56 protein-coding genes and 1 pseudogene (2 of these 57 cut by a window edge) are annotated in these 56,218 nt (G+C 69.6%); 35 read left to right on the plus strand and 22 right to left on the minus strand.

The window, feature by feature from the left end; all coding sequences use genetic code 11:
* The 3 genes from MOQ72_RS03360 to MOQ72_RS03370 all read left to right on the plus strand — a co-directional run.
* Positions 1–809, plus strand: the 3' portion of a protein-coding gene (locus MOQ72_RS03360) for an MmgE/PrpD family protein (RefSeq protein WP_242180474.1). Its footprint begins 391 nt before the window's first position; the window shows 809 of its 1,200 coding nt (coding positions 392–1,200); its start codon lies beyond the left edge, outside the window; its stop codon occupies positions 807–809.
* A 28-nt stretch (positions 810–837) separates the two neighbouring features.
* Positions 838–2,004, plus strand: coding sequence for an acyl-CoA dehydrogenase family protein (locus MOQ72_RS03365; RefSeq protein ID WP_372495268.1), 1,167 nt, complete (start codon positions 838–840; stop codon positions 2,002–2,004).
* 300 nt (positions 2,005–2,304) lie between these two features.
* Positions 2,305–3,051 (plus strand): GntR family transcriptional regulator, encoded by a 747-nt coding sequence (locus MOQ72_RS03370; protein WP_242180475.1) that lies wholly within the window; start codon positions 2,305–2,307, stop codon positions 3,049–3,051.
* Positions 3,052–3,146: 95 nt separating this feature from the next.
* Here MOQ72_RS03370 and MOQ72_RS03375 read toward each other — a convergent pair whose 3' ends face one another.
* Positions 3,147–4,181 (minus strand): threonine/serine dehydratase, encoded by a 1,035-nt coding sequence (locus tag MOQ72_RS03375; RefSeq protein ID WP_242180476.1) that lies wholly within the window; start codon positions 4,179–4,181, stop codon positions 3,147–3,149.
* Between the two features lie 129 nt (positions 4,182–4,310).
* Here MOQ72_RS03375 and MOQ72_RS03380 point away from each other — a divergent pair, with 129 nt between their 5' ends.
* The 3 genes from MOQ72_RS03380 to MOQ72_RS03390 all read left to right on the plus strand — a co-directional run bounded on the left by MOQ72_RS03380 (position 4,311) and on the right by MOQ72_RS03390 (position 6,761).
* Positions 4,311–5,210: a LysR family transcriptional regulator gene (locus MOQ72_RS03380; RefSeq protein WP_242180477.1), complete on the plus strand. Its 900-nt coding sequence runs from the start codon at positions 4,311–4,313 to the stop codon at positions 5,208–5,210.
* Positions 5,211–5,295: 85 nt separating this feature from the next.
* The gene (locus MOQ72_RS03385; RefSeq protein WP_242180478.1) at positions 5,296–6,345 is read left to right on the plus strand and encodes a cyclase family protein; all 1,050 of its coding nucleotides are present in this window, start codon (positions 5,296–5,298) and stop codon (positions 6,343–6,345) included.
* A gap of 119 nt (positions 6,346–6,464) precedes the next feature.
* Positions 6,465–6,761 (plus strand): YciI family protein, encoded by a 297-nt coding sequence (locus tag MOQ72_RS03390; RefSeq protein ID WP_242180479.1) that lies wholly within the window; start codon positions 6,465–6,467, stop codon positions 6,759–6,761.
* Here the strand turns inward: MOQ72_RS03390 and MOQ72_RS03395 are convergent.
* Positions 6,752–7,459 carry a class I SAM-dependent methyltransferase gene (locus MOQ72_RS03395; RefSeq protein ID WP_242180480.1) on the minus strand — a complete coding sequence of 236 codons (708 nt, stop codon included), beginning with the start codon at positions 7,457–7,459 and terminating at the stop codon, positions 6,752–6,754. The two genes, MOQ72_RS03390 and MOQ72_RS03395, sit on opposite strands and share 10 nt — an antisense overlap.
* A 118-nt stretch (positions 7,460–7,577) precedes the next feature.
* On the opposite strand from MOQ72_RS03395, the gene MOQ72_RS03400 reads away from it, so the two are divergent.
* The 7 genes from MOQ72_RS03400 to MOQ72_RS03430 all read left to right on the plus strand — a co-directional run bounded on the left by MOQ72_RS03400 (position 7,578) and on the right by MOQ72_RS03430 (position 14,721).
* Entirely contained in the window at positions 7,578–8,357 is a 780-nt protein-coding gene (locus tag MOQ72_RS03400) for a FadR/GntR family transcriptional regulator (RefSeq protein ID WP_242180481.1), read from the plus strand.
* A 106-nt stretch (positions 8,358–8,463) separates the two neighbouring features.
* Positions 8,464–9,231, plus strand: a complete 768-nt coding sequence (locus MOQ72_RS03405) for an SDR family NAD(P)-dependent oxidoreductase (protein WP_242180482.1) — start codon at positions 8,464–8,466, stop codon at positions 9,229–9,231.
* A 1-nt stretch (position 9,232) separates the two neighbouring features.
* Positions 9,233–9,955: an SDR family NAD(P)-dependent oxidoreductase gene (locus tag MOQ72_RS03410; RefSeq protein ID WP_242180483.1), complete on the plus strand. Its 723-nt coding sequence runs from the start codon at positions 9,233–9,235 to the stop codon at positions 9,953–9,955.
* A gap of 58 nt (positions 9,956–10,013) precedes the next feature.
* The gene (locus MOQ72_RS03415; protein ID WP_242180484.1) at positions 10,014–11,324 is read left to right on the plus strand and encodes an MFS transporter; all 1,311 of its coding nucleotides are present in this window, start codon (positions 10,014–10,016) and stop codon (positions 11,322–11,324) included.
* A 38-nt stretch (positions 11,325–11,362) separates the two neighbouring features.
* The gene (locus MOQ72_RS03420; RefSeq protein ID WP_242180485.1) at positions 11,363–12,169 is read left to right on the plus strand and encodes a polysaccharide deacetylase family protein; all 807 of its coding nucleotides are present in this window, start codon (positions 11,363–11,365) and stop codon (positions 12,167–12,169) included.
* 11 nt (positions 12,170–12,180) lie between these two features.
* On the plus strand, positions 12,181–13,593 hold the full coding sequence (locus MOQ72_RS03425; RefSeq protein ID WP_242180486.1) for an amidase: 1,413 nt from the start codon (positions 12,181–12,183) through the stop codon (positions 13,591–13,593).
* Between the two features lie 21 nt (positions 13,594–13,614).
* Positions 13,615–14,721: a 3-isopropylmalate dehydrogenase gene (locus MOQ72_RS03430; protein WP_242180487.1), complete on the plus strand. Its 1,107-nt coding sequence runs from the start codon at positions 13,615–13,617 to the stop codon at positions 14,719–14,721.
* Between the two features lie 59 nt (positions 14,722–14,780).
* Here MOQ72_RS03430 and MOQ72_RS03435 read toward each other — a convergent pair whose 3' ends face one another.
* Positions 14,781–15,719: an RluA family pseudouridine synthase gene (locus MOQ72_RS03435; protein WP_242180488.1), complete on the minus strand. Its 939-nt coding sequence runs from the start codon at positions 15,717–15,719 to the stop codon at positions 14,781–14,783.
* Positions 15,720–15,785: 66 nt separating this feature from the next.
* Positions 15,786–16,271, minus strand: coding sequence for a GNAT family N-acetyltransferase (locus MOQ72_RS03440; RefSeq protein WP_242180489.1), 486 nt, complete (start codon positions 16,269–16,271; stop codon positions 15,786–15,788).
* Between the two features lie 112 nt (positions 16,272–16,383).
* Between MOQ72_RS03440 and MOQ72_RS03445 the strand changes: the two genes are divergently transcribed.
* From MOQ72_RS03445 to gudD, 3 genes and pseudogenes are all read left to right on the plus strand, one after another.
* The gene (locus MOQ72_RS03445) at positions 16,384–17,553 is read left to right on the plus strand and encodes an MFS transporter (protein ID WP_242180490.1); all 1,170 of its coding nucleotides are present in this window, start codon (positions 16,384–16,386) and stop codon (positions 17,551–17,553) included.
* Positions 17,554–17,561: 8 nt separating this feature from the next.
* Positions 17,562–17,781, plus strand: a pseudogene (locus MOQ72_RS03450) (hypothetical protein); the annotation flags it as partial.
* 85 nt (positions 17,782–17,866) lie between these two features.
* Positions 17,867–19,213, plus strand: a complete 1,347-nt coding sequence (gene gudD / locus MOQ72_RS03455; protein WP_242180491.1) for a glucarate dehydratase — start codon at positions 17,867–17,869, stop codon at positions 19,211–19,213.
* Positions 19,214–19,218: 5 nt separating this feature from the next.
* On the opposite strand, the gene MOQ72_RS03460 is transcribed toward gudD, so the two are convergent.
* Positions 19,219–19,386, minus strand: a complete 168-nt coding sequence (locus MOQ72_RS03460) for a hypothetical protein (protein WP_242180492.1) — start codon at positions 19,384–19,386, stop codon at positions 19,219–19,221.
* 148 nt (positions 19,387–19,534) lie between these two features.
* Between MOQ72_RS03460 and MOQ72_RS03465 the strand changes: the two genes are divergently transcribed.
* The gene (locus MOQ72_RS03465; RefSeq protein ID WP_242180493.1) at positions 19,535–19,702 is read left to right on the plus strand and encodes a hypothetical protein; all 168 of its coding nucleotides are present in this window, start codon (positions 19,535–19,537) and stop codon (positions 19,700–19,702) included.
* A 30-nt stretch (positions 19,703–19,732) separates the two neighbouring features.
* On the opposite strand, the gene MOQ72_RS03470 is transcribed toward MOQ72_RS03465, so the two are convergent.
* The 4 genes from MOQ72_RS03470 to MOQ72_RS03485 form a co-directional block, all read right to left on the minus strand.
* Entirely contained in the window at positions 19,733–20,164 is a 432-nt protein-coding gene (locus MOQ72_RS03470; RefSeq protein ID WP_242180494.1) for a MarR family winged helix-turn-helix transcriptional regulator, read from the minus strand.
* A 136-nt stretch (positions 20,165–20,300) separates the two neighbouring features.
* On the minus strand, positions 20,301–21,758 hold the full coding sequence (locus MOQ72_RS03475) for an MFS transporter (protein ID WP_242180495.1): 1,458 nt from the start codon (positions 21,756–21,758) through the stop codon (positions 20,301–20,303).
* A gap of 33 nt (positions 21,759–21,791) precedes the next feature.
* Entirely contained in the window at positions 21,792–23,066 is a 1,275-nt protein-coding gene (locus MOQ72_RS03480) for a cytochrome P450 (protein WP_242180496.1), read from the minus strand.
* Positions 23,067–23,151: 85 nt separating this feature from the next.
* Complete coding sequence (locus MOQ72_RS03485; RefSeq protein WP_242180497.1) at positions 23,152–24,078, minus strand: U32 family peptidase; 927 nt, start codon at positions 24,076–24,078, stop codon at positions 23,152–23,154.
* Positions 24,079–24,237: 159 nt separating this feature from the next.
* Here MOQ72_RS03485 and MOQ72_RS03490 point away from each other — a divergent pair, with 159 nt between their 5' ends.
* Complete coding sequence (locus MOQ72_RS03490) at positions 24,238–25,002, plus strand: IclR family transcriptional regulator (protein WP_242180498.1); 765 nt, start codon at positions 24,238–24,240, stop codon at positions 25,000–25,002.
* A gap of 279 nt (positions 25,003–25,281) precedes the next feature.
* Here the strand turns inward: MOQ72_RS03490 and MOQ72_RS03495 are convergent, their stop codons facing one another.
* Both MOQ72_RS03495 and MOQ72_RS03500 read right to left on the minus strand, forming a co-directional pair.
* Positions 25,282–25,716 (minus strand): universal stress protein, encoded by a 435-nt coding sequence (locus tag MOQ72_RS03495; protein WP_242180499.1) that lies wholly within the window; start codon positions 25,714–25,716, stop codon positions 25,282–25,284.
* Between the two features lie 37 nt (positions 25,717–25,753).
* Positions 25,754–26,587, minus strand: coding sequence for an SDR family NAD(P)-dependent oxidoreductase (locus tag MOQ72_RS03500; RefSeq protein ID WP_242180500.1), 834 nt, complete (start codon positions 26,585–26,587; stop codon positions 25,754–25,756).
* A 269-nt stretch (positions 26,588–26,856) separates the two neighbouring features.
* Between MOQ72_RS03500 and MOQ72_RS03505 the strand changes: the two genes are divergently transcribed.
* Positions 26,857–28,023: a S8 family peptidase gene (locus MOQ72_RS03505; RefSeq protein WP_242180501.1), complete on the plus strand. Its 1,167-nt coding sequence runs from the start codon at positions 26,857–26,859 to the stop codon at positions 28,021–28,023.
* Between the two features lie 22 nt (positions 28,024–28,045).
* Here MOQ72_RS03505 and MOQ72_RS03510 read toward each other — a convergent pair whose 3' ends face one another.
* The 7 genes from MOQ72_RS03510 to paaI form a co-directional block, all read right to left on the minus strand.
* Entirely contained in the window at positions 28,046–28,372 is a 327-nt protein-coding gene (locus tag MOQ72_RS03510; protein WP_242180502.1) for a hypothetical protein, read from the minus strand.
* Between the two features lie 152 nt (positions 28,373–28,524).
* Positions 28,525–28,860, minus strand: coding sequence for a plasmid stabilization protein (locus MOQ72_RS03515; protein ID WP_242180599.1), 336 nt, complete (start codon positions 28,858–28,860; stop codon positions 28,525–28,527).
* A 65-nt stretch (positions 28,861–28,925) separates the two neighbouring features.
* On the minus strand, positions 28,926–29,888 hold the full coding sequence (locus tag MOQ72_RS03520) for a phytoene/squalene synthase family protein (protein WP_242180503.1): 963 nt from the start codon (positions 29,886–29,888) through the stop codon (positions 28,926–28,928).
* A gap of 94 nt (positions 29,889–29,982) precedes the next feature.
* Positions 29,983–30,612 (minus strand): hypothetical protein, encoded by a 630-nt coding sequence (locus MOQ72_RS03525; protein WP_242180504.1) that lies wholly within the window; start codon positions 30,610–30,612, stop codon positions 29,983–29,985.
* 474 nt (positions 30,613–31,086) lie between these two features.
* Positions 31,087–31,710 carry a TetR/AcrR family transcriptional regulator gene (locus MOQ72_RS03530; protein ID WP_242180505.1) on the minus strand — a complete coding sequence of 208 codons (624 nt, stop codon included), beginning with the start codon at positions 31,708–31,710 and terminating at the stop codon, positions 31,087–31,089.
* 13 nt (positions 31,711–31,723) lie between these two features.
* Entirely contained in the window at positions 31,724–33,064 is a 1,341-nt protein-coding gene (paaK, locus tag MOQ72_RS03535; RefSeq protein ID WP_242180506.1) for a phenylacetate--CoA ligase PaaK, read from the minus strand.
* Positions 33,061–33,444 (minus strand): hydroxyphenylacetyl-CoA thioesterase PaaI, encoded by a 384-nt coding sequence (paaI, locus tag MOQ72_RS03540; RefSeq protein WP_242180600.1) that lies wholly within the window; start codon positions 33,442–33,444, stop codon positions 33,061–33,063. The genes paaK and paaI overlap by 4 nt, the downstream gene beginning before the upstream one ends.
* Before the next feature lie 246 nt (positions 33,445–33,690).
* Here paaI and paaZ point away from each other — a divergent pair, with 246 nt between their 5' ends.
* The 7 genes from paaZ (at position 33,691) to MOQ72_RS03575 (ending at position 40,205) form a co-directional block, all read left to right on the plus strand.
* Positions 33,691–35,733, plus strand: coding sequence for a phenylacetic acid degradation bifunctional protein PaaZ (gene paaZ / locus MOQ72_RS03545; RefSeq protein WP_242180507.1), 2,043 nt, complete (start codon positions 33,691–33,693; stop codon positions 35,731–35,733).
* 2 nt (positions 35,734–35,735) lie between these two features.
* Positions 35,736–36,701, plus strand: a complete 966-nt coding sequence (gene paaA, locus MOQ72_RS03550) for a 1,2-phenylacetyl-CoA epoxidase subunit PaaA (RefSeq protein WP_242180601.1) — start codon at positions 35,736–35,738, stop codon at positions 36,699–36,701.
* On the plus strand, positions 36,698–37,009 hold the full coding sequence (paaB, locus tag MOQ72_RS03555) for a 1,2-phenylacetyl-CoA epoxidase subunit PaaB (protein WP_242180508.1): 312 nt from the start codon (positions 36,698–36,700) through the stop codon (positions 37,007–37,009). Before paaA ends, paaB begins: the two co-directional genes overlap by 4 nt.
* Positions 37,010–37,018: 9 nt before the next feature.
* Positions 37,019–37,909: a 1,2-phenylacetyl-CoA epoxidase subunit PaaC gene (paaC, locus tag MOQ72_RS03560; RefSeq protein ID WP_242180509.1), complete on the plus strand. Its 891-nt coding sequence runs from the start codon at positions 37,019–37,021 to the stop codon at positions 37,907–37,909.
* Entirely contained in the window at positions 37,903–38,409 is a 507-nt protein-coding gene (paaD, locus tag MOQ72_RS03565) for a 1,2-phenylacetyl-CoA epoxidase subunit PaaD (protein WP_242180510.1), read from the plus strand. Before paaC ends, paaD begins: the two co-directional genes overlap by 7 nt.
* Position 38,410: 1 nt before the next feature.
* Positions 38,411–39,514 (plus strand): 1,2-phenylacetyl-CoA epoxidase subunit PaaE, encoded by a 1,104-nt coding sequence (paaE, locus tag MOQ72_RS03570; RefSeq protein WP_242180511.1) that lies wholly within the window; start codon positions 38,411–38,413, stop codon positions 39,512–39,514.
* Between the two features lie 127 nt (positions 39,515–39,641).
* A complete protein-coding gene (locus tag MOQ72_RS03575) occupies positions 39,642–40,205 on the plus strand; it encodes an alkaline phosphatase family protein (protein WP_242180512.1) in 564 nt (187 codons plus the stop codon).
* 68 nt (positions 40,206–40,273) lie between these two features.
* Here MOQ72_RS03575 and ku read toward each other — a convergent pair whose 3' ends face one another.
* The 3 genes from ku to selA form a co-directional block, all read right to left on the minus strand.
* On the minus strand, positions 40,274–41,236 hold the full coding sequence (ku, locus tag MOQ72_RS03580; protein ID WP_242180513.1) for a non-homologous end joining protein Ku: 963 nt from the start codon (positions 41,234–41,236) through the stop codon (positions 40,274–40,276).
* Positions 41,237–41,299: 63 nt separating this feature from the next.
* Positions 41,300–43,087, minus strand: coding sequence for a selenocysteine-specific translation elongation factor (gene selB / locus MOQ72_RS03585; RefSeq protein ID WP_242180514.1), 1,788 nt, complete (start codon positions 43,085–43,087; stop codon positions 41,300–41,302).
* Complete coding sequence (selA, locus tag MOQ72_RS03590; RefSeq protein WP_242180515.1) at positions 43,087–44,376, minus strand: L-seryl-tRNA(Sec) selenium transferase; 1,290 nt, start codon at positions 44,374–44,376, stop codon at positions 43,087–43,089. The genes selB and selA overlap by 1 nt, the downstream gene beginning before the upstream one ends.
* Before the next feature lie 109 nt (positions 44,377–44,485).
* Between selA and MOQ72_RS03595 the strand changes: the two genes are divergently transcribed.
* Positions 44,486–46,240, plus strand: coding sequence for an SDR family oxidoreductase (locus MOQ72_RS03595; RefSeq protein WP_242180516.1), 1,755 nt, complete (start codon positions 44,486–44,488; stop codon positions 46,238–46,240).
* 144 nt (positions 46,241–46,384) lie between these two features.
* Positions 46,385–47,023 carry a pyridoxamine 5'-phosphate oxidase family protein gene (locus MOQ72_RS03600; RefSeq protein ID WP_242180517.1) on the plus strand — a complete coding sequence of 213 codons (639 nt, stop codon included), beginning with the start codon at positions 46,385–46,387 and terminating at the stop codon, positions 47,021–47,023.
* Positions 47,024–47,044: 21 nt separating this feature from the next.
* Here MOQ72_RS03600 and MOQ72_RS03605 read toward each other — a convergent pair whose 3' ends face one another.
* Positions 47,045–47,896: an AraC family transcriptional regulator gene (locus MOQ72_RS03605; protein ID WP_242180518.1), complete on the minus strand. Its 852-nt coding sequence runs from the start codon at positions 47,894–47,896 to the stop codon at positions 47,045–47,047.
* 82 nt (positions 47,897–47,978) lie between these two features.
* On the opposite strand from MOQ72_RS03605, the gene MOQ72_RS03610 reads away from it, so the two are divergent.
* The 7 genes from MOQ72_RS03610 to MOQ72_RS03640 all read left to right on the plus strand — a co-directional run.
* Positions 47,979–48,389: a DUF2000 domain-containing protein gene (locus tag MOQ72_RS03610; RefSeq protein WP_242180519.1), complete on the plus strand. Its 411-nt coding sequence runs from the start codon at positions 47,979–47,981 to the stop codon at positions 48,387–48,389.
* A 92-nt stretch (positions 48,390–48,481) separates the two neighbouring features.
* On the plus strand, positions 48,482–51,751 hold the full coding sequence (gene fdh, locus MOQ72_RS03615; RefSeq protein WP_242180520.1) for a formate dehydrogenase: 3,270 nt from the start codon (positions 48,482–48,484) through the stop codon (positions 51,749–51,751).
* Between the two features lie 7 nt (positions 51,752–51,758).
* Positions 51,759–52,619 (plus strand): 4Fe-4S dicluster domain-containing protein, encoded by an 861-nt coding sequence (locus tag MOQ72_RS03620; RefSeq protein ID WP_242180521.1) that lies wholly within the window; start codon positions 51,759–51,761, stop codon positions 52,617–52,619.
* Positions 52,616–53,521, plus strand: a complete 906-nt coding sequence (nrfD, locus tag MOQ72_RS03625) for an NrfD/PsrC family molybdoenzyme membrane anchor subunit (protein ID WP_242180522.1) — start codon at positions 52,616–52,618, stop codon at positions 53,519–53,521. The genes MOQ72_RS03620 and nrfD overlap by 4 nt, the downstream gene beginning before the upstream one ends.
* A 59-nt stretch (positions 53,522–53,580) precedes the next feature.
* Positions 53,581–54,105, plus strand: a complete 525-nt coding sequence (locus tag MOQ72_RS03630; protein ID WP_242180523.1) for a PadR family transcriptional regulator — start codon at positions 53,581–53,583, stop codon at positions 54,103–54,105.
* Complete coding sequence (locus MOQ72_RS03635) at positions 54,102–54,782, plus strand: ABC transporter ATP-binding protein (protein WP_242180524.1); 681 nt, start codon at positions 54,102–54,104, stop codon at positions 54,780–54,782. The genes MOQ72_RS03630 and MOQ72_RS03635 overlap by 4 nt, the downstream gene beginning before the upstream one ends.
* Positions 54,779–56,218: the 5' portion of an ABC transporter permease gene (locus MOQ72_RS03640; RefSeq protein WP_242180525.1), read on the plus strand. Its footprint extends 909 nt past the window's final position; only the first 1,440 of its 2,349 coding nucleotides appear in the window; it begins with the start codon at positions 54,779–54,781; its stop codon lies beyond the right edge, outside the window. Before MOQ72_RS03635 ends, MOQ72_RS03640 begins: the two co-directional genes overlap by 4 nt.

A 56,218-nucleotide genomic window follows, 5' to 3' on the forward strand; every position in this document is an offset into this window, starting at 1 on the left:
TTGCGGCGGGAACGGCGCTCGGCCTGTCGGCTCCGCAGTTGGCGACCGCGATGGCGCTCGCGGTGCCAGCCGCAGGCGGCGTGCAGAACGCCTTCGGCACACACGGCAAGTCGTTGCAGGTCGGCTTCGCCGCGCAGGCCGGAGTGCGCGCGGCAATGCTCGCGAAGGCCGGCGCGACGGCGGATCCGAGCGCCTTGGACGCCTGGCTGGAGCTGGTCGGCGGTACCGGCGAACTCGACTTGGCGGGCGCGGCCGTTCCCGGCGGCCTGGCCATCAAGGTCTACCCCTGCTGCTACGCGATGCAGCGGCCGATCGCCGCGCTGCGCGACATCCGCCACGAGATCCGGGGCGAGGTGCGCGGCGTGCGGGTGCGCACGCCGAAGGCCACCGTGAAACCGCTGATCCACGACCGGCCCCGCACGGGCCTGGAGGGCAAGTTCAGCCTCCCGTACGCGGTGGCCACCGCACTGCTGGACCACTACCCGGACTTCGCCGCCTTCACCGACGACGCGGTCAACCGGGCATCGGCCCAACACCTGCTGCGCCAGGTCGATGCCTCGTACGCACCGGGCGGCGACGGCCTGCTCACCGGCGAGGTGGAAATCGAAGTCGAGCACGACGGGCCGACCTCGCAGGTGCGGCTCGCGCAGCCGCCGGGCGCACCGGCGCGGCCGCCGACGGATGCCGAACTGCACGACAAACTCGCGGCCTGCGGCGCGGACGTGCCAGCGCTGCTGGCCGAAGCGGACTGGGCATCAACCCGGACGCTGCTGCGGAAGAAGTTCCCGCGCACCGGGGTCGTCGAGTGAAGGACCGGCACGGCAAGGGAGCGATGCATTGAGCACATTGGACATTCTCAGCGCCGACGAGAAACTGGCCGTGGAGACGGTGCGCGATTTCGTCGACAAGGCTGTCAAACCGGTCGTGCGCGAACTGGAGCACACCAACACCTATCCGGAAGCCCTCATCGAGCAGATGAAGGAGCTGGGCATCTTCGGCCTGGCGGTCCCGGAGGAGTACGGCGGCACACCAGTGTCCACCCCCTGCTACGTGCTGATCACCGAGGAACTCGCACGCGGCTGGATGAGCCTGGCCGGTGCGATGGGCGGGCACACCGTGGTTTCCAAGTTGCTGCTGCACTTCGGCACCGAGGCGCAGCGGCGCGCCTACCTGCCGAAGATGGCAACTGGCGAGATCCGCGCGACGATGGCGCTGACCGAACCCGGCGGCGGCTCGGACCTGCAAGCGATGACCACCCACGCCCGCCGGGACGGCGACGAGTACGTGGTCAACGGTGCCAAGACCTGGATCACCAACTCGCGCCGCTCCCAGCTGATCGCGCTGATGTGCAAGACCGACCCGACCGCGCAGCCGGGCCACCGGGGAATTTCGATCCTGCTGGTCGAGCACGGACCTGGCCTGACCGTCTCCCGCGACCTGCCGAAGCTCGGCTACAAGGGCGTGGAGAGCTGTGAGCTGTCCTTCGAGGACCACCGCGCGCCGGTGACGGCGCTGCTGGGTGGCGAAGAGGGCGAGGGCTTCGCGCAGATGATGAAAGGCTTGGAAACCGGCCGGATCCAGGTCGCCTCCCGCGCACTGGGAGTGGGGCGGGCGGCGCTGGAGGACGCGCTGCGCTACGCCCAGGAGCGTGAGACCTTCGGCAAACCGATCTGGAAGCACCAGTCGGTGGGCAACTACCTGGCCGACATGGCCACCAAACTCACCGCGGCACGCCAGCTGACCCTGCACGCCGCGCACGAATACGACGCGGGACGCCGGGTGGACATGGAGGCGGGCATGGCCAAGCTGTTCGCCTCGGAGGTGGCGATGGAGATCGCGCTGAACGCGGTGCGCGTGCACGGCGGCTACGGCTACTCGACGGAGTTCGACGTGGAGCGCTACTTCCGCGACGCGCCGCTGATGATCGTCGGCGAGGGCACCAACGAGATCCAGCGCAACGTGATCGCCGCACAATTGGTCAAACGCGGCGGACTGGACGCTTGAAAGCCTGTCCTCGTACTCGGTTTGCGTGGCGGTGCGGGTGGCGGAACCTCAGACGCCGTCTCAGTCCGGGATCCCCGACTCATGCATGTCCGATACACCACGTCGAGGCTGTCCTCCCGACACGACGTCTGAGAACCCGCGGCGGTGCGAGTTGCGAGGGTGGGCTGAGCGGCTTCGCCGCTTCAAAAACAAGAACAAGACAGACACTGAGACGCGGATCGGTGTTGGGTGAGGGGCACCCGTGACCAAGTATGTTGGCCACGGGTGCCCCTCACCTCGGATTCCCAGCGGGGTGGTGAGATGACGAGGACCGATGGCCGGGAGAGTGCGTATCTGCGGCTCGCGCGGGAGTTGCGGTCGGCGATCCTGCAACGCGACTACCCGGAGGGCAAGCGGCTGCCCACCGAGGCCGAGCTCGCCGAGACGCACCGCGTCAGTCGGCAGACGGTGCGCCGGGCCTTCCAGGACCTCGTGGCCGAGGGCATGGTGTACCGCATTCCTGGGCGGGGCACCTTCGCCGCGCCCCGCGAGGAGCAGTACTTGCGCCAGTTCGGCTCCATCGACGACCTGATGGGCCTGTCCATCGACACCACGATGGAGCTGATCACCCCGCTGCACCAGCGGGTGGACCTGGATGCCGCCGGTCGGCTGCGGTTGCTGTCCGACCGGGTGCACGTGGTGGAATTCCGGCGGCTGCACGATGCCGTCCCGTTCTGCCTGACCACGGTGTTCCTGCCGCCTGCGGTGGGCAAGCTGGTCGAGTCGGTTCCGGAGGTAACTGAAGTCGGCGCGCGCAGCGGGGCGACCATCATCGGCCTGCTGGACGACCGGTTGACCGACCCGATCGCGGAGGCCGAGCAGAGCATCACGGTGGGCCTGGCGACCCGGGAGATCGCCGAACACCTCGGCTGCGAACCGCAACGGCCGTTGCTGCGCATCGATCGCATGTACCAGTCGACGACGGGCCAGCCGGTCGAACTGGCGGTCAGCCACTTCCTGCCCGAGCACTACTCGTACCGGGTCCGCCTCCGCCGCAACGTTCGTTGAACAGCTCGATCGCGTTGAACGACAGGAGAATCGGACATGTCAGTGCGCGACGGGGCGGTGCGGAGTCGGGCTGGGTGCGCGTGGTGCGGGCGTGCTCAGCCGAGGTCGCTGGGGTCGGTGTTGGCGCCGCACAGCACTATCGCGATCCGCTCGCCGTCGGCCGGTCGGTAGGCGCCGGTGATCAGCGCCGCGACTGCCGCCGCCGTGCCGTGTTCGACGATCAGGCGGTAGCGCTGCCAGAGTTCGCGCCGAGCCTGCGTGATCTCGTCGTCGCTGACCAGCACTGATCGCACCCCGGCTCGGGCGGCCACGGCGAAGGCGATCTCGCCGATCCGGCTGGCGCCGAGGGAATCGGCGGCGACACCGGAGACTTCGACGTCGACCGGCTCGCCAGCGGTCAGCGCCTCGTGCAGGGTGGGCGCGGCCTTCGGCTCGACGCCGACGACCTTCGCGCGGCCCTCGGTCGCCGCCGCGATTCCGGCCATCAGCCCACCGCCGCCGACGGCGACCAGGATCGTGTCCACCTCGTCGCCGCTCTGCTGCCGGATCTCCCACCCGAGGGTGCCTTGGCCCGCGACGATCTCGGGCTGGTCGTAGGCATGGCAGAACAGCGCGCCGGAGGCCGCCACGCGCTGGCTCGCCGCTTCGTAGGCGTCCAGGTAGCGCTGGCCGACCTGCACGACCTTCGCGCCGAACTGGCGCAGTTTGGCGACCTTCACCGCCGGGGCGTTCTCCGGCACGTAAACCTCGGCGGGGATCCCGAGCTGCGCGGCGGCGTAGGCGACAGCCAGCCCCGCGTTCCCCCCGGATGCCGCGACCACACCGGAATCCGGCACTCCGCCCCGCTCGGCGGTGGCGAGGATGCGGTTGAACGCCCCACGTGCTTTGAACGAGCCGGTGTGCTGCGACTGCTCCAGCTTCAGCCACACCGCCGCGCCGGGCAGCAGATCGTCCACAGTGATCAGTGCAGTGGTGCGGACGCGGTCGGAGATCCGGGCCGCGGCGGCCTGAACATCGGTGCGGTCGATCATCCGGCTGGCCTCGCTCTTCGACGGATCGTTGACGCCCGACCCTAACGCCGCACCAGGGGAGGGCACCGCCCGCGCCGGACTGCCTGAGATTTGAGTCACAGCAAGACGATCTCGACTTCGGCGGGCCCGCAGCCGTCGAGCATTGATTACCATCCGATGCTGAATTAGGGTCGAATCAAGAGGCAGAATAGATGGATTCCCCTGCTGTGGGGTGAACTGAGGCCCACCGTGGAGCTGCGCCACCTGACCGCGTTCGTCGCGGTCGCCGAAGAACTGCACTTCGGCCGCGCTGCCAAGCGGCTGCAGATGGCGCAACCGCCGTTGAGCCAGCAGATCCGCCAGCTGGAGAAAGAACTCGGCATCCGGCTCTTCGAGCGCAACACCCGATCGGTCCGGCTGACCAGCGCCGGTGAGTCGTTCCTGGAGCCCGCCCGCACGGTGCTCGACGACGTCGATGCCGCCGTGCGGGCCGCGAAGGCCGCCGGGCGCGGCGAGTACGGACGGGTCACGGTCGGATTCGCCGGTGCCTCCAGCCACGAGTCGCTGCCGCTGCTGACCCGCGCGGTCCGTGCCGCGCATCCCGGACTTGAACTGGTGATGCGCGGGCAGACCTACGCGAACGTCGCGCTGGCGAAGGTCGCCGACGGGTCGCTGGACCTGGGCTTCGTGCGACTTCCGGTCAACCAACCGGACGTGCGGACCAGGGTGATCGAGGTGGAGGAGTTGATCTGCGCGCTGTCCACGGACCACCCGCTGGCCGGGCGCGAGTGCATCCCGATCGAAGAACTCGCCGAGGAGTCGTTCGTCAGCTTCCCGTCCAACGCCGGGTCGACGGTGCGCGACGCGCTGGTCAAGGCGTGCGTGTCCGCCGGGTTCAGCCCCCGCGTGGTCCAGGAAGCCCCGGATTCCTACACGATCCTCGCGCTGGTCGCCGCGGGCGTCGGCGTGACCCTCACCCTGACCTCCTGCCAGCACATCCAGCAGACCGGCCTGGTGTACCGGCCGTTGGCGGGCCCGCCGACGCGGTTGCACGCGGCGCTGGCCTGGCGCACCGACAACACCTCCGCCGCGCTGCGCACCGTGCTGGCCATCGCCGAAGAAGCATTGCCCACTCCGGACCTCGGCTGAACGGGTGTTGATCGACAGCCTGCACCGCGTAGCGTGCACAACCGAATGCGGACGACAGCGGCGTTGTCGGAATTTGGAGGTGCAGATGGCGAATCCGCGCTGGGTGCGGCGCCCGGTTGGGTCGAACTGGGGCGATTTCGGTCCGGACGACAATCTGGGGCGGCTCAACCTGCTCACCCCGGAGAAGGTCCGGGCGGGTGCTGCCGAGGTGGTTGAAGGCGCCGCGTACTGCCTGAGCCTGCCGCTGGACCTGCCCGGCGGCAACGTGCTGAACCCCAACCGGTTCCCTCCGGTGCTGCGGCCGACGCGGCGCGCCGGAGAGGTCAACTACAACTTCGAAATGGACCGCCTGCACCCCGGCCACACCGATGTGCTCTGCGACGACCTCGCGGTGCTGCACCTGCAGTACTCGACGCAGTGGGACTCGTTGGCGCACGCCGGTTCGATGTTCGACGCCGACGGTGACGGCGTGCCGGAGCCGGTGTTCTACAACGGATTCCGCGCCAATGAGCACGTCGTCGGTCCGTCCGGGCTCGACGACGCGGGCGCGGAAACGCTGCACGGCACCACGACATCTTCGGCCGGGCCACTCGGCATCGGCCACATGGCGCGCAAAGCGGTGCAGGGCCGGGCAGTCCTGATCGACCTGCACGCCCACCTCGGCGACGCACGCACGCTGGTCGACTTCGGCACCCTCGCGGACATCATGGCCGCCGACGGCATCGTGGTCGAGGAAGGCGACATGGTCTGCCTGCACACCGGATTCGCCGAGAAAGTGCTGGAGATGAACGGAAGTCCGGATCCGACCGTGTTGCACGGATTCGGCGCGGTCCTCAATGGACGCGACCCGGAACTGCTGCGCTGGATCACCGATTCCGGCCTCGCCGCCCTGGTGGCCGACAACTACGCGGTGGAGGCGGCCCCGCCGCCGGAGGCCCCGGTACCGGCCGCCGTGCTGCCGCTGCACGAGCACTGCCTGTTCAAGCTCGGTGTGCACCTCGGCGAGATCTGGCGGCTCACGCCGCTGGCAGAACAGCTGCGGGCCCGCGGTCGGAACCGCTTCCTGCTCACCGCCCCGCCGCTGAACCTGCCCGGCGCGGTCGGCTCGCCGGTCACCCCGGTCGCAACGCTGTAGTCGCGGTCCCGGTGGTAGCCCTGGTGTCCGACCGGATGCTTGTCGGCCCGGTGTCTCCGCAGTAGTGTCGGACGCACCGGCCCGTTGTCCGAACAGGACCGTTCGAGCAGGAGCGCGAGATGCCGTACTTCATCGAGACGTTCGACAAACCGGACCACCAGCAGGTGCGGCTGGACGCCCGGCCCGAACACCTGGCATTCCTGGAGGCCAACAAGGCGCTGTTGCTGGCCTGCGGCGCGAAGCTGGCCGACGACAGCGACGCGGCGTCCGGTGGTGTCTACCTGCTTGACGTCGAGACCCGCGCCGCTGCCGAGGAGTTCATCGCCAAGGACCCGTTCACCAAGGTCGGCCTGTTCGCCGACGTCAAGATCAGCCGCTGGCGCAAGGCATACCTGGACGGCAAGGGCTACGTGTAATCCGGCCGCGCGCGGATGGCGAGGAATCCGCTCGGTTCGCGCCGCAACCGTTCGTAGTTGTCGGCGTCGACTGACGCGCCCGTCTCGGCTGGTCGGGGTTCCAGCAGTCGTTCGATGACGAACCCGGCGCGGAACAGCTCCTCGCAGGTCACCTCCAGCGGGGCGAGCCAGAACCGCACCCGCCAGCCCCGCGTCCAGGTTTCCTCGACGATGCGAGGTTCGAAGTAGTTGCCGCCGTGGCGCAGCCAGTCGCCAGTGGGGTGCAGGCGCGACATCACCAGCGCACCGCCGGGCCGCAGCACGCGGCGCAGTTCGCGCAGCGCGGCCAATCGGTCGTCGAGGTATTCCACGGCGAGCGCGAACAGCACGAGGTCGACCGACGAGTCCGACAACCAGTCGAGCGGCTCGGCGAGGTCGTGCACCCGGAATTCGGCCGAGGGCACCCGGTTCGCGGCGAGCTCGACCATCCGCGCGCTGAGGTCGCAGCCGGTCACCCGCGCGCCGCGCGCGACCAGCTCTTCGGCGTAGAGACCAGGCCCGCACGCGGCATCGAGCACGCGCTTCCCGGACACCTCGCCGAGCAGCGAAAGACAGGCCGGACGGTCGTAATGAGCGTTGAACAAACCGTTTTCGGCAACTTCGGCGAACTCGTCGGCGAACGCTTCGTACTGGGGAGCTGAGCCAACGTTTTCGGTCACGCCACGGATCTTGGCAGGTGCGTGCGGTCGGGGCAAAGATCGCCGACTGCCAGTGGTCGGCTTTAACCCGTGGGTAGCCTTTGCGGCAGGCATGCCAGCAGGCTGGAGGATGAGTCGGATGAATCGGGTGGCGGACGCGGCGGGTGGCTCGCGGGCGTATCAGCAGATCGTCGACGCCGTGGAGCGCGAGCTGGCCAGCGGTGTGCTGCGCCCCGGCGACCGGCTGCCCAGCGAACGCGAGATGGTCGCCCGCTACGGCGTGAGCCGCGCGACGGTGCGCGAGGCGCTGCGCGTGCTCGAACATTCCGGCCTGGTCAAATCGCGACACGGCGACCGGTCCGGGCCGCTGTTGCTGGATCCGGCGGGTGGGCCGTTGAGCGACACCCTGGAGCGGATCGTGCGATTGCACGGCTGCACCGCAGGTGAACTCGTCGGATATCGGATGATGCTGGAGTCGACGGCCAACCAGCTGGCCGCTGGGCTGCGCACCGAGGAGCAGCTGGCGGCGATGCACGCGAGCCTGGCCGCGATGCGCGCGGCGATCGAGCGCGGGGCGGAGGAGTTCGGCGCGGCCGATTTCGACTTCCACGAGCTGGTCGCCGAAGCCAGCCGCAACACGCTGATCCAGTACAGCCTGCGCGCGGCACGACAGGCGGCGCTGGTGCAGATCGAGGACAAGATCGTGCGGGCCGATGACGAACGCGCGCAGATGGAGGAGTCGCTGCGCCACCACGAGATCGTGTTCGCCGCGATCGAGGCGGGCGACGGCGAGCGGGCCGCCTCGATCGCCCGGCACAGCATCTTCGCCTACTACCGCGACTACCTCGACGAAGCCGAACGGGCAGCGCTAGCCAGCCTCTGCGCCGACGAGAACCCGTTCCTCACAGTCAGCTCGTAGGCCACGGCGGGCTCCCGAGAGCCTGGGCTCATTTCTACCGCCGAGACACTGGACAGACCAGTTGGGGAGGGCTAGATTCCACTGGTCTGTCCAGTGTCTGGGAGGGGTGAGGGCCACGCGCGAACTGGCCTTGGTCACCGGATCCAGCAGCGGGATCGGAGCCGCTACCGCCCACGAGCTCGCCGTCCGGGGCTTCGACGTCGTGCTCAACGGGCTTCCCGGTGCTGTCACGCCGCAGCAGTTGGAGGAGCGCGCTGCGGAAATCCGCGCCACCGGCGTCGAAGCGATCCCGGTAGTCGCCGACGTCGGCGAGGACGACGGCGTAGCGGCGCTCGGCGAAGCGGTCGATCACCACTCCGGACGCCTCGCGGTGCTGGTCAACAACGCGGGCACCGGGCTGACCAAACCGGTCGAGGACATCGCCGCCGAGGATTGGGATCGGCTGTTCGCGGTGCACGCCAAAGCGCATTTCCGCCTCGCCACGCGATGTTCGGCCGCCCTCAAAGCGGCTGGTGGAGCGGTCGTCAACGTCAGCAGCGTCGCCGCGAAGGTCGGATTGCCCGGCCGGGCCGCCTACAGCGCGACCAAGGCGGCCATCGAGGGGTTCACCCGCGCGCTCGCCGGGGAATGGGCGCGCGACGGCGTCCGGGTCAACGCGGTGGCCCCCGGCACGATCCGCACCCCGTTGGTGGAGCGCAACTTCCAGCGCGGCCTGCTCGATCCCGACATGGTGCTGGCCCGCACCCCGATGGGCCGCTTCGGCACCGCCGAGGAGGTCGCCAAGGTGATCGCCTTCCTCGCCGGGCCGGACGCCTCCTACGTCACCGGGCAGACGATCTACGTCGATGGCGGCTGGACCGCCTGGGGAGGCTGAGATGCCGGAAACCGAGCGGCCCACTGCCGTCGTCACCGGTGGTGCCTCGGGAATCGGCGCGGCGGTCGTCAACCGGCTCGCCGAATCCGGTTGGCGGGTAGCGGTATTCGATCGAACGTCCACACCGGACGGTCACGTGGTGGACGTCCGCGACGAATCCGCCGTCACCGAGGCGCTGAACGCCGTCGCGGCGGAGCTCGGGCCTATCGACGCGGTCGTCCACTCGGCGGCCATCGCGCAGCGCGGCGAGCAGGCCCACGAGCTGGCCACCGAGGCGTTCCGCGAGATGATCGACGTCAACCTGGTCGGCAGTTTCATCGTCGCCCGCGCCGCTGCGGCGCAGATGCGGCCGCGCGGCAGCGGCACTATCGTGCTCGTCTCCTCGGCGGCGGGATTCCGGGCTCGTTCCGGGATGGCGGCTTACGGAGCGGCGAAAGCCGGTGTCATCCAGCTCGCGAAGATCCTCGCGGTGGAGCTGGGCGGCACCGGAATCCGGGTCAATTGCGTCTCGCCCGGCGTCACTCTCACCCCGCTGTTGCTCGACTCGTGGCAGGCCGAGAGCCCGGAACACGCATTCCAACTGGCCAACGCCCAAGCGGCCATCCCGCTCGGGCGGCTGGTGGCCGCGGGGGAGGTCGCTGACGCGGTGGCGTACCTGCTGTCGCCGGGTGCGTCGGCCATCACCGGGCACAACCTGGTCGTCGACGGCGGGCGATCGCTGTGAACAACGGACATCGTGCCCAGTGACCGGGCGAACCCCACTGAGCAAAGGAGCCACTTCCATGCCACAGGCGACGACGGTCGCCGCCGAGCGCGGTGCGGATGCGCGGCGCGCTCGCAAGGCGGTGATCGCTGGCGGTATCGGCAACTTCATCGAGTGGTACGACTACGGGGTCTACGCGGCGCTGAGCCCGGTGCTGTCGAAGCTGTTCTTCCCGGCCGCGGATCCGGTGACCTCGACGCTGGCGAGCTTCGCCGTCTTCGGCGTGGGTTTCGTGGTGCGCCCGCTGGGCGGGTTGTTCTTCGGACAGCTCGGCGACCGGCGGGGTCGGCGCACCGCCCTCGGCCTGGCGCTGATCATGGTGTCGCTGTCCACTTTCGCGATGGGCGTGCTGCCCACCTACTCGCAGCTGGGCCTGTTCGCGCCGCTGCTGCTGGTCGCCCTGCGGCTGATCCAGGGCTTCTCGGCCGGTGGCGAGTGGACCGGGTCGGCGACGCTGATGGTGGAGAACGCGACCGACGGCCGCCGGGGCTGGGTGGCCAGCTGGCAGCAGTTCAGCGTGATCGTCGGGCAGCTCGCGGGCATCCTGATCGTCACGGTGATCACCAACGTCTGGTCGGAGCAGGTGCTGCGGGACTGGGCGTGGCGGCTGCCGTTCGTGATCGCGCTGGTGCTGGGCGTGGTCGGCTTCTACATCAGGTTCCGGATGGAGGACACGCCGCACTTCCAGAAACTGCAGAAGCAGGACATCGTCGCCGCCGCACCGACCCGCGAATCGCTGCGCACCCAGCGCCGCGCGATGGCCGCGGCGTTCCTGTTCGTGGCGCTGCCCAATGTCGGCTTCTACACGTTCCTGACCTACATGCCGACCTTCCTGAACCAGGAGGGCGGACTGGCGCTGTCCGACGCCTACGCGGTCAACCTGGTGGGCATGGCGATCTACGCGGTGCTGACGCCGGTGGTCGGCAGGCTGTCGGACCGGTACGGACGGCGCCCGATGCTGATCGCCCACGCGATCGGCTTCCTGGTGCTGGCCTATCCGATCTACCTGCTGCTGGCCCAGGGCTCGTTCACGCTCGCACTGGCGATGCAGCTGCCCGCGCTGCTGCTGATGTCGCTGTACGCGGGGCCGGGCACCGCGGCGATCACCGAGATGTTCCCGACCAGGTTGCGGTACTCGTCGCTGGCGCTGCCGTACAACCTCAGCTCGGCCCTGTTCGGCGGTACCGCACCGTTCGTGTCCACCTGGCTGATCGCGACCTTCCACAGCCCGTTGGCCCCGGCCTTCTACACGATGGTCGTCGCGGTGCCGACACTGCTGGTGTACCTGAAGTTGCGGGAAACGGCGCACGAACCGCTGCGCGATGCCTGAAACCTTCGACGCGGCCCACCTACCCGGAAAGGCGAATCGTGGCTGAGCACATCGACGTCGTCCTGTCCTTCGACGTGGACGCCGAAACGCTTTGGGAGGCCAGGGATCCGGACAGCGCCACGAAGCCGGTGTGGCTGTCGCAGGGCCGCTACGGGCCGACGGTCGGGCTGCCGCGGATCATGCGGCTGCTGTCCGAGCACGACATCCCCGCGTCGTTCTTCGTGCCGGGCGTCGTGATCGAGCGGTATCCGGCCGAGATCGGCATGATCGTCGAGGCCGGTTTCGACATCGGCCACCACAGCCACACCCACACCTGGGCGCAGAACCTGGGCAAGGAGCAGGAGCGCGAGGAGTTCGAGCGCGCGTACCGGGTGATCGAGGAGTTCACCGGCCGCGCGCCGCGCGGTTACCGCTCGCCCGCCGCCGAGTTCACGCCGAACACCCTGGACCTGATGGTCGAGTTCGGGTTCGAGTACTCCAGCAACTTCTTCGACGGCGACTCGCCGTACCTGCTCGGCGACACCGACATCCTGGAGTTCCCGTTCTCCTGGCACCTCGATGACGCGCCGTTCTTCTTGTACAGCAACAAGTTGCCCGGTCGCGTGATGTCGGCGCCCAGCGATGTGCTCGAGACCTGGACGTTGGAGTTCGACCAGCTTCGCCAGGAGCCCGCCCGATGCCTGGTGGTGGCGATGCACCCGCAGGTCATCGGACGACCGTCCCGGATGTGGGTGCTGCAGAAGTTCGTCGAGCACGTGCTGGCGGCCAGCGATGCCAGGTTCACCACCTTCGGCGCGCTGACCGACGAATTGCGGCCGCGCCTGCTGGCCGAGCGCGCGAAGTGAGGGGAGCAGCAGTGGATCTGGCAGCCGTGCTCGACGGGCCCGCGTGGGCGATGCGGCGCAGGCTCGTCGAGCGCGAGTTCAGCGTCGTCGAAGTCGTGCGGGCGACGCTGGACCGGATCGCCGAACGGGACCGCGTCGTGCACTCGTTCCTCACCATCGACACCGAAGGCGCGCTGGCGCGGGCCGAGGAGCTGGACGAGAAGCTCGCGCGCGGCGACCTGCTCGGCCCGCTGTTCGGGATCCCGGTGTCGCTGAAGGACCTCTTCGAAACAGCCGGGCTGCGCACCACCTCGGGTTCGCGGGCGCTCGCCGATTACGTGCCCGACTGGGACTCGGTCCACGCGCAGCGGTTGCGCGAGGCGGACGCGGTGATCGTCGGCAAGACGAACACCCCGGAGTTCGCGGTGTTCACCCGGACCACCAACGACCTGATGCCGGAGACGGTCAACCCCTGGGACCACGGGCGCAGCCCCGGCGGGTCCAGCGGCGGCGCGGCGGCCAGCGTCGCCGCCGGGCTCACCCAGATCGCGATCGGCAGCGACGGCGGTGGCTCGACCCGCATCCCGGCGGCGCTGTGCGGGCTGTTCGGCCTGCAGCCCAGCCAGGGCCTGGTTCCGCACGTGGGCGGGTTGGTGGGCACGCTGCTGTTCTCCTCGGCCGGGCCGATCACCCGCGACGTCCGGGACGCGGCGCTGACCCTGCAGGTGCTGGCCGGTCCCGACGCCCGCGACCCGATGAGCCTGCGCGACGCGCCGGGGGACTACCTGTCCAACCTCGACGACCAGGTGGGCGATCTGCGGTTCGCCTGGCTGGAGCGCTCCGGGCTGATCGACGCCTCGGCCGAGGTCGCGCAGCAGTGCCGCGACGCGGCGCGAGAACTGGTCGCGTTGGGCGCGACGGTCCGGGCAGCGTCCGGGAGCATGCAGGCCGATCGCTGGCGGGACGGTTTCTACCAGATGATGATGTCCGACCGGTACGCCTCCGGAGGTGCCCGGTTCTACGAGGACGTCGACACGCGGGCGCTGCTGACCGATTACGCGCGCACGCACTTCGAACGCGCGGCGAAGATCACCGGCGCGCAGTACTCGCACGCGTTGGAGGAGCGCTTCCACGCGATCCGCGCGTTGGAGGCTCTCTTCGAGGGCGCCGACTTGCTGCTGACCCCGACGGTCGGCATGGTCGCGCCGGAACTCGCGGCGGATCGCAACCGCATCCCGGACGAGGCCCGGCTGCCGTACGTCGCCTACACCTACCTGATCAACTACACCGGATTCACCGCGGCGACCGTGCCCTGCGGGACCGTCGCCGGTTTGCCGGTGGGCTTGCAGGTGATCGGCCGACCGGGCAGCGAAGCCACCGTGCTGCGAGCGTGCCGCACCCTGGAACGGGTGCTACCGCCGATCGTGCCCGCGGCAGCGATGTGAACGACCGAGCAGGAGTGCACAGTGGACAGTTATGACGTGGCAGTGCTCGCCGGTGACGGAGTCGGCCCGGAAGTCACCGGCGAGGCGCTGAAAGTCGTGGCGGCCACCGCGAAGCGGTTCGGCTTCGAGTTCAACACCACGCGGTACGACCTGGGCGCCCAGCACTACCTGGACACCGGTGTGGTGATCGACGATGCGACCATCGAGGAACTGCGTTCGCACCAAGCGATCCTGTTCGGCGCGCTGGGCGACCCGCGGGTGCCGCCGGGCGTCCTGGAACGCGGCCTGATCCTGAAGCTGCGGCGCGAATTCGCGCAGCCGGTGAACCTGCGGCCGGTCCGGCTCTACCCAGGAGTGCCGACGCCGATCCGGGACCTCACCCCGCAGCGCTGCGACCTGGTGATCATCCGGGAGAACACCGAGGGCCTCTACGTCGGCGCGGGATCCACCGTGCACGCCGGAACGCCGCACGCGGTCGCGTTGCAGGAATCGGTGAACACGGTACCGGCGATCACGCAGGTCGTGGACTACTCGTTCCGACTCGCCCGGCAGCGCCGCAAGAAGCTGGCACTGTGCCACAAGACCAACATCCTGGTGCACGCGGGCGCGCTGTGGCAGCAGGTCATCGACGACGTGAGCCGGTCCTACCCCGAGGTGGAGTTGGACTACGTGCACGTCGACGCGATGTGCCAGCACCTGCCGATGACCCCGGAGCGCTTCGACGTGGTGGTCACCGACAACCTCTTCGGCGACATCATCTCCGACCTCGGCGCGACCATCCAGGGCGGACTCGGGGTGGCCTGCAGCGGCAACCTGAACCTCGACGGCACGGCCCCGAGCATGTTCGAGCCGGTGCACGGCTCGGCCCCGGACATCGCGGGCCGCGGCTGGGCGAACCCAGCAGCGGCGGTGCTGTCCGCGGCCCTGTGCCTGGCCACCCTCGGCCAAGCCGAAGCGGCGCTGGTCTGCGAACAGGCCGCGACCTCGGTCCTGGCGGAACTCCCGGCCCTGGCGGGCCCGGCGATGGGAGTGTCCACTTCGGACCTCGGCAGTCGCATGGCGGACCGCGCCACCACGCTAGAAGTCCCAACCACCCCATCGATCATGACAGCGGTCGCCAAGGTGTGATTTTTCCGAGTGAAGGGCACCTTTTACCAACTATGCCGGTAAAAGGTGCCCTTCACTCCTCACCCGACCCGGTGATCGTCGGCAGGTCGCGGCGGCCAGTTCGCCAGGCTGCGGTGGGATTCGAAGCGGCGTCGCCGCCCGCTGATCGGGTCGGTGAATTCCAATGCCTTGGCGAGCAGTTGGAGGGGCGTGGTGAAGTCGTTGGCGGCGCGGGCGCGCACGGTCGGGTAGAGGTCGTCGCCGAGGATCGGGATTCCGAGGCTGTTGAGGTGCACCCGCAGTTGGTGGGTGCGGCCGGTGCGAGGCAGCAGCCGGTAGCGGCCCAGCCTGTCGCGATGCTCGACCAACTCGATGCGGGTCTCGCTGTTCGGCTCGCCCGATTCCTCTTGGGCGGCAAGGACTCCGCGACGCTTCACGATCCGGCTGCGCACCGTGCGCGGCATCGCCAGCTGCGGGTCGAAGCGGGCGATGGCCTCGTATTCCTTGTGCACCAACCGGTCGTGGAACAGGGTTTGGTACGCGCCGCGCCGCTCGGGCTTGAGCACGAACATGACCAGTCCGGCGGTCAACCGGTCCAGCCGGTGTGCCGGACTGAGCCCCGGCAGGTCCAGCTCCCGCCGCAGCCGCACCAGCGCGGTTTCCACGACGTGCCCGCCACGCGGCGTGGTGGCCAGGAAGTGCGGCTTGTCCACGACCAGCAGGTCGTCGTCGTGGTGCACGACATCGAGCGCGAACGGCACCGGTGTTTCGTCGGGCAGGTCGCGGTGGAACCAGACGAACGCACCAGGCGCGAAGGGGGCATCGAGGCCGAGCGGGCCGTCGATCCCGACGATCTGGCCGTCGCGCAGCATGCTCTCGATGCGTTCCGGGGCGAGCTTCGGCAACCGGTCGACGAGGTAGTCCCGGACGATGGCCCAGTGGCCGTCGACGGGCAGTCGCAACCGGACGGGGTCCAGGCCGTGCCGCTGCGGCAGCGGCGAAGTGAGCTTGCGTCGCATCGCCCCACCAGCCTATAGGTCGTTCCAACAGTGGTTCGCGTGGCGGAACCTCAGTCGGACCAGCGCTCAGAGGTGCAGTTTGAAGCCCTCGTGCGAGGCCGCGAAGCCGAGCCGCTGGTAGAAGCGGTGCGCGTCGCTTCGCTGTTTGTCGGAGGTCAGCTGCACGAGCGCGCAGCCACGCCGACGAGCCTCGGCGATCGCCCATTCGCACATCTCGCGGCCCAGGCCGTGGCTGCGGTGCTGCTCGTGGACCCGGACCGCCTCGATCTGCGCTCGCAGCGCGCCGCGCCGCGCCAGTCCGGGGATGAACGTGAGCTGCATGGTCGCGACGATCTCGCCGCCGCTGGTGGTCGCGACGACCAGCAACTGCGCCGGATCGGCGTCGATCGCCGCGAACGCCTGCCGGTAGGGCTGGAGCTCGGCTGCGGACTCCCGCGTCGCGCCCAGCTGATCGGCCGCCAGCAGCTCGACGATCCGCGCGACGTCGGCATCGGTGGCCCGACGCAGCACATAGGTCTCGTCCCCGGCGGACAGCGTCGCCAACGTGCTCACAAATCCTCCACTGTGGAATCCCAGCGCGAACGCATCCGGTAGCCGCACCGCGTGCGGTCGTGCGCTCCGGTTCTTGACATCATCGGCGGGACCCGAGCGGAAGGGAACCCGGATGTCGGAGATCGCGGCTGTCGGCAAGCCGGTGGCGGCGCGGTTGGCGGTGGCCGCGCTGTTCCTGGTCAACGGCGCGAGCTTCGCCAGCGTCGTGCCGCGTTACCCGGAGCTGAAGGACGCGCTGGCCCTGTCCAACGCGGCGCTGGGCACCGCTCTCGCGGCCTTCCCGCTGGGTGCCTTGCTCGCCGGTCTGCTGGCCGGGCCGATCTTGGTCCGGTGGCGTTCGGCGGCGGTCGCGGTGTGGTGTTCCGTGCTGCTGGCCGCGGATCTCGTCGCGATCGCGTCGGCGGGGCAGTGGTGGCAGCTGGCGGGAGCGCTGTTCGTCGCAGGCGCGCTTGACGCGATCGTCGATGTGGCGATGAACGCGCACGGACTGCGGGTGCAACGGCGCTACGGGCGTTCGATCGTGAACTCCTTCCACGGTTTGTGGAGCGTGGGTGCGATCGTCGGTGGCCTGGCCGGGTCGCTTGCCGCCGGAGCCGCGCTGCCGCTGCCGCTGCACCTCGGCGCTGCTGCGGTGGTACTGGCTGCGGTTGCCATCACCACCAGCTGGTTCCTGCTGCCCGGACACGACAGCACCGAACGGGAGGAAAGCCACGGGCCGCGAGCCCGACCGCGAGGTGCGCTGCTGCTCGCACTGCTGGCAGTTGGCGTGTTGTGCGCGGCAAGTGCACTGGTCGAAGACACCGCCGCGTCGTGGGGCGCGGTCTACCTCCGCGACTCGCTGGGGGCAGCTCCGGTGCTGGCTGGTCTGGTGTTCGTCGCGCTGCAAGCAGCGCAGACAGTCGGTCGTCTCACCGGCGATCGGATCGTCAACCGATTCGGCAGCCGGGCGGTGGCTCGCCTCGGCGGAATCTTGGTCGTGGTGGCGGTGGGTGCGGCGCTGCTGTGGCCGTCGATCCCCACCACGGTCATCGGATTCGCGGTGGCGGGCTGGGGCATCGCCACGATCATCCCGGCCGGTTTCCACGCCGCCGACGAGTTGCCCGGCCTGCCCTCCGGCACCGCTCTCGCCGTCGTCGGCTGGATCTACCGGTTCGGTGTGCTGATGGTTCCGCCCGTCGTCGGGTTGCTGGCCGACGCGTTCAGCCTGCGAGCGGGCCTGGTGGTGGTGCCGGTCGCTGGGGTGCTGATCGTGCTGCTGTCGGCACGACTGCCGGGGAAGTGAGCGGCGCGATGCCGTCCAGATCTCGCCAGATCCTGCTCGGCGTTGGACGTGATTCGAACCGGGACCTAATGTCGTTCCCCGTGACCCAGTTCCGGGCCGACCAGCATCGACGAGTCCGCCTACCGGGAGAACATCGGTTGGTTGAGCCGGTTCGGCGCGGCCGGTCTGTCCACCCCAGGCGGCACGGGCGAGTCCTGCTCGCTGACCCCGGCGAAGGTCGAGTCAGTCGACCTCGACGACGCCGATCTGGTCGAGCAGCTTCCCGAATGACCGTCCGGCAACGGCGCACCGACCACGAAGGATGCCAACCAGCATGACCGCGCAGCAGTGCCCGGTGGTGACCGACATGCGGGTCGTGCCCGTCGCCGGGCAGGACAGCATGTTGCTCAACCTCAGCGGAGCGCACGCCCCGTACTTCACCCGCAACCTGGTGATCCTCACCGACTCGGCAGGCCGCACGGGAATCGGTGAGGTGCCCGGCGGGGAACCGATCCGCACCACTGTCGAAGAGTCGCGGGACCTCGTCGTCGGCCGATCGATCGCCCAGTACCGCTCGGTGCTGGGCGCCGTGCGCAACCGCTACGGCGACCGGGATTCCGGCGGGCGCGGCGTGCAGACCTTCGACCTGCGGGTCGCGGTGCACGCCGTCACGGCCCTGGAAGCCGCGCTGCTCGACCTGCTCGGCAAACACCTCGAAGTCCCGGTCGCCGACCTGCTCGGGGAGGGCAGGCAGCGCGACCACGTCCCGGTGCTGGGCTACCTGTTCTTCGTCGGTGATCGCACCAGGACCGACCTGGCGTACCGATCACCAGCGGACGAACCGGTCAACGCCGACGACTGGATGCGGCTGCGCCACGAGGCAGCGCTCACGCCCGAGTCCGTGGTGCGGCTGGCCGAAGCGGCCCGCGACCGCTACGGGTTCCGCGACTTCAAGCTCAAGGGCGGCGTGCTGCCCGGACCGGCCGAGATCGAGGCCGTCACCGCGCTGGCCGAACGGTTCCCGGATGCGCGCATCACCATCGATCCCAACGGTGCGTGGCGGCTGACCGAGGCGATCGAGTTGTGCCGGGGACTGCGCGACGTGCTGGCCTACGCCGAGGATCCGTGCGGTGCGGAGCAGGGCTTCTCCGGGCGGGAGACGATGGCGGAGTTCCGCCGCGCGACGGGACTGCCCACCGCCACCAACATGATCGCCACCGATTGGCGTGAGCTGGGCCACGCGATCCGCGCGGACGCGGTCGACATCCCGCTGGCCGACCCGCACTTCTGGACGATGAGCGGTTCGGTGCGCGTCGCGCAGCTCTGCGACGCGTGGGGCCTGACCTGGGGCTCGCACTCGAACAACCACTTCGATGTGTCGCTGGCGATGTTCACCCACGTCGCAGCCGCCGCGCCCGGCGAGATCACGGCCATCGACACGCACTGGATCTGGCAAGACGGGCAGCGGCTGACCCGCGAACCGCTGGTCATCGCCGATGGCAGGCTGCCGGTGCCCACCGCACCGGGGCTCGGCGTCGAACTGGACATGGACCGCGTGGCGGCGGCGCACGAGCGCTACCAACGGGAAGGGCTCGGTGCTCGCGACGACGCGATGGCCATGCAGTACCTCATTCCGGGCTGGACCTTCGACAGCAAGCGGCCCGCACTGGACCGCAGCTGACGGCGTCAGCCGAGCAGCTTGGCGAGGAACCAACCGATCCGGCTCACCTTGCGGATCCGCGGGTTCCCGGCCACGCCGTGGATCTCCCACAGCTGGCCGCAGACGTCGCAGCGCCACAGGCCGATCTGGTTGATGTCGGGTTCGCAGGGATGGCCTCGGCGCCCTCGTCTCATGCACCGAATAACACCACAACCGACCTGTGCGGTGGTCCGCTTCGGTTCCAGCGGATCGGGTGAAAGCCGTGACTTTCGGCCTTACCCCGCGTGTGCGGGTGCCACGTACCGTCAACGGCGGTTTGTGCGAACGGGGGAGGGAACACGGGTGACGCTGCGCGAATTGGTCGAGCAGATGGAACGGCGTTGGGACGAGCTGATCGTCCTGCGCGCGAGCCCTGACATGTACGGCAGCGAAAGCCTGGACGGCCAGCTCTCCGAGTTGGAACTGTGGCTGCTGCGAATGCACCGGCTGACCGCCGGGACGGCCGCATGACGCACACGTTGATCACCAACGGGGTCCGGATCAGCTACTTCTAGCGCATGATCCGTCGGCGGGCACGAGTTTGCTGAGCAGCCGGTGCAATTCGCTGCGTTCGGCAGGGCTGAGCCGATCGAGCAGGTCGACGTCCACCGCGTCGGCGATCGGAGCCACGGCGCGCAGCTCGGCATTGCCGCGGTCGGTGAGTCGCAGCAGACGGCGGCGCCGGTCGGCGTCATCGACGCTGCGCTGGACCAGCCCGCGTTGCTCCATGCGCAGCAGCACGGATGCGAGGGTCGCCTTGTCGATGGCCGCGCGCTGACCCAGCTGGGCCTGCTCGATACCGGGGTTCGCCCGGATCGCGGTCAGCACCGCGTACTGCGGTTTGGTCAGGTGCGGCAGGCGTGCCTGCCAGTTCGCGGTGTGCTCCTGCATGGCGCGGCGCATGAGGTGGAAAACGGCTTGGTCCAACTCCACGGCGGCGTCACATCCATCGAGATCGGCAACTGTGGTGCTGGCATCCTAGTGCAACCGGACTAGTGCGATAGGGCTAAATCCGGCGCCCGGATAGCGCGGAACGCACACCGACCGAGGGCCTGTCGTCCGACGGGCCTCATTTGCCCTTTTGGTCCACGCAGGTGCAGGGGTCCTGGCAGGCGTGGTTGAGGCCGGGTAGCGGGTAGGTGGCGACCTTCCTCGCGCGGTCGATCGTGAACCAGGCCAGCGCCCCGCCAATCGCGCACACCACGGCCGAGACCAGCATCGCCTGGCCGAAGCCGGGGCCGAGCGGCGCACCCGCGCCGGTGTTGGACAGCCCGGCGAGCACCGGGAGCACCGCGACCGACACAAGCCCCGCCAAGCGGGACACCGCGTTGTTCACGCCGGAGGCGAGTCCGCCGTTGTCGACGCTGACCGAGGCGAGCACGGCCGAGGTCAACGGCGCCACAGTGATCGCCAGGCCGAGCCCGAACACCAGTACGCCGGGCAGCACACCGGTCACGTAGGTGCTGCCCGGCACTGCCCACGTCAGCAAGGTCAGCCCGACCGCGCAGACGATCGGTCCGATCGTCATCGGCAGGCGCGGACCGGTGCGTTGCGCGATCGCACCCATGCGGCCGGACAACAGCAGCATGACGATCGTGATGGGCAGCGTCGCGATGCCCGTGGTGAGGGCGTCGTAGCCCAACGACTGCTGCAACTGCAACGACAACAGGAACAACGCCCCGCCCAGCGCCGCGTACACCGTGAAGGTCGTCAGGTTCGCGCCGGTGAACTGCGCGGAGCGGAACAGCGACAACGGCAGCAACGGGTTCGGGTGGCGCAGCTCGATCAGCGGGAAGGCCACCAGCGCCGCGGCGCCTACCACGGCCGCCGCCACGGTGAGCGCGGTCCACCCCTTCGTCGGAGCTTCGATCAGGGCGAACACCGCCCCGGCCAGGCCGACGGTCACGGCGACCGCGCCGGGAATGTCCAATCGTCCGGTGGCGGTCGGGTTGCGGGTTTCCGGCACGTGCCGCAGCGCGAACAGAGCCCCCGCGGCGATGGGCAAATTGATGAAGAAGACCCAGCGCCAGGACGCCGCGTCCACCAGCCACCCACCGACGAACGGTCCGACCGCCGAACACACACCGGTCAACCCGGCCCAGCGGCCGACCGCCTCGCCGCGGTCCTCGTGCTCGATGGCCGAGTTGATCAACGCCAGGCTGCCGGGCACCAGCAATGCCCCACCGACGCCCTGCAACAGGCGCGCGACGATCAGCGCCTCACCGGTGGGTGCGAGGCCGCAACCCAGCGATGCCACGGTGAACAGCACCAGGCCGATCGTGTACACCCGGCGGCGGCCGTAGCGGTCCCCGAGCGCACCGCCGAGCAGCAGCAGCGCGCTGAGCGTGAGCAGGTAGGCGTCCAGCACCCACTGCAGGATGCTCAGGTCTCCGCCGACCTCGCGGCCGATGGCGGGCAGCGCAACGTTGACGACCGAACCGTCGAGGAACGCCACTCCGGAACCGAGGATGGTGGCGACGAGGATCCAGCGCCCCGAATCCGAACGCAGTGCGACAGCAACGGCCATCGTCCGACCATAGATCGGGCGTTGCGACCCCGCCTACGGTTCCCCCAGCCGCGGGCCCGGCGCGAATTCCACCGGCAAGTGCTTGATCCCATTGATGAAGTTCGACACCAGGTGCTCGACCGGACCGGCCACCCGCAGGTCGCGCATCCGCCAGAGCGCCTCGCGGTAGAACGCCCGCAATTGCAGCCGGGCGAAATGCGCGCCCAGGCAGACGTGCGGGCCGTTGCCGAACGCGATGTGGTCGTTGGGCGCTCGCCGGATGTCGAAGCGGTGCGGCTCGGGGAACTGCCGTTCGTCGAAGTGCGCTGAGCAGTGGAACACCACGACCTTGTCCCCGGCGCTGATGCGCTGTCCGCGCAGTTCGGTGTCGGTGGTCGCGGTGCGCCGGAAGCTGAGCACCGGCGGGTGCAAGCGCAGTGCTTCCTCCACGGCCCGGTCCAGCAGATCCGGATGGTCCAGCAGCAGCCGCAGTTGGCCGGGATGTTCGGCGAACGCGAGCATCCCGCCTGGCAGCGCGCTGCGCACCGTGTCGTTGCCCGCCACCGAAAGCAGGAAGAAGAACATCTCCAGTTCGGCGTCGGCGAGCCCGCGCCCGTCCAGTTCGGCGGTGGCCAGCGCGGTCATCACGTCGTCGGCCGGATTGCGGCGCTTGAACGCGGCGAGGTCCTGGGCGAAGGCGAACATGTCGGCCAGCATCGCCGGGGAGCGCGGGTTGACCGGCTTGCCGTCCGGTCCCATGGTGACCGCGGCGTGCTCCGGATCCTGGTAGCCGATCACCCGGTTCGTCCACTCCAGCAGCATCCGGCGATCCGACTCCGGCACGCCGAGCAGATCGGCGAGGTTGCGCAGCGGGTAGTCGTCGGTGACCTCGACCGGCAGGTCGCACGCCCCGCGCTCGATGACCTCGTCGACCAGCAGCCGGGCCCGCTCGGCCACTGCGGCTCGGAACCGGTCGACGCGCCGGGGTGTGAAGGCGCGGCTGACGAGGCGGCGCAACCGCCCGTGCTCCGGCGGGTCGAGGTTGAGCATCATGCTGCGGATGAACGGCAGATCAGCCGGGTCGGGATCGCGGATCTGGGTCGCGCCCAGCCAGGACGAGTAGACCTCGGCGGACTTCAGCACCGCGACGACGTCGGAATACCTGGTGACGGCCCAGAAGCCCGGTCCGGCTGGCCAGTCGCCGATCTGGCGCTCCCGCTGTCGGCTCACCGGTGCGTGCCGCCGCAACCAGGCGAAGTCCTCGTGCGGTACGCCAGCGGCGTACCTGCGCGGGTCGAAGACGTCCGGGACGTGGGCGGGCGCTGCCATCGCGACTCCTCTACCGGTGCCGGTGCGGATCCACTCTGGCCGGGTCACCGATCCCCGTCAACGCCCACACCATGTCCACAGTGGATTATCCGGCGGCGGGCACGGCGAGTCCTTCGGCGGGCAGGTCGGAGGCCGTGGCGTCCGGGGCGTAGCGGCGCAGCATGTCCAGGCCGAGCTGGGCGCGGCGCACCCGTTCGCGGCCCAGCGCCACCGCGGTCGGGGTCAGGTGGCTGCCGCTGGGGTAGATGTTCGGGGCGTTGCGCAGCCCGAACTTGACGTACACCGGGGCGGCGACTCGCACGATGTCGGCGATTTCGAAGTGCCGGACGAAACCGCCCATGTCGTCGGGGGCTTCAACGTAGATGTCCAGCGGCAGGTCGGTCGCGGCGCGGATGGCGGCCAGCTGTCCGATGCTCAGGTCGGTGGGCACGTTGTAGGTGTCGGCGCCGAGTTCCTCGGCGATGCGCACCGAGGCGGGGTTCGCCAGTCCCATTTGGACACTGATCTTGAACTGCATGTCCGGCGGCAGATCACCGGCAGTCCGCATCGCCGAGGCGACCTTGAGCACGCCCAGATCGGTGACCAGCACGCTGCGGATGCCCGCGTCGGCGGTGCGGCGGATGTCTTCCAGCACGTGCACCAGTTGTTCGGCGCCGCGCGCCTGGGCGGCCACCGCGCCCCCGGCCGAGGCGGTGGCCATCGGGCTGGTGTCCCACCCGGCCAGCGGTCGGGCGAACAGGCTCAGCTCGATCGAGCGCCCAGCCGCCGTGCTCGCCATGGCGTCCAACTCGTCGTCGGTGAGCAGCATGCCGCCGCTGCCCTGGGAAATGCGGTGCACGAGCACCTGCCGCGCGTCCGCCTCGGCGAGCACCGCATCGAGCACCTCGGGTCCTTCGGTGCTGGGGATCTCCACCCGGTACTGCGCGCCGTCGGGGAACCGCTTGGTGCTGGTGATCGGGGCGTCCTCGGCGGGCAATCCTTGGGACCGCAGGAATTCACGTGTCTGGCGCACCAATCGCTCCGTTCGATATTCCGAACAATGTTCGTTCGATCGTATGGCGAGCTGGATCGAGTGGTCAAGCGGCCAGTTCCGAGATGGCCGGTATCGGATACGATGTTCGAAATATCGGTCAAACAACGGACCTCCGATGTGTGACAGGGGAGGAGCGCGGTGGCACGAGCGGTACCTGCCGTGGAACGGGCCTTCGACGTCCTGGAGCTGTTCCTGGACAGCCACGAGCTCAGCGCGCCGGAGATCACCGCGCAGCTGGGCCTGCCGCGCACCACGGTGCACGAACTGGTCGGCACGCTGAGCGAGCGCGGCTACCTGATGCCCGCCGGTCGGGGCAGCAACCGGTTCCGGTTGGGAGTGCGCGGCTTCCAGCTCGGCGCGGCGTACGCCGAACGGCTCGACCTCGCCCGCGAGGGGCAGCTGGTGGCCGAGGAAATCGCCGAGCGCTGCCAGGAAACGGTGCACGTCGGGGTCCGCGACGGCGCCGACGTGCTTTACGTGGCCAAGGTCGACAGCAGCCACCCGGTGCGAATGGTCTCGGCAGTGGGACGGCGGTTGCCCGCGCACTGCACCGCGCTGGGCAAGGCACTGCTGGCGGCGCTGCCGCGCGCCGAGGTCGACGAGCTCTACAGCAACCTCCGCCTGGACGCGATGACCGAGCAGAGCATCACCAGCCGGAAGGCGTTGCGCCGCGAACTCGACGCGATCGCCAAGGACGGGGTGGCTCGCGAGTACTGCGAGTCCAACGAATCGGTGGCCTGCGTGGCCGCTCCAGTGCGCGACCAGTCCGGCCAGGTAGTCGCGGCGATGAGCATCTCGGTGCCGATCCTGCGCTGGAACGACGAGACCGAGACCGCGCTGCGCGAACTCGTCCGGGAGGGCGCGGCCACCCTGTCGGAACGGCTGGGCCACCCGCGGTCCTGACGCCGACGGTGATCGGCGGACGGCAACGCCCGCAGGGGGCGGCTACGCGAGCCAATCCGCACCCTTTCAGCGCCTGCCTTCGATCTTGTTTTTGAAGTGGCGCAGCCGCTTGGCCCACCTACGCAGCTGGCACCGCTGCGGGTTCTCAGAGGTCGTCTCGCGAGGACAACCCCGACGTGGTGAATTGGACATTCATGATGTCGGGGATCCCACAGCGAGACGGCGTCTGAGGTTCCGCCACCCGCACCGCAGCGCAAAACGAGTTTGGAAACAGGTTCGTCAGTGGCGGACGATCACCACCGGGCAGTTGGCGTGCTGCGCGCACCGCTGGCTCACCGAGCCCAGCAACGCGCCGTAGAAGCTGCCGTGCCCGCGGCTGCCGACCACCAGCAGGTCCGCGTCCGCGGCGGCGTCCAGCAATGCCTGGGCCGCGTGCGCGTGCGTGAGCTCGCGCTGGATCGGCACGGCCGGACCCGGCTCCAGCTCGATCTCGTCGACGGTGTCGTCGAGGCTCTTCTGCGCGGCCTGCTCGAAGTCGTCCGGCGGCATCGGACCGCCTTCCCAGCTGTAGAACGCGGGGAACTCCCAGGACGTGACCGCCTGCACCACAGCACCGGTCAGCGCGGCCTGCTTGAGCGCCCACCGCAGCGCGCACTTGGACGATTCCGAACCGTCCACCCCGACGACGATCTTCTTCTGGGTACCGCTGTTCATGGCGCCAGCCTCCGATTCCGCGTCCGCTGCGGCGCGGTCAGCCGCGGGCCTGTTCGACGAGCTTGTCGGACAGTTCGCGCAGCTGGGCCCTCGCCTGCTCGTCGTAGGTCTGCTCAAGTGCCCGGCATGCGCGGATTCCATGGAAGTACTCACCGGTGACCTCGTCCAGTCCCGGATCCGCGACCAAGTGCATCGTCGCCTCGACGCCCTCGGCCACCGTGCCGACCGGGGTCACACCGGCCTCGCGGACCATCGCCGTGTTCATGTACGTCGCCGGGTGCAGCGCGTTCACCGTCACCCCGCCGCCGCGCAGCCGCGCGGCGAGGTCGAAGGTGAACATGATCTGCGCGAGCTTGCTCTGCGCGTACGCCCGGCTACCGATGTAGTTCCTGGTCAGCATCGGATCGTCGAAGTCGATCGGGTGCTGACCGGCCGAGGCGACGTTGACCACCCGCGCCGGGGCCGAGGCGATCAGCAGCGATTGCAGCAGTCGGGTGAGGTGGTAACCGGCCAGGTAGTTCACCGCGAACCGCAGCTCGATGCCGTCCCGGCTCTCGGCGCGGCCGCTGCCCGGCGGCCCGGAGCCGATACCGGCGTTGTTCACCAGCACGTCGAGCCGGTCGCAGCGCAACCGGACGTCGTTGGCCAACTGCTCGACCTGCCGCAGTTCGGCGAGGTCCGCGATCAGCACGTCGAGCCGGTCCGAGCCGGTGGCTGCCGCGATCTCCGTCCGCGCGCGCTCCGCGCGCTCCGCATCGCGCCCGTGGATCAGGACTCGAAAGCCGGACCGCGCGAGGCGCCCGGCCAGGGCCCGGCCGAGCCCGCTGGTCGCGCCGGTGACGAGAACGGTTCGCTCGTTGGGTGTGCGCACGGCTGGCTCCGAATCTTCGGGTGGTGGTCACGTCCAGTGTGCGGACGGGCGTCGGAAGTTGTCATCCGCGCGTCCGCGTCGTGGGTGGCTAGCCCGACCTGGGTACCACGAAAGCGTTGTGCCGCAGGCAATCCATTGAGGACAGCGGGACGATTGGCACTGAACGTGCAGTCCTTACCCAGGTGGGTGCTTGTAACTCAGCGTAACGCGCGCTACACCTGGGGATGGTGTGGTCAACCACCACATCGAAACCCGCCGAGGGAGCGACCATGACGACCAACGAGGAGAGCTCCACCGGACGCTATCTGGTGCTGCTGGAAGACGATTCGACCATCATCGGGACCCGCGAGTTGACCCGGCTCACGGGCATCCACTGCGCGAACACCGCTGATGCCGCAGGCGCGGCGCCGGGGGAGTTGTTCCGCACAGCTGGTGGAATCGTGCTGAACGAACTGGGCATCGCGTTGATAAACGCCGGGCCCGACCAGGCGTCCGCCCTGGAACGCGCGGCGCGGGAAACCGGTCCGATCGCGGCGTTCGAACCGGAGCGGCGGGTGTTCGCCATCGGTGCGGCACCGACCGCGGCCGACGGCGAATTCACCTGGGGTCTGCAGGCGGTGCGCGCCGACCAGACCCAACCAACCGGCCGAGGTGTCCGGGTGGCCGTGCTGGACACCGGCGTCGACCTCAAACACCCCGACCTCGCCGACCGCGACATCGTCACCGGTTCCTTCGTGGATGGCCAGGAGGTGCAGGACGGCCACGGGCACGGCACGCACGTGATCGGTACCTCCTGCGGACCGCGCAGCTCCCAGGCCGGTCCCGGCTACGGCATCGCCTCGGAAGCCAGCATCTACGCGGGCAAGGTGCTCGATGACGAAGGCGCCGGAACCGACAGCGGCATCCTTTCGGGCATCCAGTGGGCCATCTCCAACAACTGCGCCGTCGTGTCGATGTCGCTGGGTGCGCCCGCGCAGGCAGGCGAGCCGTTCTCGGCGGCCTTCGAGCGGGTCGCGCAGCGCGCGATGGAGCGCGGCACGCTGATCATCGCGGCGGCCGGTAACGAGAGCCAGCGCTCCAGCGGGGTGATCGCGCCGGTCGGGCACCCGGCGAACTGCCCGTCCATCATGGCCGTCGGCGCGGTCGACCCGCAGATCCAGGTCGCCGACTTCTCCAGCGGGACGGTGGACGAAATCGGCCAGGTGGACTTCGTGGGTCCAGGCGTCGACGTCTACTCCAGCTGGCCGGGCGCGGAGCGCTACCGCAAGCTCAGCGGCACCAGCATGGCCACGCCGCACGTCTCCGGTGTCGCGGCGCTGTACGCCCAGCAGCACGCGGAGCGCGCCTGGGGGCTGTGGGCCCGGATGTCGTCGGCCGCGCGCCGTTTGACCCTGCCAGCCACCGATGTCGGCGCGGGTCTGGTTCAGGCGCCGTAGCCCTTCGAAGGTCGCCGCGCGGTCACTCGTGGTCCTCGATGGCTTGCGCGGCGACCTTCGCGCTCCTGCCGAGATCTTCGGCAGCGGCGGCGGCCTGGTCGAGTGCGATCTGCACCTCCGACGGCTCGGCCACGTCCGGTGACGCGTAGGCGCTGGCCAGGATGTCCAGTTGCCGGGCGAGTCGAGCGCCAGCAGCGGTGACGATCAGCAACGCCTCCCGTGCCGCGCTGATTTCGGCAGGCGAAATCGACAGGCTGCGTGCGCTGCTCTCCAGCTTCCGCCCCGCCCGCGCGATCGCCTCGGCACTCGCGTTGACGTCCTGCCAGCGCGAGGGCGTTCCGCTTTCCATCTAGTCGCCCCCCACAAGCGCCGGGCTTCGGCGCTCTCCGCAGTTTCCGCCCCGACCGGCCGTATGTGAAACCCGGACCGCGGGTTTCACCCGCCGAACGGGCGCACTGCGTTCGTTGGCTACCCAGAACGAGGACGCGGTATTCGTCGCGGTCAGATCCGCTTCAGGACGCGCTCCAGTTCTGCTTTCGTCATCTTCGAGCGGCCCTTGATGTCGGCGCGCTGCGCATCCGCGTAGAGCTGGCGCTTGGTGCGACCGCCAGAGCCCGACCGCCTGCCGGAGCGCAGTCCGCCGCGGCGCTGCGGTGGGATGTCCTGGGTGGCAGTGCGGCTGCGCTGCCGTGATTCACCGCGCTGTGCGCGGTTCTTGTTGACCGTCCGAGCGGCGATCTCCGCGGCGCGCTCCAAGCTGCTACCGTGCTCCAACGCCTGGTTCTTGATGTGCTCGTACTGCCGTTCCTCCTGCTCCGTCCAGCTCTGCTGCGGCACCTCGATCACCTCGCTCCCTGGACATGAGGCCACGACGTGCACCGCGTACCCGATGCGCATGGCTGTCACACGTGGGTGCGGAGGCGGGCGGCGATCACCGCGCCGACCGCTGCGATCGCGACGCCCAGGCGGCGCGAGCTGGGAACCGCGAGCCGCTGCCGGAACACGTCGTAGCCAGACTCGACGATGCGGTCCAAGATCTCGCCGTACAGCGTGAACGCGGTGGCCACGCACGGGCGCGACCAGGGAGCGAGCAGCGCGATGCCGGGCTGCGCGGCCCGGTAGCTCGCGCGGGTGCGCGCGACCTGGTCGGCCAGCGCTTGGCGCACCCGGCGGTCCGGGCGGCCGGTGCGCCTGCACCAGATCAGCCGGTCCCGGTCGACGCCGAACACGGCCAACTCCTCCATCGGCAGGTAGACCCGGCCGCGATCGAGGTCTTCGCCGACATCGCGCAGGAAGTTCGTCAACTGGAACGCGCCGCCCAGGGCCGCTGCGTAGGGCTCGGCCTCGGCGGTCGGGCACACCGTGCCGAGCACCGGGAGCAGTTGGAGTCCGATCACGGCCGCCGATCCGTGGATATAGGCATCCAGTGCCGCGCGGGTCGGGTAGTCGTGGACGGTCAGGTCCATTCGCATCGAGGCCATGAAATCGGTGAACAACGCGGGATCGATGCGGTGCCGCGCGACCGTGTCGACGAGGGCGGCCAGGATCGGGTGATCGCTGTGCCCGGCGCGCAGGCCCGCGCGGAGCTTGCGGTCCAGTTGGTCCACCGCCTGCTGCCGGTCCCGCACCGTGCACTGCTGGTCGGTGTCGTCGACGATGTCGTCGACCCAGCGTGCGAAGCCGTACAGGGCGTGCACCGAAGGCCGCTGCGCCGCGGTCAGCAGGCGGGTCGCCAGGAAGTAGGTGCGCCCGTGCGCGGCGTTCAGCGCTCGGCACCGCTGGTATGCGGCGCGCAGGTGCGGCTGGACGCCCGCGGCGTCGAGCTCGCGGCGCGACGTCGCCTGCGACCTGGGGCCCGTGTGCATACCAGGAATCTCAGCACACGGAGTGCGCGAGCGTGCGCACGGTAGTGGCCCGCGGTGAACCCGGTCACTGCCTGCGGAGTCCTATTAGGACGGTTCAGCTCAGGCCGCTCTCGGTGAGGGCCTCGTCGAGGCCGTCCAGCAACACGACGCCGAGGGTGTTGGCCACCGAGCCGGTGGCCAGTTCGCTGCGCAGGCGGTAGGCGAGCAGGCGCACCCGCCGCCGGTCCGGGCGGTCCTGCCGGGCCGCTTCGCACAGCCGCCGGGCGGTCAGTTCGATCTCGACGGTGTCGCCGTAGCGGGCGTGCACCGTGGGCAGCGCGAGCAGCACCACTTTCGCCACGCGCGTCAACCCGCTCAAATCCAGCACCTCAGCCGGTCCGGGCTGGGCGGGCACCACCGGTTCCGGTGGCTGCTCGTCGAGCACCGCGACCGCTTGCGCACGCGACCAGGAGCCGAGGTCGCCGTCGTGTCGGCCAGCGCAGATCAAGCCGGACCCGGTCAGCCCGGCGCGGGCGGGCGTGCCCTGCTGGCCGATGCCGCTGGTGGCGATCAGTTCGTGCTCGCGCAGCGTCTGCAGCACGCTGGCGAGTTCGGCCCACGAGGGCTGCAGCGCGGTGGCCTCGACCGCTGGGCTGTCGAAGAAGTCCGCCACCTCCGGGCGGAAGCGGTTGTCCTCGTAGAGGTACCGGAGAAAGGCGCGAGCTATCGACTCAAGCCTTGGCACAGTCGCCTCCAGAATGCTCGTCCACGGTTCAGGGCGAGAGGGAGGGCGGACCTTGGATTCTGCTGAAGACCGCAGAACTAACCGGCGCGACGGCCGGTGCCTGATGTGCTACCGCTGTCCCCAGTTCAGCGGATCCGCCTTGCGGCCGCCGGGTCCCGGGCGGCCACATCGCAGCAGCGTAAGCGCAGTGCTGGTGAGATCGCAGGGGTCTTTTGTCACCCACAAGCTGAGGATTTCTCAGTTGTGGCGGAACAGTCCACTGTGCTCAGGCGCAAGGGTCCGGCTCGCTGTGCGCCACGCCACGCGGGCGGTGGCTGACGGGACCGTCGGCCGCGACCCACATCCCTGGTCGCCGGCCGACGGTCTGCCGCACGTGGAACCCCCGCTGTTTTCCGCGCGCGTCGCGGGCGCTCCAGAACACCCGCCTCAACCGAGACCTGGATGGGCGGTGGATATGACGGAAGATCCGGAGAATCAACCGGTCTGATTGCCGCGGGTGGTGCGCAGTCCGTCGAAAGCGATCTTGGTCACCGCGTCGGCGATCTCCGCGGCCCGCAAGCCGCGGCTCGGCTTGTACCACTCGATGATCGAGTTGACCATGCCGAACAGCAGCCTGCTGGTCAGCGCCGGATCGACGTCCGGCCGGATGCTGCCTTCCCCTTCGGCCTGCTTGACCAGTTCGCTGACCACCTGGTCGAACTCGCGCCGCCGGGCCAGCGCCTGCCGCTCGACCTTGGTGTTGCCCCGCACCCGCAGCAACAGCGTGACGAACGGCAATTCGGCCACCAGCACTTCGATGCTGCGCCGGACCACGTGTTCGAGCCGGTCGATGGCCCGGCCGGTGGTCGACGCCTCTTCCTCGGTGACGGCGAACAGCGCGTCCAGCGCGCGGTTGACGCTCAACCGCAGCAGTTCGTCCTTGCTGGCGACGTGGTAGTAGATCGCCGACTTGGTGATGCCCAGCCGCTGGGCGAGGTCCTCCATGCTGGTGCCCTCGTAGCCGCGCTCGTTGAACACCCGGACGGTGACGTCCAGCAGTCGGCCGAGGTCGTACCCCGGCCGACCTCGGCGGTTCGAGCGTCCAACGTTCGCAGCCATGGCCTGCAGTATTTCAGCCGTGCGGGCTGGGATCGCGTTGGTCGTCGATTCGGCGCAGCTTGCCGACGGAGCGTTCCAGGGTGTCCGGGTCCAGCACGCTCACCTCCGCGCTGATGCCGACGCCTTCCTTGATCGCGCGCACCAGTTCGGCTTCGGCCGGGTCGCGGCGGTCGCTGGGGCAGTCGGTGCGGGCCTCCACTCGCACGGTCATCTCGTCCAACCGGCCGTTCCTGGTGAGCAGTAGTTGGAAGTGCGGCGACAGCCCTTCGGTGCGCAGCACCAGCTCCTCGATCTGGGTGGGGTAGACGTTGACGCCGCGCAGGATGATCATGTCGTCGGTGCGCCCGGTGATCCTGGTCATCCGCCGCATCGGCCGGGCGGTACCGGGCAGCAGCCGGGTCAGGTCTCGGGTGCGGTAGCGGATGACCGGCATCGCCTGCTTGGTCAGCGAGGTCAACACCAGCTCGCCTTCGACGCCGTCGGGCAGCACCTCCCCGGTGCCCGGCTCGATCACCTCGGGGTAGAAGTGGTCCTCCCAGATGTGCAGTCCGTCCTTGGTCTCCGCGCACTCGTTGGCCACTCCGGGACCCATCACCTCGGACAGGCCGTAGATGTCGACCGCGTCGATGTCCAACCGCTGCTCGATCTCCTGGCGCATCTGCTCGGTCCACGGTTCGGCGCCGAGGATGCCGATGCGCAGCGAGGTGGTGCGCGGGTCGACGCCCTGGCGTTCGAACTCGTCGATCAGGGTGAGCAGGTAGGACGGGGTGACCATGATGATCTCGGGGCGGAAGTCCTGGATGATCTGCACCTGCCGGGCGGTCATGCCGCCGGAGGCGGGGATGACGGTGCAGCCCAGCCGCTCGGCCCCGTAGTGCGCGCCGAGCCCGCCGGTGAACAGCCCGTAGCCGTAGGAGACGTGCACCTTGTGGCCCGGCCGCCCGCCCGCGGCGCGGATGGAACGCGCCATCAGGTCGGCCCAGGCGTCCAGGTCCCGCTCGGTGTAGCCGACCACGGTCGGCTTGCCGGTGGTGCCGCTGGAGGCGTGCAGGCGGCGAACCTGCTCCATCGGCACCGCGAACGTGCCGAACGGGTAGTTCTCCCGGAGGTCCTGCTTGGTGGTGTGCGGGAACTTCGCCAGGTCGGCCAGGCTCCGGCAGTCCTCGGGTCGCACACCCGCCGCATCGAACTTGTGGCGGTACAGCGGCACGTGGTCGTAGGCGTGGTGCAGGGTCCACCGCAGGCGTTCCAGTTGCACGGCGGCGAGCTCGTCGGCGGAGTACCGCTCGGCGGGGTCGAGTTCGGCCGGATCCGGCGCCGCTGCGAGCCGACGCGGCGAGGTCACCCCTGTCATGGTTTGGCTCCCTCGGTGTTGAGCGATCGGCTGTGGCCCCGGAACTCGGCGATCAATTGGTCGCCGCAGTGCACCGAGACGTCGTAGATCCCGCTGCGGCCGAACTGGGACCGCTGCTCGGCGCGCGCGATGAGCAGGTCGCCGCGCCGGGCGGGGCGGATGAAGGTGATGTCCGCGCGGGCCGCGACGGTCGTCGGGCCGTGGCTGTTGCAGGCGCAGGCGAAGGCCGTGTCGGCCAGCAGGAAGAGGTAGCCGCCGTGGGCGATCCCGTGACCGTTGACCATCGCCTCGGTGATCCGCATCCGGGCGCTGGCGTGCCCGCTGCCGGTCTCGACGAGCTCGATGCCCAGTGCCTGGGAAGCGCGGTCGTCGTCGAACATGGCCTGGGCCGGGTTGCGCGTCGTCGCGCCGGGCTCCTGCACTTGGTCCACCGCCTCGAAACTGAACGAGTAGTCGGTAATCAATACCGCGCCGCCGGGTGCTGTCAAGGGTCTCCAGCAGGGCGTTCGAACTGGCTCGGTACAGCCGAATTTTGCCGCATCGGGTGGTGTTCGGAACTCCTCGCGAGTGCTACATTTTCGAACGAATGGTCAGTTAAAGAATCCGGTCGGAGGAGGTCGGGTTGGATGGTGGCCCTGCGGAGCTACGTCAACGGTGACTGGCACGCGCCATCGGACGACGGGGTCCCGCTGCACGATGCGGTGACCGGTGCGGAGGTCGCGCGGATTTCCTCGGCCGGGATCGACATGGCTGCGGTGCTGGCGCACGGGCGCGACCGGGGCGGCCCCGCGTTGGCGGAGCTGACCTTCCACCAGCGGGCCGCGCTGTTGAAGAGCCTCGCGTCGTACCTGCGGGAGCACCGCGGGGAGCTGTACGCGCTGTCCGCGCGGACCGGCGCGACGCTCGCCGATTCCAAGTTCGACATCGACGGCGGCATCGGAGTGCTGTTCGGCTACTCCAGCAAGGGACGGCGGGAGCTGCCCGACGGCACCGTGTACATCGACGGTGGGGTCGAGCCGTTGAGCAAGGGCGGCACGTTCGTCGGCCAGCACGTCTGCACGCCGCTGCAGGGCGTCGCGGTGCAGATCAACGCGTTCAACTTCCCGGTCTGGGGGCCGCTGGAGAAGTTCGCGCCCGCTTTCCTGGCCGGGGTGCCCAGCCTGATCAAACCGGCCAGCCAGACCGCGTACCTCACACACCGGTTGGTCGAGCTGGTGGTTTCCTCCGGCTTGCTGCCGCCGGGCTCGCTCCAGCTGATCTGCGGTGGCGTGGGTGATCTGTTCGAGCACCTGACCGACCAGGACCTGGTGTCGTTCACCGGCTCGGCGTCCACCGGCCAGCGGCTGCGCAACCACCCCGTGGTGGCGGCGAATTCGGTCCGGTTCAACGCCGAGGCCGATTCGCTGAACTGCTCGATCCTGGGGCCGGATGCCGCGCCGGGCACCGACGAGTTCGACCTGTTCGTCAAGCAGTTGGTCACCGAGATGACGGTCAAGGCCGGGCAGAAGTGCACCGCGATCCGGCGCGCGCTGGTACCGGCGAACCGGATCGACGACGTGGTCGCGGCGACCGGGGCGCGGCTGGCCGAGGTGGTCGTCGGCAACCCGGCTTCGGCGGAGGTGCGGATGGGTGCGCTGGCCAGCGTGGAGCAGCGCGAAGAGGTCCGACGGTCGCTGAAAGCGCTGCTGGAGGCCGGGCGGCTGGTGCACGGCGATCCCGACCGGGTCGAGGTCGTCGACGCCGATCCGGAGCGCGGAGCCTTCCTGTCGCCGCTGCTGGTGCGCTGCGACGACCCGGACCAGCCGCAGCCGCACGAGGTCGAGGCATTCGGTCCGGTCAGCACCGTGCTGCCGTACGAAACCACGGCACAGGCCGTCGAGTTGGCGCGACGTGGCAAGGGCAGCTTGGTCGGTTCCGTGGTGACCGCAGACGCGACGTTCGCGCGCGAGGTGGTGCTGGGCGCGGCGTCGCGGCACGGCCGGATGCTGGTGCTCAACGGGGACAACGCGGCGGAGAACACCGGGCACGGCTCGCCGTTGCCCGCGCTGGTCCACGGTGGACCGGGACGAGCCGGTGGCGGCGAGGAGATGGGTGGCGTGCGCGGGGTGCTGCACCACATGCAGCGGACCGCGGTGCAGGCCGACCCCGCGACGCTGACCGCGATCACCGGCCAGTGGGTGGCCGGAACTCCGCGCAACATCACCGAAGCGCACCCGTTCCGCAAGTACCTGGACGAACTGCGCGTGGGCGACACGGTCGTCGCCGGGCCCCGCACGGTGACGTTGGCGGACGTCGAGCACTTCGGCGAGTTCACCGGCGACACCTTCTACGCGCACACCGACGAGGAAGCGGCGAAGGCGAACCCGTTCTTCGACGGCCGCGTCGCGCACGGCTACCTGGTGGTGTCGTTCGCCGCCGGGCTGTTCGTCGATCCGGATCCGGGCCCGGTGCTGGCCAACTACGGGTTGGAGAACCTCCGGTTCCTCACCCCCACCTATCCCGGCGACGAGATCACCGTGACGATGACCGCGAAGCAGATCACGCCGCGGGTGGGCGCCGAGCACGGTGAGGTGCGCTGGGACGTCGACGTGACCAACCAGGACGGCGCCTCGGTGGCCAAGTACGACGTGCTCACGCTGGTGGCCAAGCGGCTGGAGACGCGGGGGTGACGATGACGACCACGGCTGGCCGGTTGGACGACGCCGAGTTGCAGCGGCACTTCGACGACCGGATCACCCACGACCAGCGCATCGAACCGCGGGACTGGATGCCCGAGGGCTACCGCCGGACGCTGGTCCGGCAGATCGCCCAGCACGCGCACTCCGAGATCATCGGCATGCAGCCGGAGGGCAACTGGCTGGGCCGGGCCCCGAGCCTGCGGCGCAAGGCGATCCTGCTGGCCAAGGTGCAGGACGAGGCCGGGCATGGGCTCTACCTGTACTCGGCGGCCGAAACGCTCGGCGCGGACCGCGCCGAGTTGACCGACAAGCTCATCACCCGGCAGCAGAAGTACTCGTCGATCTTCAACTACCCGACGCTGACCTTCGCCGACATCGGCGTCATCGGATGGTTGGTGGACGGGGCGGCGATCTGCAACCAGGTGCCGTTGTGCCGCAGTTCGTTCGGGCCCTACGCGCGGGCCATGGTGCGGATCTGCAAGGAGGAGTCGTTCCACCAGCGGCAGGGCTACGAGCTGCTGATGACGATGGTGCGCGGGACCGCCGAACAGCGGGAAATGGTGCAGGACGCGACGAACCGCTGGTGGTGGCCGTCGCTGATGATGTTCGGCCCGCCGGATGGCGATTCGCCCAACACCCAGCAGTCCATGGCGTGGCGGATCAAGCGGCACACCAACGACGAGCTGCGGCAGCGGTTCGTCGACATGACCGTGCCGCAGGCCGAAGCGCTCGGTGTCACGCTGCCCGACCCGGCGCTGCGCTGGAACCAGGAGCGCGAGCACTACGACTTCGGCGAGCCCGACTGGTCGGAGCTGAAGCGGGTCATCTCCGGCGACGGGCCGTGCAACGCCGAGCGGTTGGCCCGTCGGCGCGCCGCGCACGAGGAGGGCCAGTGGGTGCGCGACGCGGCCGCTGCCCACGCCGCCAAGCGGGCCGCACGCGAGGAGGTCATGCGATGAGTTCGGACAACGGTGCGGGCGCACCGCGGTCCTCGTGGCCGCTGTTCGAGGTTTTCATCCGCGGCAAGCGGGGATTGAACCACGTGCACGTGGGCTCGCTGCACGCGGCCGACGAGCGGATGGCGCTGCACAACGCGCGCAACCTCTACACCCGGCGCAACGAGGGCGTGAGCATCTGGGTGGTGCGGGCGGACGCGATCACCGCGTCCAGCCCGGACGAGAAGGACCCGTTCTTCGCACCCAGCGGCGACAAGGTGTACCGGCATCCGACGTTCTACCGCATTCCCAACGACGTTCCGCACATGTGAGGTCGGCTGATGTCGTTCGACAACGCCTACGAGGCGCTGAGCGCCGCCGAACCCGACAGCGAGTCCCGCTGGGCTTTCGGCACCGGCTTCGACGATCCGATGTCCGGTGTGGACACCGCGCTGCCGGACGGTGTGGACGGTGCCGAACTCGGCCGGTACTGCCTGATGTTGGGCGATGACGCCCTGATCGCTTCGCAGCGGCTGACCGAATGGGTCACCCGCGCGCCGGAATTGGAGGACGAACTGGCGTTGGCCAACATCGCGCTGGACCTGCTGGGCCAGGCCCGGCTGCTGCTGGCCCGCGCCGGGCAGGCCGATGGCAGTGGGCGGACCGAGGACGAGCTGGCGTACTTCCGCGACGACCGGGAGTTCCGCAACGTGCGGCTGGTCGAGCTGCCCAACGGCGACTTCGCGCACACCATCGCCCGGCTGCTGGTGTTGTCGACCTGGCGGCTCGCGTTGTTCGGCCGGTTGACCGAGTCGCGCGATCCGGTGCTGGCGGCGATCGCGGCCAAGGGCGTCAAGGAGCTGACCTACCACCGCGACTACGCAGCGCAGTGGACGGTTCGGCTCGGCGATGGCACCGAGGTCTCGCACGCGCGCATGCAGCGCGGACTCGACGAGGTGTGGCCGCTGGTCGACGAGCTCTTCGCGACGAACGAGACCGACCGGCAGGTGCTCGCAGCCGGTGTCGGCGCGGATCCGGCGCAGTTGCGGGCGGAGTTCGACGAGGTGCTGGACCAGGTCGTCGAAGCCGCGACGCTGCGGCGGCCCGAGGTGTCGGCGCTGGCCGGGGTCGCCGGGCGGACCGGCCGGGACGGCATCCACACCGAGCACTTCGGCTACTTGCTCGCCGAGTTGCAGAGCTTGGCGCGGGCACATCCGGAGGCGACATGGTGAGGAGCACCGAGCACGCACGCGCGGTCGCGGAGTCGGTCACCGACCCGGAGCTGCCGGTGTTGACGCTGGCCGACCTCGGGGTGCTGCGCGATGTCGAGATGACCCACGACGGCGTGGTGGTCGTGTCGATCACGCCCACCTACTCCGGTTGCCCGGCGATGCACGAGATGCGCACCGACCTCACCCGTCGGCTGAGTGAAGCGGGTTTCACCGACGTCGAGGTGCGCACCGTGTTGGATCCACCGTGGACCACCGACTGGATCAGTGCCGCGGGTCGGCAGAAGCTCGCCGACTACGGCATCGCACCACCAAGCGCCGCGCCGCAGCGGGCATCCGGCCCGGTGGCCTTGACGTTGACGCCGCCGCGCGCCCGAATCCGCTGCCCGCAGTGCGGTTCGCTGGACACCGAGCAGGTCTCGCGGTTCAGCTCGACCGCGTGCAAAGCGTTGTACCGGTGCCGCTCGTGCCACGAACCCTTCGAGCACATCAAGGAGATCTGACGTGGTCCGTCCCGCTCCCGTCGCCCCGGCCCCGCCGGTCCGGCGCCGTCGCACGTCGTTCCACCCGCTGCGGGTCAGCGACGTGGAGCGGCTGTGCGAGGACGCGGTGGCGGTCAGCTTCGACGTCCCGCCGGAACTCGCCGCGGAGTTCGCCTTCCGGCCGGGCCAGTCGTTGACGCTGCGCCGCCGGGTGGACGGCCGCGAGGAGCGCCGGTCGTACTCGATCTGCGCGCCGCACGGGTCCGCGCCGCGGATCGGGGTGCGATACGTGCCGGGCGGGCTGTTCTCCAGTTGGCTGGTGCGGGAGGTGCGTCCCGGCGACGAGATCGAGGTGCTGCCGCCCACCGGGAGTTTCACCCCGAATCTCGCCAAGCACGAACGCCACGTGTGCATCGCGGCTGGCTCGGGGATCACTCCGGTGTTGTCCATCGTGGCGTCGGTGCTGCGGGAGACGGATGCGACCGTGACGCTGCTGTACGGGAATCGGCGCAGCGGCACGGTGATGTTCTCCGACGAGCTCGCCGATCTGAAGGACCGCTACCCGACCCGGCTGGAACTGGTGCACGTGCTGTCGCGGGAACCGCGCGAGTCGGAGCTGTTCACCGGTCGGTTGGACGCGGCGAAGATCCGGGCGATGCTGTCCACAGTGGTCGACGCCGACGAGGTGGACCAGTGGTGGCTGTGCGGGCCGTACGGCATGGTCCGCGACGCGCAGGACGTGCTGCGGGAGGGCGGCGTGGCCAGCGAGCGGATCCACCAGGAACTGTTCTACGTCGAGGACGTGCCGCCGGAACCGGCGCGCCACGAGGAACCGGCGATCGACGGCCCCACCAGCGAGGTCACCGTGGTGCTCGACGGCCGCGTGACGTCGATGTCGCTGCCCCGGAACATCCCGGTCCTGGACGCGGCCCAACGCGTCCGGCCCGACCTGCCGTTCGCCTGCAAGGGCGGCGTCTGCGGCACCTGCCGGGCCAAGCTCACCTGCGGCGAGGTCCGCATGCGCCGCAATTTCGCCCTGGAGGAATCCGAACTCGCCGAGGGCTTCGTCCTCACCTGCCAGTCCCTCCCGACCACCGACACCATCACGGTCGACTTCGACGCCTGAGCGCTTTGGCGGGGGCGCGATTCGGGCACCTGTCCCCAGTCGGAGTTCGTGATGCGTCGATCAATCGTGTGCTGGCCCGGCGCCGCCATTTCCCATTCATCGTCAACAGACACGCTGGGTTCGTCCGTTGATCACCGACGTCGCGGTTGGCCGGGTCGTCGACGCGGTGTCGCACAGCCCGTACTGGAAGAACACCGCCATCTTCATCACCGAGGACGACGCGCAGAACGGCCCCGACCACGTCGACGCCCACCGCACGACGTCGCTCGTGGTCAGTCCGTACACGCAGACCGGCGAAGTGGACTCCACCATGTACAGCACCGTGTCGATGATGCGGACGATGGAGCTGCTTGCCGGGATCGGACCGCTCACCCAGTTCGACGCCCTGGCGACACCGATGACGGCGAGTTTCACCAGTGCGCCGAACCTGAACCCGTTTACCGCGATCACGCCGTCGCAATCGCTCGACGAGGTCAACGCCGCGAACGCCCCAATGGCCGCGGCCTCGGCGCAGATGAACTTCACCGAGGCCGACGTAGCACCCGAACAAGAGCTCAACCAGGCGATCTGGGCGAGCGTCAAACGCGCGGACATGCCGATGCCCGCGCCGAAGCACGCGGTGTCACCGGAGGTACCCGACGAAGCCGAGGAAGGTGACGGCGACCAGCCGACCGTCCGGCTAGGAGAGTAGGCGAAGGGCACTTCTCGCCACGTTGGTTGTGAGAAGTGCCCTTCACCAGCTCCGGGTGTCCACTGCGGTCAGGAGGCTTTGCGGGAGCGGCGGCCTTCGGTGCCGGTGGGTTTGCGGGTCGCTGCCGCGATCGCTTCCTCGAGTTCCGCTCGTTTCATCTTGGAGCGGCCCTTGATGTCCAGTTGCTTGGCCCGGTCGTCGAGTTCGGCCTTGCTCAGTTCGGACAGGTCCTCGGCGCGCTTTGGCTCGCGGCCCTTGCGGGCTTCGTCGACGCTGCGCCGCAGCGCCTCGGTGAGGTCGATGACGTCCGTCGGCGTCGGCGGTGCCTCCGCCGCGGCCACCTCGCCGCCGCGCGCCTTCTCGGTCAGCAGTTCCTCGACCTTCGCGGTGTAGGTGTCCTCGTACTGCTCCGGTTCCCACGGTCCGCTCATCGACTCGATGATCGTGGTGGCCATCTGCAGTTCCTTGTCCGACGGCTTCGCCTGCTCGTCGGAGTCGCCGACCAGTTCGCCAGGATCGCGGATCTCGTCGGCGAAGTACAACGTGTTCAGCGCCAGCACCTGGTGGTCCGCGCGCACCGCCGTGAGGTACTGCTTGCCGCGCAGCACGAAGGTCGCGATCCCCGCCTGGCTGGTCTCGCGCATCGCTTCGCGCAGCAGGTTGTAGGGCCGGACGTGTTCCTTGCTGTTGGGTGCCAGCCAGTAGGTCTTCTGGAAGTGCACCGGGTCGATCTCGCCGAGGTCGACGAACGTCGTGATGTCGATGGTGCGGGAGCGGCCGGGGGCGATCTCGTCGAGTTCGGACTGCTCCACGGTGACGATCCCGCCGTCGAACTCGCGACCTTTGACGATGTCTCCGTAGCCGACCTCGTCACCGGTGCGTTCGTTGACCCGCCGGTAGCGGATCCGGTCGGTGGTTCCGCGTGCGTACTGGTGGAACTGGATGGTGTGGTCCTCGGTCGCGGCGTAGAGCCCGACCGGAATGGTCACCAGACCGAAGTTGATCGAGCCGGTCCAGATCTTCCGCGGCATGGCTGCCTCCCATCGCCCGGTGTTCACCATGCGGTGGTGGGCGCAAGATCGCAGAACTCCCGCTCATCGCCGTGGCGTCGAGTTGCCTCCGGTATTTCCCGCGGCATCGGGTGCGGAAACAAGGCGGTGGGTCCCGTCGGGCAGGCGCTGCGTCGTGCCGTGGCGAGCGAGCAGTTCCAACAAGGGAACCGCAACACGACGCGAGGTGTCCAGTGCCTGGCGGGCCTGGCTGAGGGTGAACGGCTCGGGCAGCGACGCCAGGCGCGGCACCGCCAATTGCTCGGCGTCGGGCAGCAGCACCAGGCCGGGGGCCAGGCGCAGCAGCGCTCCGATGCGTGCGGCGGCGGCGAGTTCTTTGTCGCCGAGACCGAGCGCGGCGAGCTCGTCGGCGGTGGGCGCTTGGAACGGGTGGTCGATGAATCCCCGCCTGATCTCCTCGATCGCACGGCGGACCCGCTCGGGCAGCGGTGTCGGTCCGTTGCGCAGGCGACCTGCCCGCAGCGACACGCCAGCCGCCTGTGCGATTTCGGGCAGCAGCGCGGGATCGGGCAGGTCCAGGGCTCGACGTGCGGCTTCGGCGGGCATGCCGTCGTCGAGCGGATGGGTCTGGCGGTGCTGCGCCAGCAACGCCGCGAGGCGGTCGCAGAGGTCGGCTCGGTGCGCCTCGTCCAACAGCCACGGTCCAGGGCCGGGTGGCGCGGCACCCATCGCGCGCAAGTCGGCGGCCCGGACCAGGCGTCGTCGTCGTAGTTCTGCCACACCGTCGGGTTGCCCGTCCATGGTGGTCAGTTCAGCCGCTCGCGCTCGCGCGGCACCGCGCCTGGTCAACTGGGGCGGGCGCACATCGAGCACGACCAAGCCCCCGAAGATGCGCTGGCTGCCCGGATCGCGAAGCAGCGCACGGTCGCCGATGCGCAAGGGCAGCGGCGCGCGCAGCGCGAGTCGGGCGGTGTCGTGGCCGAGCGGGCGGACGCGAGTGCTGACGGCCGCTGCGCCGATGTGCAGCATCAGTTCGCGCGGCAGGTCGACGGCCCGGTGGATCCTGACATCGAGCACGTCCGTGCTCAGCCAGCGTTCCGGGGTCAGCAGCACGCTTCCGCGCCGCGCCCGGTCGAGGTCGACGCCGCGCAGGTTGACCGCCACTCGTGCGACAGCGCTGACCTGCTGTTCAGCTGATCCCAGCGCTTGCAAGCCGCGCACCGCCACTTCCGCGTCGGCGGGATGCAGGTGCAAGTGGTCGCCACTGCGGATGGTGCCTGCGGCCAGGGTTCCGGTGACGACCGTTCCGGCGCCGGAGATGGTGAACGCGCGATCGACCCAGAGCCGCACGTCGGCTTCCCGGTCCGCCTCGGGAAGTCGGTGGATGAGCTCGTCGAGTTCGTGTCGCAGTTCGCCCAAACCGGCACCCGTGCGTCCGCTGACGTGCACCACGGGGATGTCGGCCAGGCCGGTGTCCCGGAGCCGGTCATGGGCCTGTTCGCTCGCCGATCCCGGATCAGCCAGGTCGCAGCGGGTGACCGCGAGCAGCCCGTGCCGCACGCCGAGGGCGTCCAAGGCGTCGAGGTGTTCGCTGGACTGCGGCATCCAGCCCTCGTCGGCCGCGACGACGAACAGCACGGCGGGCACCGGGCCGACGCCAGCCAGCATGTTCGGCACGAACCGCTCGTGGCCGGGCACGTCGACGAACGCGGCCGTGCAGCCGTCCGGCAGCCGGGCCCATGCGAACCCGAGGTCGATGGTCAGCCCCCGGCGGCGTTCCTCCGCCCAGCGGTCCGGTTCCATCCCGGTGAGCTGGCGGATGAGCGTGGACTTGCCGTGATCCACGTGCCCGGCGGTGGCGATGACGTGCATCAGGATGCCGCCAGCACCGCGCGACGCAGGTCGTCGTCCTGTTCAGGGGGAAGTGCGGCCAGGTCCAGCACGCAGTGACCGTGTTCGACGCGGGCGAGAACCGCCGGGCGTCCACCGCGCAGCAACTCGGCGAAGCGCGCGGGCAGTGCGACGGCCGCGCTGGGCAGCGCGACACCAGGTGCGCCGCCGCCACCCACAGTCGCCTCGCTGAGCTGCGCAGACGCCGAAACACCGGCGGCGTTGAACGCCTCCGCAAGCCGTTCGGCGCGGCGCATCAGCTGCACCTGATCTTGGCGCAGTGCCAACGCGGTCGGCGTGCTCGGCCCGCGCACGGTGGCCTCCAACGCGGCGAGAGTGAGCTTGTCGACGCGCATCGCGCGAGCCAACGGGTGCCGACGCAGCCGTTGCACGATGTCGGCCGCGCCCAGCAGCAATCCCGCCTGGGGGCCGCCGAGCAGCTTGTCGCCGCTGGCGATGACCAGCTCGGCTCCATCGGCGAGCGTCGTGGTCGCGTCTGGCTCCTCCGGGAGGACCGGATGCGGCCGCAGCAGACCCGAACCGATGTCGACAACCACCGGCGCGTCGAGTTCGCGCAGCTCGGCGACCGGGACCGTTGCGGTGAAGCCGCTGATCACGAAGTTCGACGGGTGCACCTTGAGGACGAAGCCGGTATCCGGCCCCAGCGCCGCCCGGTAGTCGTCGAGCCGGGCCCGGTTGGTGGTGCCGACTTCGCGTAGTCGTGCACCGGTGGCGGTGAGCAGTTCGGGAATGCGGAAGCCGTCGCCGATCTCGATCATCTCGCCGCGCGCCAACACGATCTCGCGGCCCTGCGCGAGCGCGGTCGCGGCGAGCGCGAGGGCGGCGGCGCCGTTGTTGACCACGTGCGCCGCCTCGGCACGTGGCACGGCCGCCAGCAGCGCGGCGACGGCCGCCGCACCGCGTGGGCCGCGTCGGCCGGTGCGCAGGTCGAGTTCGACATCGGTGGTTCCGGCGGCCTGTCGCAGAGCGTCGATCGCGGCGTCGGACAGCGGAGCGCGACCGAGATTGGTGTGCAGGAGAACGCCGGTCGCGTTCAGCACCGGCCGGATGCTCGATGCTGCGTCTGGCAGCGCGGCCAGTGTCGCCGCGACGACGTCCGTCGGCTCGATCTCGCCTGCCCGAGCCCGGCCCTGCGCGGTGTGCACCGCCTGCTTGACCACCCGATGTCCCAGATGCGCCGTCGCGGCGGCCACCTCGGGTTGGGCCAGCACCCGGTCGGTGCCCGGCACTCGCTGCCGCGGGTCGGCCATGGGCCGCACTATAGGTCGGCCTCCTCGAACTGGCCGGTCAAGCGGCCAGCGGCGCTGGAACAAGCCGACTGTGACAATGATCGTTGACAAAATCGGTACGCTGCCGGGTATGGCCCGCACCCCGCGCGACTCCGGCAGGCGGCTGGACACCTCTGACGGCCTGGGGCTGGCTGTGCGGGAACACGGCGATCCGACCGCCCCGACAGTGCTCGCGGTGCACGGCTACCCCGACGACAGCGCGATCTGGGACGGCGTCGTGGCAGCGCTGTCCGAGAAGTACCGCGTGGTCACCTACGACGTGCGCGGGGCGGGGGAGTCCGACAAGCCCCCGCAGACCGAGGCTTACCAGCTGGAGCAGCTCGCCGACGATCTCGCCCGAGTCATCGACGCGGTCAGCCCGGACCGGCCGGTGCACCTGCTCGCCCACGACTGGGGTTCTGTGCAGTGCTGGCACGCGGTCTCCGAGCGGCGTTCGGCCGACCGGTTCGCCTCGTTCACCTCGATCTCCGGTCCATGCCTGGACCACGTTGGGCGGTGGATGCGCGCGAAGTTGCGCCGACCGACGCCGCGGGGCTTGCGCGAGCTGATCACGCAGGTGGTCTTCTCCAGCTACATCGGCTTCTTCCAACTTCCCGTGCTACCTGAACTCGCGTGGCGAACCGGCCTGCTGCCGAAGCTGATCACCACGCTGGAGCGGTTCGACCCGTACGCGGCGGCGAATCCGACGCGGCCCGCGCTGTCCGACGGCCTGCACGGCTTGCAGCTGTACCGGGCGAACACGCGGGCGCGCATGTCGAAGCCCGAGGAGCGGCGTACTGGAATCCCGGTCCAGGTGCTCGCGCCCAACGGTGATCCGTTCGTGTCGGCGCCGTTGCAGACCGAAATCGCGCCGTGGGTGCCGAACCTGCGGGTGCGTCGGCTGCCCGGCGGCCACTGGCTGCCGCGTACCCGACCCGAGCTCGTCGCGCGCTGCACCGCGGAACTGGTCGAGCACGTCGAAGGTGGTGCGGAGCCGCGTGCCCTGCGGCGCAGCCGGGTGCGGCCGGGGCGGCACCACTTCCAGGATCAGCTCGTGGTCGTTACCGGCGCGGGCAGCGGGATCGGGCAAGCCACGGCGCTGGGTTTCGCCGCGCAGGGTGCGCATGTGGTTGCCGCCGACATCGACGGATCCGCCGCCGAACGCACTGCCGAGAAGGCCGGTGCGAACGCTACGCCGTACTGCGTCGATGTCGCTGATCGGACGGGCATGGAGCGTTTCGCCGCGCACGTGCACGCCGAACTCGGCACCCCGGATGTGGTGGTCAACAACGCTGGGATCGGCATCGCGGGCTCCTTCGCGGGCACCTCGGTCGCCGACTGGGAGCAGGTCATCGACGTCAACCTGTGGGGCGTCATCCACGGCTGCCGGTTGTTCGCGGAGCAGATGATCGCCCGCGGCGAAGGCGGCCGGATCGTCAACGTCGCTTCGGCAGCGGCGTACCTGCCATCGCGCGTGCTTCCGGCCTACAGCACCACGAAAGCCGCGGTGCTGGCGCTCAGCCAGTGCCTGCGGGCGGAGTTGGCCGCCGACGGGATCAAGGTCATCGCGATCTGTCCGGGCCTGGTCAACACCGGCATCACGACCAGCGCCCGGTTCGTCGGTATCGCGGATGCCGAGCAGGACCGGCTTCGCCGGGCCGTAAAGCGGCTGTACCGGCGGCGGAACTTCTCGTCGCACCGCGCGGCGGCGGAGATCCTGCGCGCCGTGCAGCGGGACGCCGCGATCGCGCCGATCACGGCCGAAGCGCGGGTCGGGCTGGTGCTCTCCCGCCTGACCCCCGGCTTGCTGCGCGCCGCGGCCAAAGCCGACCTGACGCCGCACTGACAGACCCAGCCGCACCTCGATCCCTACTGGGTGAGAGTTTGCAATTTCGCGAGAAATTGCGAACCGCCCCCGCGGGAAAACCCCTCACGGCTGATGTGCCTGGTGCCGTAGGGTCGGTTGGGAGTTGATTTTCCGGGAGGGGCAATGGAACGCACCGGGCTGGTGGAGATCACGTCGCTGGACGAACTGCGCGAGGTCGTCGGCGAGCCGTTGCAGCGCGTCTTGGACAAGGAGCGGACCGCGCTGCACGACCTGGATCGCCAGTGGTTGGCGGCCTCGCCGTTCTGCCTGATCGCCACCTCCGGCGCGGACGGGTCCTGCGATGTCTCGCCCAAGGGCGATCCGGCGGGGTTCACGCTGGTGCTGGACGAGGGCACCATCGCCATTCCGGAGCGGCCGGGCAACAGACGGGCCGACGGATTTCGCAACGTACTGGCAAATCCGCACGTCGGGTTGATCTACTTCGTCCCCGGCCGGAGTGACACGTTGCGCATCAACGGCCGGGCCCGGCTGGTGCGGGAAGCGCCGTTCTTCGACCAGATGGTGGTGCGGGGCCACCGACCGGTGGTGGCCCTGGTGGTCGAGATCGAGCAGATCTTCCACCACTGCTCCAAGGCGTTCCTGCGGTCCGGGCTGTGGGACAGCGACACCTGGAACCCCGAAGCGCTGCCCTCGCGCGCCCGGATCGCCAAGAACCTGGAACGGCCCGACGAATCGCTGGCGGACCTGGAGCGCTACTACGGCCCCGAGTACGGCAAGTCCCTTTACAACGGGAATTCCTGAGCAGCGTCACGGAATCTTCGGCTACGCCGCGCGGTCGAACCGATCGGTGGCGGACTGGAACACTCCGGGCGTGATCCCGTAATAGCGGCGGAACCAGCGCGTGAGGTGGCTCTGGTCGGCGAAGCCGGATGCGAATGCGGCGTCGGCCGGGGTGCTGCCCTCGGACAGCAGGCGGCGCGCGTAGCGCAGCCGGAGCTGGCGTTGGTACTCGCTGGGGCTCAGCCCGTGCACCGCTCGGAATCCGCGTGTCAACGCGAATCTGCTGCGGCCGCAGACCTCGGCGAGTTGGTCGATGCCCAGGTCGTCGGCGAAGTGCGCGTGCAGCAGATCGCGCACCCGGCGCAAGCCGGGGTCGTCGGGACGCGCACCGGGCGCCCAGCCCGGTGGTGCGGCCCGAACCGCACAGCGTCGCACCATCGCGTCGACGGCCTGCCGCAGGGCTTCGTCCTGAGCCAATGAACTTTCCCGCTCCGCGAGTGCGGTGCACAGGCGGCCCAACGCCGTCGCCAAGACCGGATCGTGCAGGACGGGCTCGGCGAACAGCGGTGCGCCGACCGGCCGCTGCGCCGCATCGGCGAGCACGTCGCGGATCAGCTCCGGTCCGATGTGGACGATCTCGTAGGTGAACCCGCCGTCGAAGGCGGCCTGGCCGTCGTGCGGGTCGTCCGGGTTGAAGGCCATCACCATGCCCGCCGAACTGGTGCGCTGCGCACCGCGGCAGCGAAACGTCTGCGCGCCGAGTTCGGTGATGCCGAAGGAGTACGCGTCGTGGCTGTGCAGGTCGTAGGCGTGGCGTTCGAAGTGCGCGCGCATCGCCTCGACCGGGAACCGGCCGGACCGCCAGTACCGCGACCATTCGGAGCTGTCGGGCATGCCGCCATTGTCCCTCCGGCTCCGCCGGGCGGGTGCACGAGCGTTCAAGACAGGCGTTCGGCCCGGCGGTGATGATTCGGGCATGGCAACCCGGACGAAGATCGCCGTAGTCGTGCGCAAGGACCTGGCCGAGTGGCAGAAGCTCAACGTCACCGCGTTCCTGATCAGCGGTATCACCGCGGCGAACCCGGACCTCCTCGGCGCGGACTACCTCGATGCCGACGGAGTTCGCTACCTGCCGCTGCTGGGTCAACCGGTGCTCGTCTACGCCGCCTCCGCTGAGGAGATCGCGCGGGCCCACGCCCGAGCCGTTGAACGCGGCATGGCGTCGGCGGTCTACACCGAGGACATGTTCGGCACCGGGAACGACGTCGACAACCGGGCCGCCGTGGCGGCCAAGGCCACCGCGGAGCTGAACCTGGTGGGGTTCGCCGTCCACGACGCCCGCAACGCGGTGGACAAGGTCTGCAAGGGGCTCATCCTGCATCCCTGACGGCCGAGCCGACCAGGTCGGCGGCCAAGCGCTGAGCTTGCAGCACCGCGTCGGTGGGTTTCTCCTGGGGGCACGAGGTTGGGAGAAATCCGATGGTCGAGTGGCTGCGGTGGCCGGTGGTGCGCCAGCTGGCCGGGGCCGATCCGCTGGGACGCGGCTCGGCGGCCCGGTCGCCGCGCACCGATGCCCGACGGGCGCGCACCGAGGAAGCCGACTCGGTGGTCCGGTCGGTGTGCCCGTACTGCGCGGTGGGCTGCGGCCAGCGGGTGTTCGTCCAGGACGGCGCGGTCACCCAGATCGAGGGTGACCCGGATTCGCCGATCAGCCGCGGCCGGTTGTGCCCGAAGGGCTCGGCCAGCCGCGAACTGGTGACGTCACCGCTGCGGCAGACCAAGGTCCGCTACCGCCGCCCGCACGGCACCGAGTGGGAGGACCTCGACCTTGACACCGCGATGGACATGATCGCCGACCGGGTGCTGGCCACCAGGGCCGCCACCTGGCAGGACACCGACGCCGACGGCCGACCGCTGCGGCGCACGACGGGCATCGCGAGCCTCGGAGGAGCGACCCTCGACAACGAGGAGAACTACCTCATGAAGAAGCTCTACACCGCCCTCGGTGCCATCGAGGTGGAGAACCAGGCCCGCATTTGACACTCCTCCACGGTGCCCGGTCTGGGTGCCTCCTTCGGGCGCGGCGGCGCCACCACCTTCCAGCAGGACCTCGCCAACGCGGACTGCATCCTCATCCAGGGTTCGAACGCGGCCGAGGCGCACCCGGTCGGTTTCCAGTGGGTGATGGAGGCCAAGCGGCGCGGCGCCACGATCATCCACGTGGATCCGCGGTTCACCCGCACCTCGGCGCTGGCACACCGGCACGTGCCGCTGCGGGCTGGCAGCGACATCGCCTTCCTCGGCGCGCTGATCAACCACGTGCTGACCAACAACGCCTACTTCCACGACTACGTCGCGGCCTACACCAACGCGGCGATGATCGTCAGCGAGGATTTCCGCGATACCGAGGACCTGGGCGGCGTCTTCTCTGGATTCGATGCCGAAGCCGGCAGCTATGACACCACCAGCTGGCAGTACGAACGCTGCTCCCCGGTCCCGTCGGACGGCGGCCACGGTCCGGAAGTGCCCACCACCGCGCACGGACGGGAGCGCGACGCGAGCCGCCCCGAACGCACCGGATCGGGCGGCGCGGTCTATCGCGGCCGTCCCGAAACCGACCCGACGTTGCAGCACCCCCGCTGCGTCTTCCAACTCCTGAAGCGGCATTACGCCCGCTACACGCCGGAAATGGTTGAGCGGGTCTGCGGCGTGCCTCGGGAGGACTTCCAATGGGTGGCCGAAAAGCTGGTGGCGAACTCGGGCCGGGAGCGCACCACTGCCATCGCCTACGCGGTCGGCTGGACGCAGCACACCGTGGGTACCCAGTACATCCGCGCCGCGTCGATCCTGCAGTTGCTGCTGGGCAACATTGGTCGACCAGGCGGCGGAATCCTGGCTTTGCGCGGGCACGCCAGCATCCAGGGGTCGACCGACATCCCGACGCTGTTCAACCTGCTGCCCGGTTACATTCCCATGCCGCACGCGCACACCGACTTCGACCTGGATTCGTTCGTGGCCGAGGACGAGCTCGCCCGCGGCCACTGGGCGAACATCCGCGCCTACCTGATCAGCCTGCTCAAGTCCTGGTGGGGTGAGTACGCCACCGCCGACAACGACTTCTGCTTCGACCACCTGCCGCGGCTGACCGGCGACCACGGCACCTTCCAGACGGCGATCAACCAGATCGAAGGACGCGGCAAGGGCTACTTCGTCGTCGGCGAGAACCCGGCGGCGGGCACCGCCAACGCACGGCAGCAGCGGATGGGCCTGGCCAACCTGGACTGGCTGGTGGTCCGCGACCTCAACATGATCGAGACCGCCACCTTCTGGCGGGATGGCCCCGAAATCGAGACAGGGGAGATGCGCACCGAGGACATCGGCACCGAGGTGTTCTTCCTGCCAGCCGCCGCGCACACCGAGAAGGACGGCAGCTTCACCAACACCCAGCGACTGCTGCAATGGCACCACAAAGCCACCCAGCCACAAGGAGATCAGCGCAGCGACCTGTGGTTCTTCTACCACCTGGGTCGGCGCTTGCGGGAAAAGGTCCCGGCGGGGGACGTGCGCAATCGCGCGCTGCTGGAGCTGACCTGGGACTACCCCACCGAAGGTGATCTCGACGAGCCGAGCGCGGCGGCGGTGCTGCGGGAGATCAACGGCGTCGATGCCGAGGACAACCCGCTGACGACCTACACGCAGCTGCGCGCCGACGGTTCGACCCGTTGCGGCTGCTGGATCTACTGCGGTGTCTTCGCCGACGGGATCAACCAGGCGGCTCGACGACGTCCCGGACAGCAGCAGTCGTGGGTCGCGCCCGAGTGGGGCTGGGCCTGGCCCGACGATCGGCGGCTGCTCTACAACCGGGCGTCGGCGGACCCGGACGGTCGGCCCTGGAGCGAACGCAAGGCATACGTCTGGTGGGACGAGCAGCGCGGCGAGTGGACAGGTCACGACATCCCGGACTTCGACCGCGGCAAGCGCCCGGACTACCAGCCCGCACCCGACGCCACCGGCCCGGAAGGCATCGCGGGCAGCGAACCGTTCATCATGCAGACCGACGGCCGAGGCTGGCTGTACGCCCCTGCCGGACTGGTCGACGGACCGCTGCCGACGCACTACGAGCCGCAGGAATCACCGCTGGAGAACCGGATCCACGCCGCGCAGCAGCGAAACCCCGCGCGGCAGGTGCGTTCTCGACCGGAGAACCGGTACCAACCCAGCGGAGACGAGCCCGGCAGCGAGGTCTTTCCCTACGTGTTCACCACGTTCCGGCTCACCGAACACCACACCGCAGGGGGTATGAGCCGGTGGTTGGCGCACCTGTCGGAGCTGGCCCCGGCGATGTTCCTGGAGGTTTCACCAGAACTGGCCGCCGAACGCGGGCTGCGGCACCTGGCCTGGGCGACCGTGGTGACCGCCCGCAGTGCCATCGAAGGTCGGGTGCTGGTGACCGCCCGGATGCGGCCGTTGCGGTTTGGTGCGCGCACGATCCACCAGATCGGCATCCCGTGGCACTGGGGACCCAACGGCCTGACCGTCGGTGACGCGGCCAACGAACTGGTCAACGTCGCGCTGGACCCCAACGTGCACATTATGGAGACGAAGGCGGGCAGCTGCGACATCCAGCCGGGGCGCCGCCCGCGCGGTCCCGCGCTGGTCCGCTACGTCGAGGAGTACCGCAGGCGCGCGGGCATCACCGAAGACACCGGCGTGGAGCACGCCGACGATCCACGACGGGGAGGGGAGTGAGGGGTTCGTGACCCAGAACCGGTTGAGCGGCCCGCTGGCGGACCCGGCGGCCGAGGCGGGGTATCCGAGTGATCACCCCGAGCGCGTCGGATTCTTCACCGACACCAGCGTGTGCATCGGCTGCAAGGCATGCGAAGTCGCGTGCAAGCAGTGGAATCTGCTGCCCGAGGACGGCCTCGACCTCACCGGGATGTCCTACGACAACACCGGTGCGCTCGGCGCGACGAGCTGGCGGCACGTGGCGTTCGTCGAACAGTCGAGCTCCACTGTGGACCTCGGCATGCCCGGCATGGGCGGGGATCAGGTGCGGTGGTTGATGTCCTCGGACGTCTGCAAGCACTGCACCCATGCGGCTTGCCTGGACGTGTGCCCGACCGGTGCGCTGATCCGCACCGAGTACGGCACCGTGCTGGTCCAGGACGACGTGTGCAACGGGTGCGGTTATTGCGTGCCCGCCTGTCCGTACGGGGTGATCGATATTCGACCCGACACCGGCGGCGCCGCCAAGTGCACGCTGTGCCAGGATCGGTTGGGGGCCGGGTTGATGCCTGCTTGCGCGACGGCGTGCCCGACGGAGTCCATCCAGTACGGTCCGCTCGACGAACTCCGCGACCGCGCCGAACTGCGCGTCGCCGAATTGCACGAGCAGGGCGTCACCGGTGCTCGGTTGTACGGTCACGATCCGGCCGACGGGGTCGGCGGCGATGGCGCGTTCTTCCTTTTGCTGGACGAACCCGAGGTCTACGGGCTACCGCCGGATCCGGTCGTTACGACGCGCGATCTACCGTCGATGTGGCGGCACGCGGCGGGCGCGGCGCTGACCGCGGCTGCGGTGATCGCCGGGTGCTTCCTCGGGGGCAAGCGGTGAAGCGCGGCGATCGGTTGATCGTGCCGGAGGCGGAGTTCCGGTCTTACTACGGGCGGCCGGTGCTAAAGCAGCCGGTGTGGAAGGTGCCGGACGTGCCCGCGTACCTCTACCTCGGCGGCATGGCCGGAGCGTCGTCGACGATGGCACTGTGCGCGGATCTCACCGGGCGTCGGGAGTTGGCCCGCGCCGGTCGGTGGGCCGCAGCGGTGGGGGCGACAGTCAGTGTCGTGGCGCTGGTCCACGATCTCGCCCGCCCGGCACGGTTCCTGAACATGTTGCGGGTGCTGAAACCGACCTCGCCGCTGAGTATCGGTTCCTGGATTTTGACGCCGTTCTCAGCGCTTTCCAGCGCGGGCGTGGCCAGCGAACTCACCGGCTGGCTGCCGACGCTCGGCCGGGCGGCCAGCACCACCGCTGGGGTGATCGCCCCGGCGATGACGACCTACACCGCCGTGCTGTTGGCCGACACTGCGGTGCCGGGCTGGCACGAAGCCCACCGCGAACTGCCGTTCCTGTTCGCCGGGAGCGCCGTGTCGAGTGCTGGGGCAGTGGGAATGCTCGCCGCGCCGCGCGAATCCGCTCCGGCCCGGCGGATGGCCATCGCCGGTGCGGCGCTGGAGTTGGCGGCAGGTCAGCGCATGCACCGGCGGATCGGTCTGGTCGGCGAGGCCTACCGGCAGGGCCGCGCGGGCGCTGTGTTGCGCACCGCCCGCGCACTGGCGTGCGTCGGCGCGGGCGCGGCGCTGTTGGCCGGACGCAGTCGCGGCGCGGAAGTCGTCTCGGGACTGTGCCTGAGCGCTGCGGCCGTCGCGACGCGGTACGGGATCTTCGAGGCCGGACGCGCGTCGGCCCGCGATCCCCGCTACACCGTGGTGCCCCAGCACAACGGCCTGACCAGCTGATCTGACCAAATCCAGGAGACTATGCATCCGATATATACATCGTGTGTATAGTGGCGCCTATGTCGATCAGTCTCACCATGTTGGGGCTGCTGGAAAGTGGCCCCAGCTATGGATATGACTTGAAACGGGCGTACGACGCCAGCTTCGGGCACGCGAAATCGCTCGCGTACGGGCAGGTCTACGCGACGCTGTCCAGGCTGCTGCGGGACGAACTGGTCAAAGTACACGGTGTCGAGTCCGGTGAGGGACCCGAGCGCAAGCGCTACTCGATCACCGACGCCGGCAAGCAACGAGTCGAGAAATGGCTGTCCACGCCGGAGAAGCCCGTCGCCGACCTGCACAACACCCTCTACGCCAAGGTCGTGCTCGCCGTTCGCTCGGGTCGCAACGCCACGGATGTTCTCGACCGGCAGCGCGCCGCCCACCTGGCTCGCATGCGCGAACTGACCCGCCGCAAGGCCGAGGCCGAACCCGGCGAGCAGTTGGTGCACGACTACGCCCTCTTCCACCTGGAGGCGGACCTGCGGTGGCTCGAACTCGCCGTCACCCGCCTCGAACCGCTGTCCCAGGAGGTTCCCCAGTGACCGAACCACTGCTCACCGGTGCCGATCTGCACCTCTCGTTCGGCCCGACGCCAGCGCTGCGCGGTGCGGCGCTGTCGGTCGAGGCGGGTGAGATGGTCGCGGTGATGGGCGCCTCCGGCTCCGGTAAATCGACCCTGCTGCACTGCCTGGCCGGGATCCGGCTACCGCAGTCCGGGCAGGTCCACTACCGCGGGACGGAGCTCACCCGGCTCTCGGACGAACGGCGCAGTGCCTTGCGGCGCACCGGTTTCGGCTTCGTCTTCCAGTTTGGACAGTTGGTGCCGGAGCTGACCGTGCGGGAGAACGTCGCGCTCCCGCTGCGGCTGTCCGGGGTGCCACGCCGCGAAGCCGAGAAGAAGGCGGTGGCCTGGCTGGAAGAATTGGGAATCGCGGACGTGGCAGGTTCGCGGCCGGGTGACATCTCGGGTGGGCAGGGCCAGCGGGCGGCATTGGCCAGAGCGCTGGTGGCCGAACCGGCGGTGGTCTTCGCCGACGAGCCGACCGGCGCGCTGGACTCCACCGGCGGCGAACAGGTGATGAACCTGCTGACGCGGGCCGCGCGGGAGTCGGGTGCGGCGGTCGTGCTGGTGACCCACGAAGCGCGGGTCGCCGCGTACGCCGACCGCGAGGTCGTGCTCCGCGACGGCCGCACCCAGCTCGCCGAGGTGGCTCGATGACGACTGCGCGGGATTGGTTGCGGAACCTGGTCTTCGGACTCCGGCTGGCGATCAGCGGCCCGAAGCCCTGGGGGCGGCTGGCGGTCACCGCCGTCGGCATCGGACTCGGCGTTGCGCTGCTGTTGGCGGCGGCAGCGATACCGAACGCCTACGAAGCGCGAATGGCGCGCGATCAAGCCAGAACCGGAAGCACGGACGGTGCCGACGCGTCGGCTGGGGTGCTCGTCGCGGAGACATGGGAGGAGTACCTGGGCCAGAGCATCACGGGGATTCTGGTGCAGGACCGACGGCCGGACGCGCCGGTGGCGCCTGGTCTGACCCGCAATCCCGGACCGGGCCAGATGGTGGTTTCCCCCGCGTTGCGGCAACTGCTCGAAAATCCCGGCGGCGGGTTGCTGCGACCGCGGTTGCCCGACCAGATCGTTGGCATCGTCGGCGAAGAGGGCCTGGTCAGTCCAAACGAGCTGTTCTACTACGTCGGAACTGACTCGCTGTCGCCCCAGGGCGACACCGTTCGGGGCGTGATCGACCACTTCGGCGAGGGCCAGGTGCGCGACCCGATGTCAACGTTCCCGACCGACGCGTGGTTCGTCCTGGCGTTGGGGCTCGCGGCGCTGCTGGTACCGGTCGTGGTCTACGTCGCGGCGACCGCCAGACTGGCTGAGACCGCACGACAACGCCGCCTGGCCGCGTTGCGTCTGGTCGGTGCGAGCGGCGAGCAGGTCCGCCGGATGGCGGCGGGGGAATCGCTGGCGGGAGCAATGCTCGGCGTCGCGCTGGGCTGGGCGTTGTTCCTCGTCGCACGGACCGTGGTGAGCAACCTGACCGTTGGCGATGTCGCCGTCTTCCAATTCGACGTCCAGCCCGTCTGGTGGCTCGCGGCGCTCGTCACGTTGGGCATTCCGGCCGTCGCGGTGCTGGTCACGATCGCTTCCTTGCGGCACACGATCACCGAGCCGCTGGAAGTGGCCCGTCGGACGGTCGCGCAGCCGCGACGACTCGGCTGGCGTCTGGTGCCGTTGGTGCTCGGCGCGCTCGGGCTGCTGTTGATCGGTGTGGACGGTGCCGGGCGTTCGACCGAGCTGCCGATGTTCGTCGCCTCGGTCGTGCTGATGCTCATCGCGATCCCGGTGCTGCTGCCGTGGTGCGTTGAGCGCGCGGTCGCCCGGTTGCGGGGTGGTTCGACGGCTTGGCAGCTGGCGGTTCGGCGGCTGCAGTTGGCCAGCGGCCCAGCCGCGCGGTCGGTCAGCGCGATCGCAGTGGTCGTCACCGGGGTGATCGGACTGCAGACGGTGGTGTCGACCGTCGAGAGCGACGTAACTACCCGGACCGGGCCGGTGGGGCAGCCGCAGCAGTGGGGAGACGCGTCGATCAGCGGTGCGCTGCCAGCGAGTGCCACCGTACTCCAGCAGGCAGAACGTGAGCTGCGGGCGTTG

It is taken from the genome of Saccharopolyspora soli (assembly GCF_022678645.1).
GTDB lineage: Bacteria > Actinomycetota > Actinomycetes > Mycobacteriales > Pseudonocardiaceae > Saccharopolyspora > Saccharopolyspora soli.

What these genes read in the sequence shown, in the direction of transcription:
- MOQ72_RS03370 (WP_242180475.1), top strand. Translation starts at nt 2,305, where the DNA reads ATGACGAGGACCGATGGCCGGGAGAGTGCGTATCTGCGGCTCGCGCGG.
- MOQ72_RS03385 (WP_242180478.1), top strand. Translation starts at nt 5,296, where the DNA reads ATGGCGAATCCGCGCTGGGTGCGGCGCCCGGTTGGGTCGAACTGGGGC.
- MOQ72_RS03390 (WP_242180479.1), top strand. Translation starts at nt 6,465, where the DNA reads ATGCCGTACTTCATCGAGACGTTCGACAAACCGGACCACCAGCAGGTG.
- MOQ72_RS03400 (WP_242180481.1), top strand. Translation starts at nt 7,578, where the DNA reads ATGAATCGGGTGGCGGACGCGGCGGGTGGCTCGCGGGCGTATCAGCAG.
- MOQ72_RS03410 (WP_242180483.1), top strand. Translation starts at nt 9,233, where the DNA reads ATGCCGGAAACCGAGCGGCCCACTGCCGTCGTCACCGGTGGTGCCTCG.
- MOQ72_RS03415 (WP_242180484.1), top strand. Translation starts at nt 10,014, where the DNA reads ATGCCACAGGCGACGACGGTCGCCGCCGAGCGCGGTGCGGATGCGCGG.
- MOQ72_RS03435 (WP_242180488.1), bottom strand. Translation starts at nt 15,719, where the DNA reads ATGCGACGCAAGCTCACTTCGCCGCTGCCGCAGCGGCACGGCCTGGAC.
- MOQ72_RS03445 (WP_242180490.1), top strand. Translation starts at nt 16,384, where the DNA reads ATGTCGGAGATCGCGGCTGTCGGCAAGCCGGTGGCGGCGCGGTTGGCG.
- gudD (WP_242180491.1), top strand. Translation starts at nt 17,867, where the DNA reads ATGACCGCGCAGCAGTGCCCGGTGGTGACCGACATGCGGGTCGTGCCC.
- MOQ72_RS03460 (WP_242180492.1), bottom strand. Translation starts at nt 19,386, where the DNA reads ATGAGACGAGGGCGCCGAGGCCATCCCTGCGAACCCGACATCAACCAG.
- MOQ72_RS03475 (WP_242180495.1), bottom strand. Translation starts at nt 21,758, where the DNA reads ATGGCCGTTGCTGTCGCACTGCGTTCGGATTCGGGGCGCTGGATCCTC.
- MOQ72_RS03480 (WP_242180496.1), bottom strand. Translation starts at nt 23,066, where the DNA reads ATGGCAGCGCCCGCCCACGTCCCGGACGTCTTCGACCCGCGCAGGTAC.
- MOQ72_RS03495 (WP_242180499.1), bottom strand. Translation starts at nt 25,716, where the DNA reads ATGAACAGCGGTACCCAGAAGAAGATCGTCGTCGGGGTGGACGGTTCG.
- MOQ72_RS03505 (WP_242180501.1), top strand. Translation starts at nt 26,857, where the DNA reads ATGACGACCAACGAGGAGAGCTCCACCGGACGCTATCTGGTGCTGCTG.
- MOQ72_RS03510 (WP_242180502.1), bottom strand. Translation starts at nt 28,372, where the DNA reads ATGGAAAGCGGAACGCCCTCGCGCTGGCAGGACGTCAACGCGAGTGCC.
- MOQ72_RS03520 (WP_242180503.1), bottom strand. Translation starts at nt 29,888, where the DNA reads ATGCACACGGGCCCCAGGTCGCAGGCGACGTCGCGCCGCGAGCTCGAC.
- MOQ72_RS03530 (WP_242180505.1), bottom strand. Translation starts at nt 31,710, where the DNA reads ATGGCTGCGAACGTTGGACGCTCGAACCGCCGAGGTCGGCCGGGGTAC.
- paaK (WP_242180506.1), bottom strand. Translation starts at nt 33,064, where the DNA reads ATGACAGGGGTGACCTCGCCGCGTCGGCTCGCAGCGGCGCCGGATCCG.
- paaI (WP_242180600.1), bottom strand. Translation starts at nt 33,444, where the DNA reads ATGTTCGACGACGACCGCGCTTCCCAGGCACTGGGCATCGAGCTCGTC.
- paaZ (WP_242180507.1), top strand. Translation starts at nt 33,691, where the DNA reads ATGGTGGCCCTGCGGAGCTACGTCAACGGTGACTGGCACGCGCCATCG.
- paaA (WP_242180601.1), top strand. Translation starts at nt 35,736, where the DNA reads ATGACGACCACGGCTGGCCGGTTGGACGACGCCGAGTTGCAGCGGCAC.
- paaB (WP_242180508.1), top strand. Translation starts at nt 36,698, where the DNA reads ATGAGTTCGGACAACGGTGCGGGCGCACCGCGGTCCTCGTGGCCGCTG.
- paaC (WP_242180509.1), top strand. Translation starts at nt 37,019, where the DNA reads ATGTCGTTCGACAACGCCTACGAGGCGCTGAGCGCCGCCGAACCCGAC.
- paaD (WP_242180510.1), top strand. Translation starts at nt 37,903, where the DNA reads ATGGTGAGGAGCACCGAGCACGCACGCGCGGTCGCGGAGTCGGTCACC.
- ku (WP_242180513.1), bottom strand. Translation starts at nt 41,236, where the DNA reads ATGCCGCGGAAGATCTGGACCGGCTCGATCAACTTCGGTCTGGTGACC.
- selB (WP_242180514.1), bottom strand. Translation starts at nt 43,087, where the DNA reads ATGCACGTCATCGCCACCGCCGGGCACGTGGATCACGGCAAGTCCACG.
- selA (WP_242180515.1), bottom strand. Translation starts at nt 44,376, where the DNA reads ATGGCCGACCCGCGGCAGCGAGTGCCGGGCACCGACCGGGTGCTGGCC.
- MOQ72_RS03595 (WP_242180516.1), top strand. Translation starts at nt 44,486, where the DNA reads ATGGCCCGCACCCCGCGCGACTCCGGCAGGCGGCTGGACACCTCTGAC.
- MOQ72_RS03600 (WP_242180517.1), top strand. Translation starts at nt 46,385, where the DNA reads ATGGAACGCACCGGGCTGGTGGAGATCACGTCGCTGGACGAACTGCGC.
- MOQ72_RS03605 (WP_242180518.1), bottom strand. Translation starts at nt 47,896, where the DNA reads ATGCCCGACAGCTCCGAATGGTCGCGGTACTGGCGGTCCGGCCGGTTC.
- MOQ72_RS03610 (WP_242180519.1), top strand. Translation starts at nt 47,979, where the DNA reads ATGGCAACCCGGACGAAGATCGCCGTAGTCGTGCGCAAGGACCTGGCC.
- MOQ72_RS03630 (WP_242180523.1), top strand. Translation starts at nt 53,581, where the DNA reads ATGTCGATCAGTCTCACCATGTTGGGGCTGCTGGAAAGTGGCCCCAGC.